Source organism: Streptomyces piniterrae (assembly GCF_005048155.1).
GTDB classification, from domain to species: Bacteria; Actinomycetota; Actinomycetes; order Streptomycetales; family Streptomycetaceae; genus Streptomyces; species Streptomyces piniterrae.
The window spans coordinates 1-56,585 of record NZ_SUMB01000011.1 but is presented as its reverse complement, the minus strand read 5'-3'; the positions used below and the strand labels follow the sequence as shown (position 1 = coordinate 56,585).

50 protein-coding genes are annotated in these 56,585 nt (G+C 72.2%); 24 read left to right on the top strand and 26 right to left on the bottom strand.

The window, feature by feature from the left end; all coding sequences use genetic code 11:
- Nucleotides 1-79: 79 nt before the first annotated feature.
- Nucleotides 80-1,561, top strand: coding sequence for a sensor histidine kinase (locus tag FCH28_RS27885; RefSeq protein ID WP_136743151.1), 1,482 nt, complete (start codon nt 80-82; stop codon nt 1,559-1,561).
- A 234-nt stretch (nt 1,562-1,795) separates the two neighbouring features.
- Here FCH28_RS27885 and FCH28_RS27880 read toward each other — a convergent pair whose 3' ends face one another.
- Both FCH28_RS27880 and FCH28_RS27875 read right to left on the bottom strand, forming a co-directional pair.
- On the bottom strand, nt 1,796-2,053 hold the full coding sequence (locus tag FCH28_RS27880) for a WhiB family transcriptional regulator (RefSeq protein WP_003983230.1): 258 nt from the start codon (nt 2,051-2,053) through the stop codon (nt 1,796-1,798).
- Nucleotides 2,054-2,373: 320 nt separating this feature from the next.
- Nucleotides 2,374-3,357, bottom strand: a complete 984-nt coding sequence (locus tag FCH28_RS27875) for a diacylglycerol/lipid kinase family protein (RefSeq protein WP_136742928.1) — start codon at nt 3,355-3,357, stop codon at nt 2,374-2,376.
- A gap of 94 nt (nt 3,358-3,451) precedes the next feature.
- On the opposite strand from FCH28_RS27875, the gene FCH28_RS27870 reads away from it, so the two are divergent.
- Nucleotides 3,452-3,922: a hypothetical protein gene (locus FCH28_RS27870; protein WP_136742927.1), complete on the top strand. Its 471-nt coding sequence runs from the start codon at nt 3,452-3,454 to the stop codon at nt 3,920-3,922.
- A gap of 85 nt (nt 3,923-4,007) precedes the next feature.
- Here FCH28_RS27870 and FCH28_RS27865 read toward each other — a convergent pair whose 3' ends face one another.
- The 4 genes from FCH28_RS27865 to FCH28_RS27850 form a co-directional block, all read right to left on the bottom strand.
- Complete coding sequence (locus FCH28_RS27865) at nt 4,008-4,967, bottom strand: RNA polymerase sigma factor SigF (protein WP_136743150.1); 960 nt, start codon at nt 4,965-4,967, stop codon at nt 4,008-4,010.
- Nucleotides 4,968-5,010: 43 nt separating this feature from the next.
- Nucleotides 5,011-5,424 (bottom strand): ATP-binding protein, encoded by a 414-nt coding sequence (locus tag FCH28_RS27860; RefSeq protein ID WP_003985353.1) that lies wholly within the window; start codon nt 5,422-5,424, stop codon nt 5,011-5,013.
- 306 nt (nt 5,425-5,730) lie between these two features.
- Complete coding sequence (locus FCH28_RS27855) at nt 5,731-6,243, bottom strand: GNAT family N-acetyltransferase (RefSeq protein ID WP_136742926.1); 513 nt, start codon at nt 6,241-6,243, stop codon at nt 5,731-5,733.
- A gap of 32 nt (nt 6,244-6,275) precedes the next feature.
- Nucleotides 6,276-6,536: a UBP-type zinc finger domain-containing protein gene (locus tag FCH28_RS27850; RefSeq protein ID WP_136742925.1), complete on the bottom strand. Its 261-nt coding sequence runs from the start codon at nt 6,534-6,536 to the stop codon at nt 6,276-6,278.
- A 134-nt stretch (nt 6,537-6,670) separates the two neighbouring features.
- Between FCH28_RS27850 and FCH28_RS27845 the strand changes: the two genes are divergently transcribed.
- Nucleotides 6,671-8,272, top strand: coding sequence for a Na+/H+ antiporter (locus FCH28_RS27845; protein ID WP_136742924.1), 1,602 nt, complete (start codon nt 6,671-6,673; stop codon nt 8,270-8,272).
- Between the two features lie 58 nt (nt 8,273-8,330).
- Here the strand turns inward: FCH28_RS27845 and FCH28_RS27840 are convergent, their stop codons facing one another.
- The 3 genes from FCH28_RS27840 to FCH28_RS27830 form a co-directional block, all read right to left on the bottom strand.
- Complete coding sequence (locus FCH28_RS27840; RefSeq protein WP_136742923.1) at nt 8,331-9,245, bottom strand: 1-aminocyclopropane-1-carboxylate deaminase/D-cysteine desulfhydrase; 915 nt, start codon at nt 9,243-9,245, stop codon at nt 8,331-8,333.
- 137 nt (nt 9,246-9,382) lie between these two features.
- Nucleotides 9,383-9,973, bottom strand: a complete 591-nt coding sequence (locus FCH28_RS27835; protein WP_136742922.1) for an N-acetylmuramoyl-L-alanine amidase — start codon at nt 9,971-9,973, stop codon at nt 9,383-9,385.
- Nucleotides 9,974-10,291: 318 nt separating this feature from the next.
- The gene (locus FCH28_RS27830) at nt 10,292-10,525 is read right to left on the bottom strand and encodes a hypothetical protein (RefSeq protein WP_136742921.1); all 234 of its coding nucleotides are present in this window, start codon (nt 10,523-10,525) and stop codon (nt 10,292-10,294) included.
- Between the two features lie 78 nt (nt 10,526-10,603).
- Here FCH28_RS27830 and FCH28_RS27825 point away from each other — a divergent pair, with 78 nt between their 5' ends.
- The 3 genes from FCH28_RS27825 to FCH28_RS27815 all read left to right on the top strand — a co-directional run bounded on the left by FCH28_RS27825 (nt 10,604) and on the right by FCH28_RS27815 (nt 12,662).
- Nucleotides 10,604-11,377 (top strand): helix-turn-helix transcriptional regulator, encoded by a 774-nt coding sequence (locus FCH28_RS27825; protein WP_246103286.1) that lies wholly within the window; start codon nt 10,604-10,606, stop codon nt 11,375-11,377.
- 10 nt (nt 11,378-11,387) lie between these two features.
- Nucleotides 11,388-12,305 (top strand): glutaminase, encoded by a 918-nt coding sequence (locus FCH28_RS27820; protein WP_136742920.1) that lies wholly within the window; start codon nt 11,388-11,390, stop codon nt 12,303-12,305.
- Nucleotides 12,306-12,428: 123 nt separating this feature from the next.
- Complete coding sequence (locus FCH28_RS27815; RefSeq protein WP_136742919.1) at nt 12,429-12,662, top strand: hypothetical protein; 234 nt, start codon at nt 12,429-12,431, stop codon at nt 12,660-12,662.
- Nucleotides 12,663-12,775: 113 nt separating this feature from the next.
- Here the strand turns inward: FCH28_RS27815 and FCH28_RS27810 are convergent, their stop codons facing one another.
- The 5 genes from FCH28_RS27810 to FCH28_RS27790 all read right to left on the bottom strand — a co-directional run bounded on the left by FCH28_RS27810 (nt 12,776) and on the right by FCH28_RS27790 (nt 18,495).
- The gene (locus tag FCH28_RS27810) at nt 12,776-13,231 is read right to left on the bottom strand and encodes a VOC family protein (RefSeq protein ID WP_136742918.1); all 456 of its coding nucleotides are present in this window, start codon (nt 13,229-13,231) and stop codon (nt 12,776-12,778) included.
- Between the two features lie 192 nt (nt 13,232-13,423).
- Nucleotides 13,424-14,362, bottom strand: a complete 939-nt coding sequence (locus FCH28_RS27805) for a beta-ketoacyl-ACP synthase III (RefSeq protein ID WP_136742917.1) — start codon at nt 14,360-14,362, stop codon at nt 13,424-13,426.
- Between the two features lie 380 nt (nt 14,363-14,742).
- Nucleotides 14,743-17,157, bottom strand: a complete 2,415-nt coding sequence (locus FCH28_RS27800) for a heavy metal translocating P-type ATPase (RefSeq protein WP_136742916.1) — start codon at nt 17,155-17,157, stop codon at nt 14,743-14,745.
- Nucleotides 17,154-17,399: a hypothetical protein gene (locus FCH28_RS27795; RefSeq protein WP_136742915.1), complete on the bottom strand. Its 246-nt coding sequence runs from the start codon at nt 17,397-17,399 to the stop codon at nt 17,154-17,156. Before FCH28_RS27795 ends, FCH28_RS27800 begins: the two co-directional genes overlap by 4 nt.
- 85 nt (nt 17,400-17,484) lie before the next feature.
- Nucleotides 17,485-18,495, bottom strand: a complete 1,011-nt coding sequence (locus tag FCH28_RS27790; protein ID WP_136742914.1) for a helix-turn-helix transcriptional regulator — start codon at nt 18,493-18,495, stop codon at nt 17,485-17,487.
- Between the two features lie 140 nt (nt 18,496-18,635).
- Here FCH28_RS27790 and FCH28_RS27785 point away from each other — a divergent pair, with 140 nt between their 5' ends.
- From FCH28_RS27785 to FCH28_RS27775, 3 genes are all read left to right on the top strand, one after another.
- Nucleotides 18,636-20,183, top strand: a complete 1,548-nt coding sequence (locus tag FCH28_RS27785) for an MFS transporter (protein WP_136742913.1) — start codon at nt 18,636-18,638, stop codon at nt 20,181-20,183.
- A gap of 85 nt (nt 20,184-20,268) precedes the next feature.
- On the top strand, nt 20,269-21,423 hold the full coding sequence (locus tag FCH28_RS27780; RefSeq protein ID WP_136743148.1) for a winged helix DNA-binding domain-containing protein: 1,155 nt from the start codon (nt 20,269-20,271) through the stop codon (nt 21,421-21,423).
- Nucleotides 21,424-21,541: 118 nt separating this feature from the next.
- Nucleotides 21,542-22,627 carry a magnesium and cobalt transport protein CorA gene (locus FCH28_RS27775; protein WP_136743147.1) on the top strand — a complete coding sequence of 362 codons (1,086 nt, stop codon included), beginning with the start codon at nt 21,542-21,544 and terminating at the stop codon, nt 22,625-22,627.
- A gap of 252 nt (nt 22,628-22,879) precedes the next feature.
- On the opposite strand, the gene snpA is transcribed toward FCH28_RS27775, so the two are convergent.
- Nucleotides 22,880-23,548, bottom strand: a complete 669-nt coding sequence (snpA, locus tag FCH28_RS27770) for a snapalysin (RefSeq protein ID WP_136742912.1) — start codon at nt 23,546-23,548, stop codon at nt 22,880-22,882.
- 218 nt (nt 23,549-23,766) lie between these two features.
- Between snpA and FCH28_RS27765 the strand changes: the two genes are divergently transcribed.
- A complete protein-coding gene (locus FCH28_RS27765; protein WP_246103285.1) occupies nt 23,767-24,726 on the top strand; it encodes a LysR family transcriptional regulator in 960 nt (319 codons plus the stop codon).
- A 161-nt stretch (nt 24,727-24,887) separates the two neighbouring features.
- Here FCH28_RS27765 and sodN read toward each other — a convergent pair whose 3' ends face one another.
- Nucleotides 24,888-25,283, bottom strand: a complete 396-nt coding sequence (sodN, locus tag FCH28_RS27760) for a superoxide dismutase, Ni (protein ID WP_136742911.1) — start codon at nt 25,281-25,283, stop codon at nt 24,888-24,890.
- Nucleotides 25,284-25,451: 168 nt separating this feature from the next.
- Here sodN and sodX point away from each other — a divergent pair, with 168 nt between their 5' ends.
- Nucleotides 25,452-25,946, top strand: a complete 495-nt coding sequence (gene sodX / locus FCH28_RS27755) for a nickel-type superoxide dismutase maturation protease (RefSeq protein WP_136743145.1) — start codon at nt 25,452-25,454, stop codon at nt 25,944-25,946.
- Here the strand turns inward: sodX and FCH28_RS27750 are convergent.
- Nucleotides 25,841-26,479, bottom strand: coding sequence for a CGNR zinc finger domain-containing protein (locus FCH28_RS27750; RefSeq protein ID WP_136742910.1), 639 nt, complete (start codon nt 26,477-26,479; stop codon nt 25,841-25,843). The genes sodX and FCH28_RS27750 overlap by 106 nt on opposite strands.
- 102 nt (nt 26,480-26,581) lie before the next feature.
- Between FCH28_RS27750 and FCH28_RS27745 the strand changes: the two genes are divergently transcribed.
- Nucleotides 26,582-27,346, top strand: coding sequence for a class I SAM-dependent methyltransferase (locus FCH28_RS27745; RefSeq protein WP_246103284.1), 765 nt, complete (start codon nt 26,582-26,584; stop codon nt 27,344-27,346).
- A 91-nt stretch (nt 27,347-27,437) separates the two neighbouring features.
- On the opposite strand, the gene FCH28_RS27740 is transcribed toward FCH28_RS27745, so the two are convergent.
- From FCH28_RS27740 to FCH28_RS27730, 3 genes are all read right to left on the bottom strand, one after another.
- Nucleotides 27,438-28,190 (bottom strand): amino acid ABC transporter ATP-binding protein, encoded by a 753-nt coding sequence (locus tag FCH28_RS27740; RefSeq protein ID WP_136743143.1) that lies wholly within the window; start codon nt 28,188-28,190, stop codon nt 27,438-27,440.
- Between the two features lie 47 nt (nt 28,191-28,237).
- Nucleotides 28,238-29,182, bottom strand: coding sequence for an amino acid ABC transporter permease (locus tag FCH28_RS27735; protein ID WP_136742909.1), 945 nt, complete (start codon nt 29,180-29,182; stop codon nt 28,238-28,240).
- 66 nt (nt 29,183-29,248) lie between these two features.
- Nucleotides 29,249-30,220, bottom strand: coding sequence for an ABC transporter substrate-binding protein (locus FCH28_RS27730; RefSeq protein ID WP_136742908.1), 972 nt, complete (start codon nt 30,218-30,220; stop codon nt 29,249-29,251).
- A gap of 553 nt (nt 30,221-30,773) precedes the next feature.
- Between FCH28_RS27730 and FCH28_RS27725 the strand changes: the two genes are divergently transcribed.
- From FCH28_RS27725 to FCH28_RS27715, 3 genes are all read left to right on the top strand, one after another.
- Entirely contained in the window at nt 30,774-32,000 is a 1,227-nt protein-coding gene (locus FCH28_RS27725; protein WP_136742907.1) for an NAD(P)-dependent malic enzyme, read from the top strand.
- Nucleotides 32,001-32,289: 289 nt separating this feature from the next.
- Complete coding sequence (locus FCH28_RS27720) at nt 32,290-33,252, top strand: zinc-binding dehydrogenase (RefSeq protein WP_136742906.1); 963 nt, start codon at nt 32,290-32,292, stop codon at nt 33,250-33,252.
- Nucleotides 33,253-33,320: 68 nt separating this feature from the next.
- Entirely contained in the window at nt 33,321-33,881 is a 561-nt protein-coding gene (locus FCH28_RS27715) for a HutD/Ves family protein (protein ID WP_136743142.1), read from the top strand.
- A gap of 57 nt (nt 33,882-33,938) precedes the next feature.
- Here the strand turns inward: FCH28_RS27715 and FCH28_RS27710 are convergent, their stop codons facing one another.
- Nucleotides 33,939-34,277: a hypothetical protein gene (locus tag FCH28_RS27710; protein WP_136742905.1), complete on the bottom strand. Its 339-nt coding sequence runs from the start codon at nt 34,275-34,277 to the stop codon at nt 33,939-33,941.
- Nucleotides 34,278-34,397: 120 nt separating this feature from the next.
- On the opposite strand from FCH28_RS27710, the gene FCH28_RS27705 reads away from it, so the two are divergent.
- Complete coding sequence (locus FCH28_RS27705; protein ID WP_246103283.1) at nt 34,398-35,174, top strand: TetR/AcrR family transcriptional regulator; 777 nt, start codon at nt 34,398-34,400, stop codon at nt 35,172-35,174.
- 36 nt (nt 35,175-35,210) lie between these two features.
- Here the strand turns inward: FCH28_RS27705 and FCH28_RS27700 are convergent, their stop codons facing one another.
- Nucleotides 35,211-36,146 carry an SCO6745 family protein gene (locus tag FCH28_RS27700; RefSeq protein ID WP_136742904.1) on the bottom strand — a complete coding sequence of 312 codons (936 nt, stop codon included), beginning with the start codon at nt 36,144-36,146 and terminating at the stop codon, nt 35,211-35,213.
- 412 nt (nt 36,147-36,558) lie between these two features.
- On the opposite strand from FCH28_RS27700, the gene FCH28_RS27695 reads away from it, so the two are divergent.
- Entirely contained in the window at nt 36,559-37,707 is a 1,149-nt protein-coding gene (locus FCH28_RS27695) for a serine hydrolase domain-containing protein (RefSeq protein WP_136742903.1), read from the top strand.
- 106 nt (nt 37,708-37,813) lie between these two features.
- On the opposite strand, the gene FCH28_RS27690 is transcribed toward FCH28_RS27695, so the two are convergent.
- The 3 genes from FCH28_RS27690 to FCH28_RS27680 all read right to left on the bottom strand — a co-directional run bounded on the left by FCH28_RS27690 (nt 37,814) and on the right by FCH28_RS27680 (nt 40,365).
- A complete protein-coding gene (locus FCH28_RS27690) occupies nt 37,814-38,992 on the bottom strand; it encodes a PadR family transcriptional regulator (protein WP_136742902.1) in 1,179 nt (392 codons plus the stop codon).
- A 2-nt stretch (nt 38,993-38,994) separates the two neighbouring features.
- Nucleotides 38,995-39,951, bottom strand: a complete 957-nt coding sequence (locus FCH28_RS27685) for a DUF4097 family beta strand repeat-containing protein (protein WP_136742901.1) — start codon at nt 39,949-39,951, stop codon at nt 38,995-38,997.
- 234 nt (nt 39,952-40,185) lie between these two features.
- The gene (locus tag FCH28_RS27680; RefSeq protein WP_136742900.1) at nt 40,186-40,365 is read right to left on the bottom strand and encodes a DUF6104 family protein; all 180 of its coding nucleotides are present in this window, start codon (nt 40,363-40,365) and stop codon (nt 40,186-40,188) included.
- 152 nt (nt 40,366-40,517) lie between these two features.
- Between FCH28_RS27680 and FCH28_RS27675 the strand changes: the two genes are divergently transcribed.
- From FCH28_RS27675 to fxsT, 7 genes are all read left to right on the top strand, one after another.
- Nucleotides 40,518-41,003: a CU044_2847 family protein gene (locus FCH28_RS27675; RefSeq protein WP_246103282.1), complete on the top strand. Its 486-nt coding sequence runs from the start codon at nt 40,518-40,520 to the stop codon at nt 41,001-41,003.
- Entirely contained in the window at nt 41,003-43,159 is a 2,157-nt protein-coding gene (locus FCH28_RS27670) for a VMAP-C domain-containing protein (protein WP_136742899.1), read from the top strand. The genes FCH28_RS27675 and FCH28_RS27670 overlap by 1 nt, the downstream gene beginning before the upstream one ends.
- 355 nt (nt 43,160-43,514) lie before the next feature.
- Nucleotides 43,515-44,594, top strand: a complete 1,080-nt coding sequence (locus tag FCH28_RS27665; RefSeq protein ID WP_136742898.1) for an AAA family ATPase — start codon at nt 43,515-43,517, stop codon at nt 44,592-44,594.
- A gap of 5 nt (nt 44,595-44,599) precedes the next feature.
- On the top strand, nt 44,600-48,043 hold the full coding sequence (locus FCH28_RS27660) for an SAV_2336 N-terminal domain-related protein (RefSeq protein ID WP_169314266.1): 3,444 nt from the start codon (nt 44,600-44,602) through the stop codon (nt 48,041-48,043).
- A gap of 94 nt (nt 48,044-48,137) precedes the next feature.
- Entirely contained in the window at nt 48,138-48,371 is a 234-nt protein-coding gene (locus FCH28_RS27655; protein WP_136742896.1) for a YxD-tail cyclophane-containing RiPP peptide, read from the top strand.
- A gap of 256 nt (nt 48,372-48,627) precedes the next feature.
- The gene (locus FCH28_RS27650) at nt 48,628-49,800 is read left to right on the top strand and encodes an FxsB family cyclophane-forming radical SAM/SPASM peptide maturase (RefSeq protein ID WP_136742895.1); all 1,173 of its coding nucleotides are present in this window, start codon (nt 48,628-48,630) and stop codon (nt 49,798-49,800) included.
- 102 nt (nt 49,801-49,902) lie between these two features.
- The gene (gene fxsT / locus FCH28_RS27645) at nt 49,903-52,923 is read left to right on the top strand and encodes an FxSxx-COOH system tetratricopeptide repeat protein (RefSeq protein ID WP_136742894.1); all 3,021 of its coding nucleotides are present in this window, start codon (nt 49,903-49,905) and stop codon (nt 52,921-52,923) included.
- Between the two features lie 108 nt (nt 52,924-53,031).
- On the opposite strand, the gene FCH28_RS27640 is transcribed toward fxsT, so the two are convergent.
- Nucleotides 53,032-56,585, bottom strand: a 3,554-nt coding sequence (locus FCH28_RS27640; protein WP_136742893.1) for a multifunctional oxoglutarate decarboxylase/oxoglutarate dehydrogenase thiamine pyrophosphate-binding subunit/dihydrolipoyllysine-residue succinyltransferase subunit, incomplete at its 5' end; no start/stop codon positions are given.

Sequence of the window (56,585 nt, the reverse complement as noted above, 5' to 3'; positions counted from 1 at the left end):
TAGACCATTCTGATCTGTCCATGCTCGTGCAGGCACAACAAGTACACCGTACGCCGGTAGGCTCCCATACGTGCCCTCCATGAACGACCTCGTACGCCAGCACACCGCTCTGAGCGACTCCGACCTCGAGTGGCTGCACCTGCTGGTCTCCGAGTGGCAGCTGCTCTCCGATCTGTCCTTCGCCGATCTGGTCCTGTGGGTCCCGACGCTGGACGGCACCCGCTATGTGTCGGTTGCCCAGATGCGTCCCAACACCGGGCCCACCTCGTACCAGGACGACATGGTCGGCCACCTCGTGCCGCGCGGCCGTCGGCCGATGCTGGACTCCGCCCTCGACGAGGGCCGGATCGTCCGCGAGGGCGACCCGGAGTGGCGCGAGGAGGTGCCGGTACGCGTGGAGTCCATCCCGGTCCGCCGCGAGGGCCGGGTGCTCGGTGTGATCGCCCGCAACACCAACCTGCTGACCGTGCGCACCCCCAGCCGGCTGGAGCTCACCTACCTCCAGAGCGCTTCCGACCTTGCGCAGATGATCGCCGCAGGATCGTTTCCCTTCCCCGGCCAGCAGGTCGACATGGACGCCTCGCCGCGCGCCGGCGACGGACTGATCAGGCTCGACGGCGACGGCGTCGTCCAGTACGCCAGCCCCAACGCGCTCTCCGCCTACCACCGGCTCGGCCTCGCCGCCGACCTGGTGGGCCACCATCTCGGCCAGGCCACCGCCGAGCTGGCGCCCGCCCGCGGCCCGGTCGACGAGGCGCTGGTCAAGCTCGCCAGCGGCTGGGCGCCGAGGGAGTTCGAGGTGGAGGGCGACGACGGCGTGATCCAGCTGCGCGCCATCCCCCTCAAGCCCAAGGGGTCGCACATCGGCTCGCTCGTGCTGTTGCGCGATGTGACCGAGCTCCGCCGCCGCGAGCGCGAGCTGATCACCAAGGACGCCACCATCCGGGAGATCCACCACCGGGTGAAGAACAACCTCCAGACCGTCGCCGCGCTGCTGCGCCTCCAGGCCCGCCGGATGGACTCCGAGCAGGGCCGCGAGGCGCTCAACGAGGCGGTACGCCGGGTCGGTTCGATCGCGATCGTGCACGAGACGCTGTCCCAGAACCTCGATGAGCGGGTCGAGTTCGACGAGATCGCCGACCGGGTGCTGGCCATGGTCGCGGAGATCTCTCCCGGCAAGGTGACCACCCGACGCACCGGCCGCTTCGGCATCCTGGACGCCGAGGTCGCCACGCCGCTGTCCATGGTGCTCACCGAAATCCTGCAGAACGCCCTGGAGCACGCCTTCGCCCCGGGGGAGCACGGCACGGTCGAGGTCGGCGCGGTGCGCGGCGGCAGCCGTACGGAACCGCGTCTGCTGGTCACCGTCCAGGACGACGGGCGCGGACTGCCCGAGGACTTCGATCCGCAGCGGGCCGGAAATCTGGGGTTGCAGATCGTACGGACCCTGGTGGAGGGGGAGTTGGGCGGGAAGTTCGACATGGTGCGCGCGCCCGAGCGCGGCACCCAGGTCGTCCTGGATGTCCCCGTCCGGCCGGAGAAGTCGCAGAAACAGCACTGACCAGCGAAGCCGCAGAAACGACACTGACCAGCAGCAGCAGCAGCAACGACGGCGGCCGGTGCCGCGTGCGAGCGGCCGGCCGGTAACCGCCCCCGGACAGCAGCAAGCCCCGGACCCATCCGGTCCGGGGCTCAAAGCTCATATCGCGATGCGGTTACCGTCCAGGCGTTGCCGCTCTGGGGGAGCATCGGGGGGTACTGCGCGCTGCGGCTCGGGGGCCACGGGGCGTCTGGCTCAGGCGCTGGCGTTGCGCGCCCGGTTACGAGCCGCACGGCGCTTCATCGCGCGGCGCTCGTCCTCGCTCAGACCACCCCAGACGCCGGAGTCCTGGCCGGACTCAAGCGCCCACTGCAGGCACTGCTCCATGACGGGGCAGCGGCGGCAGACAGCCTTGGCTTCCTCGATCTGCAGCAGCGCAGGACCGGTGTTGCCGATAGGGAAGAAGAGCTCGGGGTCTTCTTCGCGGCAAACGGCGCGGTGACGCCAGTCCATGGCTGCTCCATCTCCTCGTGTGACGGGATCGTTGCTTGTGAATGTGAACGCTTTCACGAATCCCTCCACAAGGGAAGGCCCGTAACCCAGTTGTGAACTGGGGCGGTCCAGTGGAATGAGGAGGAGGATTCGGGCTCTCAAGGGGGCCGGTGAAGCGGCCGTCCCGATCGCCATGAAGAGACTCGCAAACCTCGGCTGCGGATACAACCCCTTCTGGAAAGTTTTTTTTGATTCCTTGGTGTCGCCTAGCTCACAGCCGTCATTCCAGGGGGTGGAAGTCAGCCTAAACGTTCGAGTGAAAGGACTTTAGGCCCTACTGCTCACACAATCACACGCAGTGCACGGCGAACGCCTGTGAACGTCACACTCGTACGGACCCCCAGGTGGTCACCGTCCATCTGGAAGGGCAGTGGAACCTGCGATTGCAAGGTGAAGTCCGTCAGATCGTGCAGAGACAGCGAATGCCTGCCATGGGGGCCGCGGTCGGGCGTTGACGTCAGCAGCTGGGTCACGTAACGGGCCGCCGCCGGGTACGAGAGCTTGCTCAGTGCGAACAGGTCCAGCGCCGCGTCGAACGACGCCTCCGGGGAGGGGTAGACCGGGCGATTGCCCAGGTAGGTCCAGGGAGAGGTGTTGCAGATTATGGACATCACGAGGCCCTCGACGACCTCCGTGGTGCCGGCGGTGGCGCCCGGCCGTTCGAGCCGGATGGTGCCGTGCCGGCGGTTCGCCTCGCCCATGAACTGCCGTACGACCTGTCGCACGTACAGGGCGTGGGTCGAACGCTTGCCGCGTTCGCGCTGCTGCTCCACCCGGCCGACGACGCCCGCGTCGAAACCGAAGCCCGCGCAGAAAGTGAACCAGCGGCCCGGCACGCCCTCGTCCTCGGTGCCCGGCGTGCCCGAGGCCAGCCCCAGGCCGACGGTGCGCTCGGTGCCGTCGCGCAGCGCGTCCAGAAGGGCACCGGTCGCCTCGACGACGTCATTGGGCAGCCCCAGCGCGCGGGCGAAGACATTGGTGGAGCCGCCGGGGACGACCGCCAGCCGGGGGTGCGAGTCCGGATCGGGGCCGTTCGCCAGCAGGCCGTTGACGACTTCGTTGACCGTGCCGTCACCGCCGAGCGCCACGACCAGCTCGGTCTCGCCGCCCTCGGCCGCCTGCTGGGCCAGGTCGCGGGCGTGCCCGCGGTATCGCGTCTCGGCGACCTCCAGCTTGAGGTCGCTGGCGAGTGCGTGGGTGAGTACGTCGCGGGTGCGGGCACTGGTGGTGGTTGCTGCGGGATTGACCACGAGAAGTGCGCGCATGTGCAGCAGCGTACCCAGCCGCGGGTACCCGCTTCGAAGCCCGGTCCGTCTCCGGGGCGGCGGGGTGCCCCCGGGCCGGCGCTACCCTGCTGGGGTGAGCAGTCAGCAGAAGCAGTCCGCGACCCGAGCCACCGGCACCCCCGCCGCGGCCCCGACCACCGCGCCGGCCGGCCCGCGACCCGCCCGGCTGAGCGCCGCCGCGGCGCTCACCGCCGTCGAGGGGCTCGCGCTCGCCGCGATGGGCGCGTACATGCTGGTCATGGGGCTCGTCGGGGCGCCGGACAGCCCGCGGCAGGCGGAGATGGGCGGGCTGACGATCCTGGCACTGGCGGTGCTGCCGCTGGTCGCCGCGCGCGGACTGTGGCTGCGCCGCCGCTGGAGCCGCGGACCCTCGCTGATCACTCAGATCGTGGCGCTGCCGGTGGCCTGGACGCTCGTCAAGGGCGGTGGCGCGCTGATCGCGGCCGGCGCCGGACTGGCCGTGGCCGCGCTGGTCGTGCTGGTCCTGCTGGTGAACCCGACGGCCACCGAGGCGCTGGGCATCGGGCCCCGGGAAACGGAGTAGGCGGAAGCGCGGCAGGCGGAAACGGAGTGGGCGGGGCCCGTAAGGACCCCGCCCACTTTCACGCCTCGATCGCTCCCCGAGGGGATCACTCCTCGACGAGCAGCTTGTCGCGCAGCTGGGCCAGGGTCCGGGCCAGCAGGCGCGAGACATGCATCTGGGAGATGCCGACCTCCTGGGCGATCTGCGACTGGGTCATATTGCCGAAGAAGCGCAGCAGAAGGATCTTCTTCTCACGCGGCGGCAGATCCTCCAGCAGCGGTTTGAGGGACTCGCGGTACTCCACGCCCTCCAACGCCTCGTCCTCCGCGCCGAGGGTGTCGGCCACGGCCGGCGACTCGTCGTCGGTGTCCGGAACGTCCAGCGAGAGCGTGCTGTACGCGTTGGCGGACTCCAGGCCCTCCAGGACCTCCTCCTCGGAGATCCCGAGGTGCTCGGCCAGCTCATGGACCGTGGGCGCGCGGCCATGCCGCTGGGAGAGCTCGGCGGTCGCGGTGGTCAGCGACAGCCGCAGCTCCTGGAGGCGCCGCGGGACCCGGACCGCCCAGCCCTTGTCGCGGAAGTGCCGCTTGATCTCGCCGACCACGGTCGGGGTGGCGTACGTGGAGAACTCCACCCCGCGGTCCGGGTCGAAACGGTCCACCGACTTGATCAGACCGATGGTCGCGACCTGGGTCAGATCGTCCAGCGGCTCGCCGCGGTTGCGGAACCGCCGCGCCAGATGCTCGACCAGCGGCAGATGCATACGGACGAGGGTGTTGCGCAGTTCCGCGCGCTCCGCGGAGCCCTCGGGAAGCTTGCGCAGCTCGTAGAACATCGCCCGGGCGCCGCTGCGATCATGCGGATCCTGGGAATGCTGCGCGCCCTGGGGCTTCTGGTCGGGGCCCGGCGGATCGTGCTGATGCGCCTGCTGCCCCTGCTGCTCGCTCTGGTCCATGTGGTCCGCCCGCTCTGCCTGCTCCGCCGCGTCCAACCGGCCGCCGAGGTCGTCTGCGCCCACCGGATGCGGCCGGGCCTGCTGGTCGGGGATGGTCACACCGGGCGCCATCCGCGCGCCGCGTTCGAGATCTTTCACGGGGCCCCCTGTTCGGTCATGACGGTCCGGGACCGGCGCCGCGCTCCTTGTACAGGCTGATGGTGACCGTACGGTCCTCGGCGACGGTGGAGTCGACCTTGCCTGCCAGCGCGGAGAGCACCGTCCAGGCGAAGGTGTCGCGCTCGGGGGCGCGGCCGTCGGTCGTCGGCGCCGATACGGTCACCTGCAGTGCGTCGTCGATGAGGCGGAAGACGCAGCTGAGCACACTGCCGGGGACGGCCTGTTGCAGCAGGATCGCGCAGGCTTCGTCGACCGCGATCCGCAGATCCTCGATCTCGTCGAGGGTGAAGTCCAAACGGGCTGCGAGTCCGGCCGTGGCCGTACGCAGCACAGACAGGTAGGCACCCGCAGCGGGCAGCCGGACTTCCACGAAGTCCTGGGTCCCGGGCTCGCCTGCGATCTGGGACACCCTCACCTCCAAGGTGGCACAAGCTGGTTGAGCTGGTATGCATGAACGTTCGAGTGGTGCGCGAAATTCCGCGCCGGTCCTTTTCCTCTCAGGTTCCTCGCGGGACTGAAAGGAGAACGATCCGGCGCAGCTCATGGTTCGGCTGCGACGCTATCGCGATCTGCGGGCCGATGTCGCCCGGAAGGAGCAGGGCTGCCCTCCGGACCACGATCCCGCCCGCGGTGACCGGGCACCGCCGTCGTCACTGATTGTAAAACTACGGGCACACACCGTGGCTAGGGGTGTGCATTACCAAATCCGTGCCGATTACGCTCCGTTGACACGCGCGGAGCCGGCAAGGTTGTGCAGCGCACTTCCAGTGAGCCGGAAGACCGTCCATTCGTCCATGGGCTGCGCGCCGATCGACCGGTAAAAACCGATGGACGGTTCATTCCAGTCCAGGACTGACCACTCGAAACGCTCGTAACCGCGCGTCACGCAGATCTCCGCGAGGGCCGCCAGCAGCGCCTTGCCGTGGCCGCCGCCGCGCGCCTCGGGACGTACGTAGAGATCCTCCAGATAGACACCGTGCGTGCCCGTCCACGTCGAGAAGTTCCGGAACCACAGGGCGAAGCCCACGGGCGCTGCACCCGCCTCTCCGTCCGCCTCTCCGTCCGCCTCCGCAATGAGCGCGAAGGCCGCCGGCTGATCGCCGAAGAGGGCCTCCTTCAGCTGGGGCTCGGTGGCCTGGGCCGCCTCGGGGGCGCGTTCGTAGGCGGCCAGCTCGCCGATCATGGCGAGTATGGCGGGGACATCGGCGGGCGTCGCTTGGCGAATCATGCCGAAAGGCTAAACGGGCGACCTGCGGCGCCTCACACCAGGAGCTCGTCGGTGAAGCACCAGCGCCAGGAGGCGCCCGGCTCGAACGACCGCATCACCGGGTGGCCGGTCTCCTCGTAGTGCTTGGTCGCATGCCGGTACGGCGAGGAGTCGCAGCAGCCGACATGGCCGCAGACCAGGCACAACCGCAGCTGCACGGGATGGCTGCCGGCCGCCAGGCACTCCAGGCAGGTGGCGCTCAGCGCCGCCGGCTCGGCGCGCGGGAGTTCGGGAACATGCGTGCACTCGCTCATGCCGAAGCCTCGCTTCGCTCGGCCTCGCATTCGCGAGGCGCGCACCTTTTTATGATTCGCTCGCTGCACTCGCTCATGATGACCAGGTTAGATCCGGGGACGGACGGCGGAGAACGAGGGAACGGGGCGGGCCGATGGCTGTGATGCCGCTTTTGCTGCTGGTCGCGGGGAGTGCGGCGGTCGCCGGGGCGGCGCGGCGTACGCCCGTCCCGGCGCCCCTGCTGCTGGTCGCCGCCGGACTCGCGGCCTCCGCCATCCCCGGCGTCCCGGACTACACCCTCGATCCGCACATCGTGCTGCCGCTGCTGCTGCCGCCTCTGCTGCACACCGCCGCCCTCGACAGCTCGTATCTGGACCTGCGCGCCAACCTGCGGCCGGTCGCGCTGCTCTCGTTCGGCTACGTCCTCTTCGCGACCCTGGCGGTCGGCTACGTCGCCTACGTGGTCATCCCGGACCTGCCGCTGACCGCGGCACTCGTCCTGGGCGCCGTCATCGCGCCGCCGGACGCCGTCGCCGCCACCGCCATCGCCCGCAAACTGGGGCTGCCGAACCGGATCACGACGATCCTCCAGGGCGAATCGCTGGTCAACGACGCCACCGCGATCACCGCCTACAAGGTCGCGCTGGCCGCCGCCGTCGGCGTCGGCGCCACCTGGAGCAGCGGCCTCCGGGAGTTCGCCATCGCGTCCCTGGGCGGCATCGGGACCGGCGTGGTCCTGATGGTGCCGCTGCACTGGCTGCGCCGCCGGCTGCGGTACTCGGCGCTGCTGGAGAACACCCTGGCGCTGCTCATCCCGTTCGTGGCGTACGCCGTCGCCGAGCAGGTCGGGGCCTCCGGGGTGCTCGCCGTCGTCGTGGTCGGCCTCTACCTCGGCCACCGCAACTGGCAGGTCGACTTCGAGACCCGGCTCCAGGAGGAGGCCGTCTGGAAGATGGTCTCCTTCATCCTGGAATCCGCGGTCTTCGCGCTGATCGGACTGCAACTGCCGGTCGTGCTGCGCGGCCTGGGGGAGTTCAGCACCGCACAGGCGCTCTGGTACGCGGTCGTGGTGTTCGTCGTGGTCGTCGTCGCGCGCTTCGTATGGGTCTTTCCCGCGACCTTCCTGCCGCGCGCCCTCTCCGCCCGGATCCGCACCCGGGAGCCCGGGACGAACTGGACCGCACCGGTCATCGTCGGCTGGGCCGGGATGCGCGGAGTGGTGTCGCTGGCCATCGCCTTCTCCATCCCGGCGACCGTCCACGGGGGCGGCGCCTTCCCGGCCCGCAACCTCGTGCTCTTCCTGACCTTCACGACCGTCATCGGCACCCTCGTCATCCAGGGCCTGACGCTGCCCCCGCTGATCCGCGCCCTGAAACTGCCCGCCCGCGACCTCCAGGCCGAGACGCTCGCCGAGGCGCAGGCGCAGAACGAGGCGTCACGGGCCGCCGAGGCGCGCCTGGACCACCTGCTGGAGGACCGCCGCAACGCCCTGCCGGGGCCCCTCTCCGACCGGCTGCGCACCGTCATGGAGCGGCGCCGCAACGCCGTGTGGGAGCGCCTCGGCGCCGTCAACGAGGAGACCGGGGAGACCGCCGACGAGACCTACCGGCGGCTCGCGCGGGAGATGATCGACGCCGAACGGCAGGTGTTCGTCGAGCTGCGCGACGCCCGGCGGATCGACGACGAGATGCTGCGGACGCTGCTGCGCCGGCTGGACCTGGAGGAGGCGGCCGCCTACCGGGAGGGCGCCACGTAGGCCTGTCCGATGGGGCAGAGTCGCAAGGCCCCCAGTACCGGGGCGGGCCGCCGGCGGCTCAGGGGCCGCCGGTGATCACGGCCGCCACGGTGCTGCCGGCGGCGAACGCGCCCTCCCCGGCCAGCGTCGTCAGCCCGTACAGCAGCTTGGCGACGTAGATCCGCTCCAGCGGCAGGTCGTGCCGGTCCTCGAAGGCGTCCGCGAACGCGTCCAGCTCGGGGCTGCGGCGGGCGTAGCCACCGCAGTGGAAGCGGTCCTCCAGCCGCCAGTAGCCGCGCCGCCCGCCGAACGCCGCGCGCTGGAGCTCCTCGACGGTCCCCTGGAGGAAGTGCGGGCGGCCGCCCTTGAGTACGGCGAAGCCCAGGGCGCGCTGTCCCGGACCGAGCCCGGCGGCGAGCCCGGCCAGCGTGCCGCCCGTGCCGCAGGCCACCGCGACGGTGTCGGCGGCTCCGCGCAGCTCCCGCCCGAGGTTCGAACAGCCTTGTGCGGCAAGGGAGTTGCTGCCCCCCTCCGGTATGACGCGGAAGGCGCCGAAGCGGTCGTGCAGGTCGGCGAGGACATCCGGGTCGGTCTTGCGGCGGTAGGTGCCGCGGTCGGTGAAATGCAGCCGCATACCGTCGGCCGCGCAGCGGGCCAGCGACGGATTGAGCGGTGCGCCGGCCAGCTCGTCGCCGCGGACGACGCCTATGGTGGCGAAGCCGAGGAGCCGGCCGGCCGCGGCGGTGGCGCGCAGATGGTTCGAGTACGCCCCGCCGAAGGTCAGCAGGACCCGTTCGCCGGTCGCCGCGGCGGCCCGCAGATTGGGCGCCAGTTTCCGCCACTTGTTGCCCGGCAGCGCGGGGTGTATCAGGTCGTCCCGCTTGAGCAGCAGCCGTACGCCGCGGCGCGCGAAGGGTTCGTCCTCGATCTCCTGGAGGGGGGACGGCAGACGCGGCCGCAGCGTGCTGGGGTCGGGCGGGGCGGGGCTGGTCACGGGCCTATTGTCGCGCGGGGGCGGTCGGCGGGGCGGCCTGCCCCTGGGGGCGTCCGTCGGCCCCGTGGGTCCGCCCGCCGTGGGCCGACCCGTGGGGGCGCCTGTCCGTGGGCCGACCCGTGGGGCCGCCCGTCCGCTCACTTCAGCCGGGCGGCGATCCGCTCGCGCAGCACGTCCATCGGGAAGCCGCGCGGATCGACCTTGCCCGGCTGCCACTCCAGATGCCCGATCACCGAGCGCTCCGTCCAGCCGTGCACCCGGCACAGCGCCGCCGAGGCCTTCTCCAGCGCTTCGACCTGGGCCGACGGCCACGGATCGGCCCCGTCGCCGAGGTTCTCGCACTCGAAGCCGTAGAAGGCGCGGTTGCCGTCGGCGTCGGACTCGTCGGCGTGCGGCAGCCGCTTCTCGGCGATCACCGCGCGCAACACGTCGCCGTCCCCGAGGCCCGCGTGATTGGCGCGGCCGCAGCCCACCAGATGCACCGTGCCGTCCTTGGTGATGACGGCATGGCACAGCGGCCCCGGAAGGTCCGGGCGCCCGTCGTAGCAGACCCGGACGGTGTCGGCGGACCCGGACGTCGCGGAGTGGTGCACCATCACCCCGTGCACCGGGCCCCACGGCCCCTTGGCGTTGCGGTGGTGCGTCCTCCAGCCGTCGACTTCGACGACCTGTAGCCCCTCGTCGCGCAGCGCGTCGAGGAACCTGGTGGCGGACATCGGTGGGGCCATGGCGACTCCGATCGGTACGCGGCGGCCGCCTGCCGCGTACCGCCTCATGCACCGCTTTTACCGGATTGGTCGGCATGGACGGAGCGGAACGGAGTAAAACGAACTGGTCGGTTGGGGTTGTACGAAGAGAATCGGCCGCTTGGCGGGGGAGAGCCGGTGGGCTGGGAGGGAGAAGGCGGCTGTCCGCGGGCCCTGCTGGTCTTTGTAGTGAGTGGTTCTGGTTGCGGTGGTTGCGGTTGGGGCGGTCGCCCTTGCGTTGCGGTTGTCGTTGCGTTTGCCGTTGCGGTTGTCGTGCCGGATCTGGTGGTTGTCCGGTGCCTACGCGTGCAGGAAACCGTCCCCATGGAGGGCGATGTGCGCCTCCAGGGCGGAGAGTGCCTCCTGGGTCGCCTCCGGTGTGCCGCTGCCACGGTGCTCGGCGTAGTACGCGGCGCCCAGCTTCTTCAGCAGGTCGCTTCCGGCCCGGTGGGCCTGCACCTCGTCGACCTTCTGCTTGCCCTGCGCCAGCCCCTGCTGTGCCTTCTCCTTGGCGCGGTCGAGAAACCCGGTCATAGCTGCCTCCGTGAAGGTCGGTGTCGTAAGGATCAACGGCGCGGACGGCCGTCGGGTTCCCGTGCCAGGCTTGTCCACGTGGGCGAGGAGCGCGACAGGAGTGAGCCGCACGGCGCAGCCGGCACGGCGCGCGCGGGCTATCGCGAGCGGGCGTCCCGGCTGTCCGGGGCGGTGCTGTGGACGAAGACCGCGCTGCCCCCGAGGCGGCCGGTGCTGCCCGACGGCTGCACGGATCTGATCTGGAGCGGGGGCCGGCTGCTGGTCGCGGGGCCGGACACCGGCCCGCACCTCCCCAAGGCCGCCCCGGCCGGCACCGTATATGTCGGCTTGCGCTTCGCACCGGGTCAGGGGCCGTCCTTCTTCGGCGTACCGGCCCATGAACTGCGCGATCTCCGGGTGCCGTTGGAGGACCTCTGGCCCGCCGCCCGGGTGCGGGAGCTGGCCGAGCGGGCCGCGGAGGCGGGGGCGGCGGGCCGGGTGCTGGAGGAGACCGCGGTGGGACGGCTGCGCGAAGCGGCCCGCGGTGCGGACCGGGCCGGGCCGTCCGGCCGCTCCGCCCGGACGGCGCTGATCGCCGCCGAGCTCGCCGGCGGCCGCCCCGTCGCCGAGGTCGCCCGAGCGGTCGGGCTGAGCGAACGCCAGCTGCACCGCCACAGCCTGGACGCGTTCGGCTACGGCCCCAAGACGCTCACCCGGGTGCTCCGGCTCGTCCGCGCGCTCGATCTGGCGCGTACCGGCATGCCGTACGCCGAGGTCGCGGCGCGCGCCGGATACGCGGACCAGGCGCATCTCGCGCGCGAGGTGAAGTCCCTGGCAGGGGCCCCGATGGGGCTCCTGCTGGCGCCGGGTTAACGTTTCCGCCATGGACTACCAGGCCGTTCTCGAGGAGGTAGCGGCCTACGCCAGGCCGTTCGTGGGGCAAGGACAGGTTGCCGACTACATTCCGGCCTTGGAACGGGTGTCCAAGGACCGCTTCGGGATCGCGGTGGCCGACATCAACGGCGCGGTCCACGGGGTCGGCGACTGGGAGGTCCCGTTCTCCGTGCAGTCCATCTCCAAGGCGTTCTCCCTGGCGCTGGTGATGGCGGGCTCGCACGGCGACGACGACATCTGGAAGCGGGTCGGCCGCGAGCCGTCCGGTACGCCGTTCAACTCGCTGGTGCAGCTGGAGTGGGAGAACGGCATCCCGCGCAATCCGTTCATCAACGCGGGCGCACTGGTGGTCACCGACCGGCTGCAGACCCTCACCGGGGACGCCAGCACGACGATGCTGCACTTCCTGCGGGAGGAGAGCGGCAACGAGGACCTGGCCTTCGACCAGGGGGTGGCCGACTCCGAGGCGGAGCACGGCGACCGCAACGCCGCGCTCGCGCATTTCATGGCGTCCTTCGGGAACCTGGAAAACCCGGTGCCCAGCGTCATAGAGCACTACTTCTGGCAGTGCTCGATCGAGATGAGCTGCCGGGATCTGGCCACGGCCGGCGGCTTCCTGGCGCGCCACGGGCTGCGTGCCGACGGCAGCCGGCTGCTGGAGGCGCGCGAGGCGAAGCGGATCAACGCGGTGATGCTGACGTGCGGAACGTATGACGCGGCGGGGGAATTCGCGTACCGGGTGGGGCTGCCCGCCAAGAGCGGCGTCGGCGGCGGCATCGTCGCGGTGGTCCCCGGGCGCTGCACGCTGTGCGTCTGGAGCCCCGGGCTGGACGCCCGCGGCAACTCCGTCGCGGGCGCGGCGGCACTGGACCACTTCACCACGCTGACGGGCTGGTCGGTGTTCTGAGACGCTGACGGGCTGGTCGGTGTGCTGAGCGGGTGCGCCCCGGCGGCCGGGGCGCCCGGGGCGTGTGCTGGCGTTGTGGCCTGTGTTCCGTCGGCGCATCGTTGGCGTAGGAGGTGCACCGCCATGGAGCACGAGATGCGGGCCGAGTACGAGGAAGGCGTGCTGCCCCATGAGGACACGCCGGTGAAGATCTGGCACATGGTCCGGCTGGACGGGACCACCGCGATGTGCGGACGGCCGCTGGCTCCGGCCGCCGCCACCCAGGCGGCCGATGTCTGGGGCACGCCCAAGGCAGAGCCGTTCTGCCACACCTGCGGTGCGATGTATCTGCGCGAGCACCCCCAGGACACGGGCTGAGGCGGGCTGAGGCGGGCTGCCTGAGGGCTTGGCTTTCGCGAGCGGCCCGGGTGGCGGCCGGGCGTGCTCCGGGGGAGGTCGTGGCGGGTCGGCCATGACCCATCGGACAGGCTCTAAGGCGCGTCCTGAGGCAGTGGCGCGAACAGGTCCACGCCATGGCCGTCCGGGTCCCGCACCACGGCGTAACGCTGGCCCCAGAAGGCGTCCCATGGCGGCTTCTCGCCCGTGTAACCGGCGTCGGTGAGTTCTGCGTAGACCTTGTCGACCCCGGCGGGGCCGGCGCACTCGAAGGCCAGGCCGGTCGGGGCGCCGGCCTGCGGAGGCGTCCAGTCCGGATCGACGGCGCGGGCGGTCTCGTAGGTGTCCCACATCAGCCGCAGGCCGCCCGGCAGCGATGCCTCGGCGTGCGGGGCGGTGTCCGCGTCGGCGGGCACGTCCAAACCCAGGCGACGGTAGAAGGCGAGGGAGGCGGCCATATCGGCGACAACCATGCCGATGGCCGCGAAGCGCGGGGTCGACGGCTGTGCGGGGGAACTGGTGGGACCGGCGGGAGTGGTGGGAGTAGTCATGCGGCGAGCGTAGGCAGCGGCGTCCGGCGGGGTCTTGAAGGAATCGGACGCGGCCGGCCAGAGGGATCACCTGAGGGGCGGCGCCCCTAGGGGACGTTCGAACGGATCCCCTAGGGGATGCGAGGACCCCCTGCGGGCCCACAACGCGGAGTGACCCTGCGGTATTCCCACGGGCACGCCACCCGACCGGCCCTACGGGCAGCGGATGACCTGTCCCGCGTACGACAGATTGCCGCCGAAGGCGAACAGCAGGACGGGGGCGCCGGCGGCGATCTCGCGGCGTTCCACCAGCTTGGACAGGGCGAGCGGGACCGACGCGGCGGAGGTGTTGCCGGAGTCGACGACGTCGCGGGCGACCACCGCGTTGACCGCGCCGATGCGCTCGGCGACCGGCTCGATGATGCGCAGATTGGCCTGGTGCAGGACCACGCCCGCGAGGTCCTCGGGGAGGATGCCGGAGCGTTCGCAGACCTGCCGGGCGATGGCCGGCAGCTGCGTCGTCGCCCAGCGGTAGACGGTCTGGCCCTCCTGGGAGAACCGGGCCGGCTCGCCCTCGATGCGCACCGCGCCGCCCATCTGCGGGACCGAGCCCCACAGCACCGGGCCGACCTCCGGTTCCGGGGCGGCGGTGACCACCGCCGCGCCCGCGCCGTCGCCGACCAGGACGCAGGTCGTACGGTCCGTCCAGTCGACCACGTCGGTGAACTTCTCCGCCCCGATGACCAGCGCGTTGGTCGCGGAACCGGCCCGGATGGCGTGGTCGGCGGTGGCCAGCGCGTGGGTGAAGCCGGAGCAGACGACGTTGATGTCCATGGCGGCCGGCGCGTCCAGGCCGAGCCGGGCGGCGACCCGGGCCGCGGTGTTGGGGCTGCGGTCGGTGGCCGTACAGGTCGCGACCAGCACCAGGTCGATGTCGTGCGGGGCGAGGCCGCTCGATGCGAGCGCCTTGGCGGCCGCGGCGGACGCCATGGAGTCCACCGTCTCGTCCTTGGCCGCGACATGGCGGGTGCGAATACCGACCCGGCTTCGGATCCAGGCGTCGTCGGTGTCCACGATCTTCGCGAGATCGTCGTTGGTGAGCACGTCGGAGGGCTGGTAATGGCCGAGAGCCAGGACGCGTGACCCCGTCATGAGTTCCCCTGTGCGTGGGCGGGCGGTACTCGACCAGTCTCACCCTTCGGCGCCGACCGGTGGTTGCGCGATCTACCAATCTTCGGCCGTCAGAACTGGAGACATCCGACGCCACGCCGTGCCTACGGGCGTCCCCCGCCGTGTAAGGGATGTGCACGGCGGGGGTGGTGCGTGCGCTCCCCGGGGTGGGGGCGGGCGGGGGGTGGGCGGGGTCCCCTAGGGGACGTTCGAACAGATCCCCTAGGGGATGCGCGGGCCCCCTGCGGGTCCACAACGCGGGGTTACTGGGAGGTATTCCCTAGCCGGGCCGGCGCTTCCCGCCGCACGCTTCCCGACCGCGTGCCCTCCCGCGTGCCCCCGAGCACCCACCCGCATTCCGCTCACGCCTCCCCCTCACGCCCCCCGGCCTCGCGTGTCAGTGGCTGGAAGCGGCGCAGGCGCAGGCTGTTGCCGACGACGAAGACCGAGGAGAAGGCCATCGCGGCACCCGCGATCATCGGGTTGAGCAGCCCGGCCGCGGCCAGCGGGAGTGCCGCGACGTTGTAGCCGAAGGCCCAGAACAGGTTGGTCCGGATGGTGCCGAGGGTGGCGCGGGCGAGCCGGATGGCGTCCGCCGCGGCGCGCAGATCGCCCCGTACGAGGGTGAGGTCGCCGGCCTCGATGGCGGCGTCGGTGCCGGTGCCCATGGCCAGTCCCAGGTCGGCGGTGGCCAGGGCGGCCGCGTCGTTGACGCCGTCGCCGACCATGGCGACCGAGCGTCCCTCGGACTGGAGGCGGGCGATGACGGCCACCTTGTCCTCGGGCAGGACCTCGGCGATCACCTCGTCGATCCCGACCTCGGCGGCGACCGCCTCCGCGACGGCCTTGTTGTCGCCGGTGAGCAGGACCGGCGTCAGGCCCAGCGCGCGGAGCCTGGCGACCGCCTCGGCGCTGGTCGGCTTCACCGCGTCCGACACGACCAGTACGCCACGTGCCTCGCCGTCCCAGCCGACGGCGACCGCGGTCCGGCCCGCCGCCTCCGCCTCCTCCTTGGCCGTGACGAGTTCCGGCGGGAGCTGCTGGCTCCAGTCGTGGAGCAGCCGCTCGCGGCCGACCAGGACGGCGTGCCCCTCGACGATGCCCTGGACGCCCAGGCCGGGGACGTTGGCGAAGTCCTCGGGAGCGGGCAGCGTCCCGGACGGCTCCGCGGCCTGGGCCGCCTCGGCGATGGCGCGGGCGATCGGGTGCTCCGACGAGTGCTCCAGCGCACCGGCCAGCCGCAGCGCCTGCTGCCGCGGCACGCCGTCCGCGAGGTGGACGGCGGTCAGGGTCATCACGCCCGTGGTGACGGTGCCGGTCTTGTCCAGGACGACGGTGTCGGCCCTACGGGTGGACTCCAGGACCTCGGGCCCCTTGAGGAGGATGCCCAGCTGGGCGCCCCGGCCCGTACCGACCATCAGCGCGGTCGGGGTGGCCAGGCCCAGGGCGCACGGGCAGGCGATGATCAGTACGGCGACGGCCGCGGTGAAGGCGGCCACCGCGCCCTCGCCGGCGCCCAGCCAGTATCCGAGGGTGCCGACGGCGAGCGCGATGACCACCGGGACGAACACCGCGGAGATCCGGTCGGCGAGCCGCTGGGCCGCGGCCTTGCCGTTCTGCGCGTCCTCGACGAGCCGCGCCATCCGGGCGAGCTGGGTGTCGGCGCCGACCCGGGTGGCTTCGACGACCAGCCGGCCGCCCGCGTTGACGGTGGCCCCTGTGACGCCGTCACCGGGGGCGACCTCGACCGGCACGGACTCGCCGGTGAGCATGGAGGCGTCCACGGCCGAGGAGCCCTCGACCACCCGGCCGTCGGTGGCGATCTTCTCCCCCGGGCGTACGACGAAACGGTCCCCGACCTTCAACTCCCCGATGGGGACGCGTACTTCACGCACCTCGCGAACGTCCGTGCCGTTGTCGCCGCCGTCACGGGTGTCGCCGCCGTCACGGACTCCGTGGACTTCGCGCAGTACGGCGACGTCCTTGGCGCCCAGCTCCAGCAGTGCCCGCAGCGCAGCGCCCGCCTTGCGCTTCGAGCGGGCCTCGAAGTAGCGGCCGGCCAGGATGAAGGTGGTGACCCCGGCCGCCGCCTCCAGGTAGATGCTGCCGCTGCCGTCCGTGCGGGCGATGGTCAGCTCGAAGGGGTGCGTCATGCCGGGCATGCCCGCGGTGCCGAAGAAGAGGGCCCAGAGCGACCAGCCGAGCGCGGCGAGGGTGCCCATCGAGATGAGCGTGTCCATCGTGGCGGCGCCGTGCCGCAGATTCGTCCAAGCGGCCTTGTGGAACGGCCATGCTCCGTACGCCACCACCGGGGCGGCCAGCGTCAGCGACAGCCACTGCCAGTTGGTGAACTGGAGCGCCGGCACCATCGCCATCAGGACCACGGGGAGGGAGAGCGCGAGGGACGTGAGCAGGCGCTGGCGGAGGGCGGCGAGGGCGTCGGAGGCCGGGGCGGTGCCATGCGAGTCGTCCGGGCCGGTCGGGCCATCCGTGCCGTCGCTGCTGGCGGTGGCGTGCTCCGAGAGGGGCGGTTCGGGCGCCGGCGGTTGGGGCAGCGCCGCGGTGTAGCCGGTCTTCTCGACGGTGGCGATCAGATCCGCGGCCTGGACCCCGCTGCCCTCGGCCACCGCCACCTTCGCCTTCTCGGTGGCGTAGTTGACGGTGGCGGTGACCCCCTCCATCCGGTTGAGCTTCTTCTCGATGCGGGCGGCGCACGAGGCGCAGGTCATCCCGCCGATCTCCAGCTCGACGCGGGACTCTCCGATCGCGGTGGTCATGACTGCTGCTCCTCGGTGTGCTGGGAGTGCTCCACGGGCTGCGCGGGCTGGACGTGCTGTGCGGGCTGGGCGTGCTGCGAGTGCTGTGCGGGGGCGTGCCGTCCGGGGGAGTGGCGTACGGGACCGTCCCGGCCGGCGGCGCCGTCGCCGAACGCGCGGCCGAGGCCGAAGCCGGCGGCGAGAACGACGAGCAGCGCCAGCGCATAGCCGCCGAGCTTGACCGGGGTGGACAGGGCCGTCATGGCGTACTCCTCATCGCGAGCCGTGGGACAACGGCGGCAACCATCATCCAGTACGCAGAACGATATACCCCCTAGGGGTATTCTGTCACGCCTCCCCTGCGTCGCCCACGCCCTCTCCCGTCCCCGTGCCCGGCCCCGCCGCCCGGGTCACCCGGCCGCCCATCTCCCGCAGGTACGCCGCCAGCTCCGGCGGCTCGTGCACGGTGAACTCGCAGCCCAGCATGGCCAGCCGGAACGCCAGCCAGGCCAGCGAATCGGGCGCGCAGCGCAGCCGGCAGGACGCCTCGTCGAGCGGTTCCACCTCGCCCGCCGACGGGCCGCCCAGCCGGGCGGTCACCTCGGCGGCCGGCGCGTAGACCGTCGCCACCGCCCCGTGCACCGGGGCCGGGCCCATCCCCTGCATCCGCTCCCGGATGTAGGCCGCGGCGTCCGCGGCCGGCAGCTCGCGCGGCGGGGTGCGTACGCCGGTGGGGAACGGCTCGCTCAGCCGGTCCACCCGGAAGATCCGCCAGTCCTCGCGGTCGTTGTCGTACGCCACGAGATACCAGCGGCGCGCGGCCGCGACCAGGCGGTACGGCTCCACCAGGCGCTTGGTGCGGGCCCCGGCACGTGCCTCGTAGCGGAACCGCACCCGCTCGTGGTTGGTGATCGCCGCGGCGAGCACGGACAGATGCTCCGGGTCGACGGTCGGGCCGTCGCCGGCGGGCATCGGGACGGTGGCCGTACCGAGGGTGCCCACCCGCCGCCGCAGCCGGGCCGGCAGCACCTGTTCGAGCTTGGCGAGCGCCCGGACGGACGCCTCCTCGATGCCGTCGATGGTGTGCCCGGCCGTCGACCGCAGCCCCACCGCGATGGCCACCGCCTCCTCGTCGTCCAGCAGCAGCGGCGGCATGGCCGTCCCCGCGGCCAGCCGGTAGCCGCCGTCCGCGCCCATCGTCGCGTGGACCGGGTAGCCCAGATCGCGCAGCCGCTCGATATCGCGGCGGATCGTGCGGGGGGTGACCCCCAGCCGCTCGGCCAGCTCGTTGCCGGGCCATTCGCGGGGGGTCTGCAGCAGGGACAGCAGATTCAACAGGCGTGCCGACGTCTCACTCATGGCACCGATGATGCGCGCATAAGTAGGACGGGAGCTGTCCTATAGGGCTTCTAGTGTCGGAGATGCACGGAGCGGGGCCGTCACCGCTACCGCCCGTTTCGCCCGCAGATCCTTCCTCTTCCCGTTCCCAGGAGAACGCCATGACCACGACCGCCCCCGCAGCCCCCGAGGCGGCCGAAACGGCGGCCCCCGCGGCCGACCGCAGACGCTGGATAGCCCTCGCCGTCGTCCTCACCGCCAGCTTCATGGACCTGGTCGACGCGACCATCGTCAACATCGCCATCCCGAGCATCCGGCAGGACACCGGGGCATCCTTCAGCGCCCTCCAGTGGGTCACCGCGGGCTACGCCCTCGCCTTCGCGCTCGGCCTGATCACCGGCGGCCGGCTGGGCGACATCTACGGCCGCAAGCGGCTGTTCCTGCTGGGCATGGCCGGGTTCACCGTCGCCTCCGCGCTGTGCGGCCTGGCCACGAGCCCCGGCATGCTGGTCGGCGCGCGGGTGCTGCAAGGGGCGATGGCGGCGCTGATGGTGCCGCAGGTGCTGGCGATCATCCACGTCGGCTTTCCGCCGCGGGAGCGCGGCAAGGTCTTCGGGATGTTCGGCGCGGTGATCGGCCTCGGCGCGGTGTGCGGCCCGCTGATCGGCGCGCTGCTCACGGAGGGCGATCTCTTCGGGCTGGCCTGGCGCCCGATCTTCCTGATCAATCTGCCGGTCGGTGTCGCCGGCATCCTGCTCGGCCGCCGTTTCCTCACCGAGTCCAAGGCGCCCAGCGCGCTCCGTCTCGACCTGGTCGGCACGGCGCTGGCCACCGTCGGCCTGCTGATGGTGCTCTACCCGCTGACCCAGGGGCGGGAGTCCGGCTGGCCGGTGTGGGGCTTTGTGTCGATGGCGGCGAGCCCGCTCATGCTCGCGGTGTTCGTCCGCTACGAGCGCGCCAAGGCCCGCAAGGACGGCTCACCGCTCGTCGAACTCTCCCTCTTCAAGGTCAGGACGTTCGCGGCCGGCGTCGGCGTCCAGCTGATCTTCGGCGTCGCCTCTGGCCTGTTCTTCCTGGTCTGGACGCTGCATATGCAGCTGGGGCTGGGCTGGGGCCCGCTGCACGCGGGGCTGACCGGGGTGCCGTTCTCCCTCGCCTGCTCGGCCGCCGCCGGGATGTCCGTCCAGAAGCTGGTACCGCGCTTCGGCCGCAAGGTCATGCAGGCAGGCGCGCTGATCATGCTGTCCGGTGCGCTGCTCTACCTCTGGCAGGCCGGGCACTACGGAACGGCCCTGGACTCCTGGCAGATGGCACCGGCGATGGTCCTGCTGGGCGCCGGCATGGGCCTGATCGTCGCCCCGATCACGGACTCCGTGCTCTCCGAGGTGCCGGCCGAGCACTCCGGATCGGCGTCCGGCATCTTCAACACCACCGGACAGCTGGGCATGGCCCTGGGCCTCGGCCTGTCGTCGGTGGCCTTCTTCGGAGTCGTCGACGGCACCGGGCACGCGGAAGGCGGGGCGCGAGCGGCGGCGGGGGCCTCGTTCATCGACGCCACCGGCCACGCGCTGTGGTGGGTGTCCGGCGGCCTGGTCGTCGTCTTCGGGCTGCTGTTCCTGCTGCCCCGGCGGGTACGGGCGCAGAGCGCGGTGGCGGACGCGGCGGCCGCCGACGAAGCCGGGCGGGAGCAGCCGGTCCTGGTTTCCTGAAGAGGCGGCCGCCCCGCACACACGTCACGCACCAGCCGACCCCGAGGAGCCCCCGACCGTGGCGCGTACGAGCACGACGACGACCATGACCTGGACCGAGGCGAGCGCCCGCCGCCTGGAGCGGGCGGGGCTCGCCGGGGCGCCGGCCGCCGACGACCCCGCCGGGATCGCGGCCGCGATGTGCGGGGCGCACGCCCAGGTACTGTCCGCCGCCGAACTCTCCGTCATGCTGCGCGCCGCGACCGGCGGCCGCACCGCCGTCCGCGAGGCCCTGTGGACCGACCGCACCCTGGTCAGGACACATGGCCCGCGCGGCACCGTGCATCTGCTGCCCACCGCAGACCTGCCGATGTGGACCGGTGCGCTGTCGGCCGTGCCCTCCGCGGCCAGCCCCCTCCCCCCGGAGGCCCGGCTGACACCCGACCAGACCGAGCGGATCCTCGCCGCGATCACCGACGCGCTGGCGGAAGCCGAGCTGACCACCGACGAGCTGGGCGAGGCGGTGGTCGCCGCCACCGGGCCCTGGGCCGCCGACCCCGTGATGCCCGCCTTCCAGGGGATGTGGCCGCGCTGGCGGCAGGTCATGCACCGGGCCGGGCAGAGCGGCGCCCTGTGCTTCGCGCCCAACCGGGGCCGCAAGGTCGCCTACACCAGCCCCCGCCGTGCCCTGCCCGGCTTCCGCCCGATGGCGGGACCCGCCGCCCTCGCCGCGCTCGTACAGCGCTATCTGTACGCATACGGTCCGGCCACCCCGCAGGACTTCGCGACCTGGATCGGCGCCCCGGCAGGCTGGGCGGGCGAACTCTTCGCCACCCTGGCCCACGAGCGGCCGCGCCGCCTCCAGCAGGTCGACTTCGAGGGCACGCCCGCCTGGATCGTGGCCGGCGACACCGAAGGGCCCGCCACCGACCCCGCCGGTGTCCGCCTGCTCCCCTACTTCGACGCCTACGGCATCGCCTGCCGGCCCCGTGACCTGCTCTTTCCCGGCCGGGCCGGAGAGCGCGCGCTGGCCGGGCGGCAGGCCGGAAACTACCCGCTGCTGCTCATCGACGGCACCGTCGCCGGCGTATGGCACCAGCGCCGCTCCGGCCGCCGGATCCGGCTCACCGTCGAGCCGCTGACGCCGCTGACCACCGGGCAGCGCCGCGCCCTGGACGCCCAGGCCCGCCGGGTCGGCGAAATCCTGGAAGGGACGGCCGAATTGACCCTCGGCACGGTGACCGTGGGGCCGCACGCGTAGCGCACAGGGCACAAACCGGGCGTGTCACCGACCGTGCCCGCATCCTGACCCCGGGGTGAAAAGCGGGGCCGGGCCGTACCGCCGGCCCGCCCCCGGTTGCCATACTGGCCCCGTGTCAGTGATCAGCAACCTCCGCAAAGCCGTCCGGCTGCCACAGCCGCGCAGTCACGGGGTCGACCTCAGCCACCCCGCGCGCTCGCCGCTCGGCACCGCCGTCGTGAACTGCGCGGTGTACGTCGACGGCGTGCGGCAGCAGGGCAACCACCCGGCCGACGTGGCGATACGCCAGGTCCGCCGGTCCGGCAGCGGTTTTGTCTGGATCGGGCTGCACGAGCCCTCCGAGAAGGAGTTCGCCGGCATCGTCGAGCTCTTCGGGCTGCACCCGCTCGCCGTCGAGGACGCGGTCTACGCTCATCAGCGGCCCAAGCTGGAGCGCTACGACGACTCCCTGTTCACCGTGTTCAAGACGGTCCGCTATGTGGAGCACGACCGGCTCACCGACACCAGCGAGGTGGTGGAGACCGGCGAGATCATGGTCTTCACCGGCGCCGACTTCGTGATCACCGTGCGGCACGGCGGACATGGGTCGCTCGGCCCGCTCCGCGAGCAGCTGGAGTCCGTCCCGGAGCAGCTGGCGCTCGGCCCGTCGGCCGTCCTGCACGCCATCGCCGACCTCGTCGTGGACGACTATCTGGAGGTCACGGCCGCCGTCCAGGACGACATCGACGATGTCGAGAGCGAGGTCTTCTCCGTCCGGGGCGGCGGCGGGGCCGGCCGGATCTACCAGCTCAAGCGCGAACTCCTGGAACTCAAGCGCGCGGTGGCCCCGCTGGACCGGCCGCTGCAGTCGCTGGCCACCCAGCCGATCGCCTACGTCGACCCGCGGATCAAGACGTACTTCCGGGACGTATCGGACCACCTCGACCGGGTCACCGAGCAGATCACCGCCTTCGACGAACTGCTCAACTCCATACTTCAGGCGCATCTGGCCCAGGTCACCGTGGCCCAGAACGAGGACATGCGCCGGATCAGTGCCTGGGTCGCGATCCTCGCCGTACCGACCATGGTCTGCGGCGTTTACGGCATGAACTTCGAATATATGCCGGAAAAGCACTGGACGTTCGGGTATCCGCTGGTCATGGGCGTCATCCTGGCGATCTGCTGGGTGATCCACCGCGGGTTCAAGCGGAACGGGTGGTTGTAGGACCTGAGGTGAGGGGGAGTTCGACCGGGGCCCAACGGGAAGCGTGGAGCCGGTCGTTGCGGTAGGGGGCCGCCCCCTGTACGGCCCCCGTCCACACACAAGCGGTGGGGCTCCGAAGAGCCCCACCGCGTGAGCGAAGGCCAGGAGTGCGGGCTGGTGGGGATACGAGGGCCGGCCGCCAGGTACCGGTCCCCGTCAGCCGAACCCTGTCAGCAAGCCTGGTCAGGGCGCGCCGCGGGCCTTCGCCGTATCTCAGGCGGCCTTGCCGAAGCGAAGGCCCGCCAGACCGTTTGCCCAGAGCTGGTCAACCTGGGCGCGCTCGTTGTCGTCCGGCTGTGCGTTCTGGCACGACGGGCCGGGGCCGCCACCGGACATCAGCTCGCTGCACGGACCCTCGTAGTGGTCCGGCAGACCCAGCACATGGCCGGTCTCGTGCGCGGTCACTCGGGTGGAGTTGTATTCCTGGTTCTGCTTGTAGTCCAGGAAGACAAAGCCCTTGCCGTGGCCGTCGGTGCTCGCGTACGAACCGCGCGGGTCGTCGCCCTCGCGGTACTGGAAGTCGCCGCCGCTGCCTTCCTGCAGCTTGACGTTCTGCACGGCGCCGTTCCATATCGACGCGCTCTCGGCTATCTGGTTCGCGAACGTCGGCGCCGCACTGGCGTCGTAGGTCACGGTGACCGAGGCGGCGTGCGGGTGCGCCTTCATCTTCGCCTTGGCCGACTTCATGACGGCCTCGAAGAACGCCTTCGTGTCGGCCTTGTCGGCCGCCGAACCCTGGTAGGCCGCGATGGAGGCGCGGGTGCTCTGGGAGGAGTTGTGGTGTGATGAGGGGGAAGCTGCCGAAACCGGTGCCGCAGCAGCGAGCGCGGCAGCGAGGCCCAGTCCGAGCGCCGCCGACAGCGCCTTCTTGGGAGAACTCATGTGGGGGCTCCTTAATTTCCGAGGGCCGTACGGTCGCCGTGTGGGGCGGCGACCGGGGCCCTGCGGATTTCTTGGTGCCGTTGAGTCTGGACGGAGTTCACCCGTGAGGCGGAGATGCCAGGTGGCGATAGCGCGAGGCAATACCCCGGAAAAAAGAGAGCGTTCGCATAGGTTTGAGAGTCTGGTGTGACGTATGCCTACGTCGTTATGCTCCCGTCGTGGAGCTCGAGGTAAGGCATCTTCGCGCATTGTGCGCCATCGCCGACTCCGGCAGCGTACGAAAAGCCGCCCGGCAGTTGGGGATGACGCAGCCTTCCTTGACGACTCAGCTGCGCCGCATCGAGAAAGCCCTGGGCGGACAGCTCTTCTTCCGTGAACCGACCGGCAGCCGGCCGACCGCCCTGGGTCATTCGGTGCTCTGCCGCGCCCGCCCCATAGTGGCCGAAATGCGCGCGCTGGTCGAGGAGATAGCCTCCGCGTCCGTACGCGAGCAAGGGGCCCGGCTCCGCATCGGCAGCACCAGCAGCCGCGCCGTCGCCGGCTGGCTGCGCCGGCTACGGGTGCGTCTGCCCGAAACGGACACCACGATAAGGATCGATGTGTCCGCCAATGCGCTGCTTCAGATGGTCGCGTCCGGACAGCTCGACGTCGCCTTCGTGCACGAGGTCGAGGGCGCCCCGCTACGGGTCCCCGAGGGACTGGCCGAGCATGAACTCATCGCCAGGGAACCCCAGTTCATCGCCCTCGCGGACAGTCATCCGGCGGCCGCGCAGTCGATCGTCAGGGTGCAGGACCTCGCCGACGACCAGTGGATGGTCGACCCGACCGTGGACGGCGAATGGGCCGGGCTGCGCCGTATCTGGGCCGCGGCCGGTATCAACCCCCGGGTGGTGCACGGCGACTACCTCACCGCCGTCGATCTCGTCACCGCCGGCGAGGTCGTCACCCCCTGCCAGCCGACCGCCCGCCTGCGGCCCGGTATGGCCGTCCGCCCTCTGCACGGCGACCCGCTCGCCGTCCGCCTCTTCATGGCCTGCCGGCACGACGGCACCCCGGCCGCCCCCGTCGACGCCCTCCTCGCCGACCTGACCTCGGCGTACATGGAGATCGCCTGGGCGAGCGTGGCGTATCGGGAGTGGCTGGTGAGGCACGACGGGCCGCTGCCGGTGGGGACGTAACGCGGGCACCGCCGCCTCGCGGCCAGGCAAAAAGAAGACCGCAAAAGAAGACCGCACCCGTCCGCCACCTCCGCCGCATACGGGCGGCAGGTGGTCGGACCGGTGCGGGCAGGTGGGCGCGATGACCCGCGGGGTGGGCGGGCCGGGCGCCCGGGCCCGGGTCAGGCCTGCTTGGTCTCCCAGAAGATCTTGTCGATCTGGGCGATGTAGTCGAGGGCCTTCTGGCCGGTGGCCGGGTCGTTGGAACCCTTGGCGGCGCTGAGGGCCTTGAGGGTGTCGTTGACCAGCTGGTGCAGCTCCGGGTACTTCTCGAAGTGCGGCGGCTTGAAGTAGTCGCTCCACAGCACCGACACATGGTGCTTGGCCAGCTCGGCGCGCTGCTCCTTGATCAGGATGGCGCGGGCGCGGAAGTCCGCGTCCTCGTTGGCCTGGTACTTCTCCTGGACGGCCTTGACCGACTCGGCCTCGATGCGGGCCTGGGCCGGGTCGTAGACGCCGCAGGGCAGGTCGCAGTGGGCGCTGACCTTGACCTTGGGGGCGAACAGGCGGGAAAGCATGTTCAATCCTTCCTCGTGATCGTCTTCTCAGGTGCGAGATTACTCGGTACGGGAAGGCTTTTCTCGGGTGCCCCGGGGGTCTTAGGGCAAAAGTCCAGTGTCAGGCTGGGGCTGATGGAGGATGGACCGGTGAGCGCGTCGGACCGGGGCAAGGCCGGGAGGTACGGGATGCCGGAGCGGGTGCACGAACGCGGCCCTGAGGACGGGCGGGACCCCTTGGGGGGCGCTCGGGAACCGGGGCGCGGGAGTGGCGGGTTGCTGCGCGCGTTCGGTCTCGCCGAGGTCTACAACCCGTCGATGGTGCCCACCCTCCAGCCGGGTGACCAGCTGGTGGTGCGGTACGGCGCGGTGGTGCGGCCCGGAGACGTGGTGGTGCTGCGGCATCCGTTCCGCCAGGACCTGCTGATCGTGAAGCGGGCCGTGGAGCGGCGGGACGGCGGCTGGTGGGTGCGGGGCGACAATCCGTACGTGGAGAACGACAGCCGGGAATTCGGGACAGTGCCGGATGAACTGGTCATCGCCCGTGCCTGGTTGCGGCTGCGGCCGCCGCGCGGGCTTCAGCGGTCGCCGCGTGCGCTGCTCTCCTGGGCGGTCTCGGCGGTCTCGGCGGTGCGGTCGGTGCGGTTGGACCGTTCGCTCTCCAGGCGTTTGCGGGCGCGGTAGGCGGCGACGTTGGCGCGCGTGGCGCATCTGTCGGAGCAGTAGCGCCGGGAGCGGTTGGTCGAGGTGTCGAGGTAGGCGTTGCGGCAGGGGCGCGCCTCGCAGATGCCGAGCCGGTCGACGCCGAGTTCGGTGAGGTGGAAGGCGAGGCCCATGCAGGCGGTCGCGGTGAAGCCGGCGGTGGCGTTGGCGGCGTGGTCGGCGATGTGCAGATGCCATTTGGGGCGGCCGTTGTCGTCCCGGAACTCATGGCCGGAGATCTGCGGGCTGACCGGGAACTCCATCATCAGGGCGTTGAGGAGGTCCACGGCGAGCACCTCGTCGCCGGCGTCCGCGGCTTCGAAGACGGCGCGCAGCCGGGAGCGGACCGTGCGCAGCCGGGTCACATCGCTGTCGGTGGCGCGCCGGGCGGCCTGCTGGGCGACGCCGAAGAGTTCGCGTACGGCCTCGACCGAGGTGAGGGTGTCGCCACCGCGTTCGGGCTGCTCGGTGTTGACGAGCCGCACGGCATAGTCCGAGTAATAGGCCAGTTCCACTTGTAGTCCTTACCGGGGCGGTCTAAGGTGCGGAGTGCGTGCTGCTTGTAATGGGCATTTTCGGTATGTGGGTATTACCAGGGTAGTACGGCTGGAGGGCTTGTGACGACCGAGGCCATCGACGCCGCCGATTGGCAGGCGTGGCAGAACAGTTGGGACCGGCAGCAGGAGTGGTACCTCCCCGACCGCGAGGAGCGGTTCCGGGTGATGCTCGACATGGTCGAGGCACTGGTGGGCCCCGAGCCCCGGGTCCTGGATCTTGCGTGCGGTACCGGCAGTATCTCCGACCGGCTGCTGAAACGGTTCCCGAGGGCCCGAAGTGTGGGGGTGGACCTCGATCCCGCGCTGCTGGCCATCGCGGAAGGGTACTTCGCGGGCGAGCCCCGGGTCCGCTTCGTACGGGCGGATCTGAAGGACCCGCGGTGGACGGCGAAGCTGCCGCACACCTCGTACGACGCGGTGCTCACCGCCACCGCGCTGCACTGGCTGCACACCGAGGACCTGCGCGGGCTGTACGGACAGCTCGGCGGGCTGGTGCGGGACGGCGGGGTCTTCCTGAACGCCGACCACATGCCCGAGGAGTCCACACCGCGGATCAACGCGGCGGAGCGGGCGTTCCGGCATGCGCGGATGGACCGGGCCAAGGAGGCCGGCGCGGTCGACTGGGCCGAGTGGTGGCAGCTGGCCGCCGAGGACCCGCGGCTGGCCGGCCCCACCGCCGAGCGCTTCGAGATCTACGGCGAGCACGCGGACGGCGACACGCCGTCGGCGGCGTGGCACACACAGGTGCTGCGCGAATCGGGCTTCGCGGAGGCACGGGCGGTGTGGGCCTCGCCCACGGACGCGCTGGTGCTGGCCCTCAAGTAGGGCCGGCGCCGAACGGGAAACACGCGGCGGGGCTCCCTCCCCCCGGGAGAGAGCCCCGCCGCGCGAGACGACCGCCGCGAACCCCGGTCGGCTACAGCACCTTCGACAGGAACGACTTGGTGCGCTCGTGCTGCGGGTTGCCGAGCACCTCGCGCGGGTGGCCGGACTCCACGACCACACCGTCGTCCATGAAGACCAGCGAGTCACCGACCTCGCGGGCGAAGCCCATCTCATGGGTGACGACGATCATCGTCATACCGTCCGCCGCCAGGTCCTTCATGACGTCCAGGACGTCGCCGACCAGCTCCGGGTCGAGGGCCGAGGTCGGCTCGTCGAAGAGCATCAGCTTCGGTTCCATCGCCAGCGCGCGGGCGATGGCGACCCGCTGCTGCTGCCCGCCGGAGAGCTGCGAGGGGTAGTTGCCGGCCTTGTCGGCCAGGCCGACGCGGTCCAGGAGCTTGGTCGCACGCTCCCGGGCGGCTGCCTTGGACTCGCCCTTGACCTGGATCGGCGCCTCCATGATGTTCTCCACCGCGGTCATGTGCGGGAAGAGGTTGAAGCGCTGGAAGACCATGCCGATGTCACGGCGGCGGGCTGCCACTTCTCTGTCGCGCAGCTCGTAGAGCTTGCCGTTGTGCTCGCGGTAGCCGACCAGTTCGCCGTCGACCGACAGCCGGCCGGCGTTGATCTTCTCCAGGTGGTTGATGCAGCGCAGGAACGTCGACTTGCCGGAGCCGGACGGGCCGATCAGGCAGAAGACCTCCTTGGGCGCCACTTCGAGGTCGATGCCCTTGAGGATGTGGGCCGAGCCGAAGGACTTGTGGACGTTCTCGGCCTTGACCATCGGGCCGCCGCTGGTGCCGGCGGTCTCACTCGTGACGATCTTGCTGGTCATCCGGCACCTCCGGCGGAGCGGTTGAAGCCGCCGGCCAGCCGCGCCTTGGCGCGCTGCAGCGGAGTGAGCGGGAGCTGTCGGCTGGAGCCCCGGGCGTAGTAGCGCTCCAGGTAGTACTGGCCGATGCTCAGGACGGTGGTGGCGATCAGGTACCAGACGGCGGCGAGGATCAGCATCTCGACGACGACGCCCGAGTCGCGGCCGACGTTCTGGGCCGCCTGCAGCAAATCGTAGTACTGCACGGCGATGACCAGCGATGAGGTCTTGAGCATGTTGATGACCTCGTTGCCGGTCGGCGGCACGATCACCCGCATCGCCTGCGGCACGACGATCCGGCGCAGCGTCTTGCCGTGGCTCATGCCCAGCGCGTGCGCCGCCTCGGTCTGGCCCTCGTCGACGGCATTCAGACCGGCCCGGCAGATCTCCGCCATGTACGCCGCCTCGTTCAGGCCGAGGCCCAGCAGCGCGCACAGGAACGGGGTCATGAAGTCCGACCACTCGTCCTTGTAGATCGGCATGATGTCGATGTACTGGAAGACCAGGCCGAGGTTGAACCACAGGAACAGCTGGACGTAGACCGGCGTCCCGCGGAAGAACCAGACGTAGAACCAGGCGACGGACGAGGTCACCGGGTTCTTGGACTGGCGCATCACGGCCAGGATCACACCGCCCACGACGCCGATGACCATCGACAGCACGGTGATCAGCAGGGTGTTGCGCAGACCCTTGAGGATGTCCGTGTTGAACAGGTACTGCGGGATGGCGTCCCAGTTCACGTTCCCGCTGGCGAAGGCCCGGACGAGCAGCGCGAGGAGCGCGAGCACGACGACCGCCGCGACCCAGCGCCCGTAATGGCGGACGGGGATGGCCTTGATGGGCTCGGGGTGGGGCGGCGGGGCGTCCGCCGGTGGCTGTGCCGACTTGTCGACGTCAACTGACACGGATGTTGCCTTTCAGCGTTCGGACGGGAGGTGCGCGGAGGGGCAGGGGAAGGGGCTTGCGGCGGATCAGCCGCCGTTGATCTTCACTTCCTCGACCGCGGCGTCCTTGACGTCCCACTTCTTGAGGACCTTGGCGTACGAGCCGTTCTTGATCGTGTTCTCCAGGGCGGCCTGCAGCGCGTCGCGCAGCTGCTTCTGGCTCTTGGGGACCGCGATGCCGTACGGCGCCGCCTTGAGCGGTGCGCCGCCGACCATCTGGAAGTCCTTGCCGCCGCCGGAGACCTTCACCGCGTACGCCGCGACCGGGTAGTCGCTGGAGACGGCGTCCACACCGCCGGTACGCAGCCGGGTCTGGGCCTCGGAGTCGTTGTCGAAGGCCTCGATCGCGATGGCCTCCGCATCGTTCGACTCGCACTTCTTCGACTTGTCCTTGGCCAGGTCGTGCGAGACGGTGCCGCGCTGCACGGCGATCGTCTTGCCGCACAGCGTCTCCCAGCCGTCGATGCCCTGGGTCTTGCCCTTCTGGGTGTAGAGCGAGACACCGACATTGAGGTAGTCGACGAAGTCGACGCCCTCGCCGATCTTCTTTCCGGTGCTGCTGTCGATGCCCTGCTGGCGTTCCTTGGTGTCCGTCATCGCCGACATCGAAATGTCATAGCGCTTGGACTTCAGACCACCCATGAGGGTGTCGAAGGTGGCGTTGTTGAAGTTGAGCTTGATGCCCAGCTCCTTCTCCATCGCCGCCGCCAGATCCGGGTCGATGCCCACGACCTTGCCGTTCGTACGGAACTCCACCGGCTTGTACGTGATGTCCGAGCCGACCTGGAGGAAGCCCTTGTCCTGAACGGCCTTGGGGAGCTTCTTGAACAGCGGGGCGTTGACGTTGCGGTTCTTCTGAGCCTCCCGCTTGGCGATGGCCGCGTCCGTCTGGTCGCCACACGCGCTCAGCAGCAGCAGCGAGGCGGCGGCCGCGGCCGTGGCGGCCAGGGCCGTGTGACGCCTGCCGGCGGCCGAGCGACGGGTGGTGCTTGCGGTCATGCTGATCCTCCTGCGGATGGAGAAGCCGACGCGTCCGTGAGAGACCCGCCGATGAGCAATGAGAAGGGTCGGGCACACACCTTCGAGCGTCGCGACCTCGGTTGGTTACGGAATCCTGCCATCCGGACTCCGTTATTCGGACTGGTGCGCAGGTCAAAATCGGATAACGGACGGCCGGGGCGGGGGTATGGCCCGTGTTGCCCCGGGGAGACCCGGCTCCGGCGTTTTGCGAGCGGACTCCGGCAGACTTCGAGTGTCTCGGAATTCGGACAACCGTGCGCGACTCTTCGGCGTTTCTGGGCGTTTCGGGGGTATTGCCGGAATCTCGAACCCGAGAGTAATCAATCTGACTCGTCGAGGCGCTCGCCCGTCGGGTAGAAAGGTGCGTTACACCCCTCATCCGGGGCTCAGGGCGCGTGTGCGGCGCGCCCGGCGTCCGTACCTCCCCCCGCGCGGCGGCCATCCGCCTCGCAGGGACCGGACGCGGTGCCCGCCCACCCCTCAACCAGGGAGTGGTCACCCTCAACTATTTCGAATTAAAGGGGTTGGACAAGTGGCAGCGGAGATCGTCAATCCTCGCAGCGACAGCAAGACGGACGCGGAGTCGGACGCGGGCTCGGATGAAGCCTTCTTCGATCCGGCTTTCGCGTTGCATCGCGGCGGCAAAATGGCCATCCAGGCGACCGTCCCGGTCCGCGACAAGGACGACCTGTCCCTCGCGTACACGCCGGGCGTCGCCAAGGTGTGCAGCGCCATCGCCGAGAAGCCCGAGCTGGTCCACGACTACACCTGGAAGTCCCAGGTCGTCGCCGTGGTCACGGACGGCACCGCGGTGCTGGGCCTGGGCGACATCGGCCCGGAGGCCTCCCTTCCGGTGATGGAGGGCAAGGCCATCCTCTTCAAGCAGTTCGGCGGTGTGGACGCGGTGCCGATCGCGCTCGGCACCACCGACGCGGACGAGATCGTGGAGACCGTCGTCCGGATGGCGCCGTCCTTCGGCGGCGTCAACCTGGAGGACATCTCGGCCCCCCGGTGCTTCGAGATCGAGCGCAAGCTCCAGGAGCGGCTGGACATCCCGGTCTTCCACGACGACCAGCACGGCACGGCCGTCGTCACCCTGGCGGCGCTGCGCAACGCGGCCAAGCTCACCAACCGGTCGCTCGGCCAGCTGCGTGCGGTCATCTCGGGCGCCGGTGCGGCGGGCGTCGCCATCGCCAAGATCCTCATCGAGGCCGGCATCGGCGATGTCGCGGTCTGCGACCGCAAGGGCGTCGTCTCGACCGACCGCGGCGACCTCACGGACGTCAAGCGCGAGGTGGCCGGCTTCAGCAACAAGGCGGGTCTGTCCGGTTCGCTGGAGGACGCGCTGGCCGGCGCCGATGTGTTCATCGGGGTCTCCGGCGGCACGGTGCCGGAGGAGGCGGTGGCGAAGATGGCGAAGGACTCGCTGATCTTCGCGATGGCCAACCCGAACCCGGAGATCCACCCGGACGTCGCCCACAAGTACGCGGCCGTCGTCGCCACCGGGCGCAGCGACTACCCGAACCAGATCAACAACGTGCTGGCCTTCCCCGGCATCTTCGCCGGCGCGCTCCAGGTGCGGGCCTCGCGGATCTCGGAGGGCATGAAGCTCGCCGCGGCCGAGGCGCTGGCCGCCGTCGTCGCCGACGAGCTCAGCGCCGACTGCGTCATCCCCTCGCCGTTCGACGAGCGCGTCGCACCGGCGGTCACCGCCGCGGTCGCGGCCGCCGCCCGCGCCGAGGGCGTCGCCCGCCGGTAACCGGGACATACGGCGCCAGGCGGCCGGCTTACGGGCCCGGAGCACGGCGCGTACGTCACCGGGCAGGAGAACAGCGTCAACGGGCCGGGCCCGCACCAGTGATGGGGTGCGGGCCCGGTGTCGTAGGGCCTGCCCTTGGGGGCGTGGCCGGGCACGGCGGTGGGTCGGAGCCCTCGCCGAGGCACAGCGGTCGGTCGGAGCACGGCCGGTCCGCATTCCGGTGCGCGCGCGGCGCGTGTCACACCCGTGCCCGGTACCGCGACGGGCACCCGCGGCCTACTTTGGGATCATGTTTGCTGCCTACGCCGCCCGCATCGACCGTGACCAGCCGCTGAGCGGCCTCGAACTGGGGGACCGTCCGGCCCCCGAGGCACGCCCCGGCTGGACGACCGTCAACGTCAAGGCCGCCTCCCTCAACCACCACGACCTGTGGACGCTGCGCGGGGTCGGCATCACCGAGGAATCTCTGCCGATGATTCTCGGCTGCGACGCGGCGGGCGTCGACGAGGACGGCAACGAGGTCGTCCTGCACTCCGTCATCGGCCAGACCGGCCACGGCGTCGGCCCCGGCGAGCCGCGCTCCATCCTCACCGAGCGCTATCAGGGCACCTTCGCCGAGCAGGTCTCCGTGCCCACCTGGAACGTGCTGCCCAAGCCGAAGGAGCTGTCCTTCGAGGAGGCCGCCTGCCTGCCCACCGCCTGGCTGACCGCCTACCGGATGCTGTTCACCAACGCCGGCGTACGGCCCGGGGACAGCGTCCTGGTGCAGGGCGCGGGCGGCGGCGTCGCGACCGCCGCGATCGTGCTGGGCGCCGCCGCCGGCCTGCGGGTCTTCGCCACCAGCCGGGACGAGACCAAGCGCAAGCGCGCCGAAGAGCTGGGCGCGGAGGCGGCGTTCGCCAGCGGCGAGCGGCTGCCGCATCGGGTGGACGCGGTGATCGAGACGGTCGGCGCCGCCACCTGGTCGCACTCCGTCAAGTCGCTCAAGCCCGGTGGCTCGCTGGTGATCTCGGGCGCCACCAGCGGCTACACCCCCAAGAACGGCGAGCTCAACCGGATCTTCTTCCTGGAGCTCAAGGTCGTCGGCTCCACGATGGGCAGCAAGGAGGAGCTGGCCTCGCTGCTGAGCTTCTGCGCGGCCAAGGGCGTCCGGCCGGTCATCGACTCGCTGCTGCCCCTGGACCAGGCGCGCGAGGGCTTCGCGAAGATGGCGCAGGGCGATCTGTTCGGCAAGGTCGTCCTGACGGTCTGAGGCGGCAGGCGATGCCGGACGGCGGCGGAACGGGTGGCGGCGAGTCGGACGGAGCCGGGACGGGCGGGATGCGGATCCTGAGGGCGGCCGGTCGCGTCGCCTCGCCCTGGAGCAACGGCGGCGGGGTGACCCGCGAGGTCGCCGTCCACCCGCCCGGCGCCGGCTGGGACACCTTCGACTGGCGGGTGAGCCTCGCCGACGTGACCCGCGACGGTCCGTACTCCCCGCTGCCCGGCGTACGGCGGATCCTCACGGTCGTCGACGGCGCCGGCATCGAGCTGACGGTGGACGGCAGCCCGCGGCCGCTCCCCGGCCGCCACCACCCGTTCGCCTTCCCCGGCGGTGCGGCCACCGAGGGCCGGCTGCTGGACGGGCCGGTCGTCAACCTCAATGTGATGCTCCGTGAGGGGCGCGCGGGGGCGACGGTGGAGATGGTGCGGGGGAGCGGGGTGGTGCCGGCCGGCGGGCCCGTCGTCGTGGTCGCCGTGGAGGGACATACGGAACTGGGTGAGCCGGCCGTGCGGCTGGAGCGGTTCGACGCGGCGCTGCTGACGGCGGCGGGGGCGGGGACGGTTCTTCGTACCGACGGGGTCGCCGCGGTGATCGCGTTGACGGTGCGGCACGGCTGAGCGGGCCGCTCGGCGCGGCCGTGTGCGCAACGCACGGGCGGCCGCGCGGGCTGCGCCTCAGCGGGCGTCGGCGGTGGTCTCCGCCTGGCGGGCCAGCGCCTTCTTGCGGCCGTTGTCGAGGACCGCCAGCACGGCGAAGGCCACCAGCGCGGCGGCCACCGCGACGAGGTAACACCACGGTCCTGGAAGGTAGTTGGCGGCCCGCAGCGGGGTGCCGTCGTCGCCCGAGACCAGTCGGTAGGTGATCGCCAGCGGTCCCTCCCAGATGCCCGCGAAGGCCGTCAGAACACTCAGCAGCCGGTACCAGCCCTCGTCCACGATGCATTCCTCCCGTAGGTGTGCCGGACGCCGGGCGACGCCCGTGCCGCCGCCGTCGCGGCCGTGGATACGGCGCATGCGGCGGATGCGATGGATACGACTGTATCAATGAAGCCGTGCTGAATCGATGTTTTTCCTTGACTGGCTTGTGAATCTCTGATATTCGTCACGATCTTTCGGGTGCGATAGGCTGGCCTGGTGCGTGACGAAAAGGGTGTGGGCGGGTGCCGGGTGTGTGGGGCGCGGCTGCCCGCGGCGGAGCGGGGGCGGCCGCCGGCCTACTGCTCGCGGAGCTGTCAGGCGAAGGCGTACCGCCGCCGGAAGAAGGAGCGCGCGGCACCGGCCGTGGTGCCGAAGGGTGCCGCGGCGCCGGCCACCGTCACCCCCGCCGCGGCCGGGCGGCGGCGGGAGATCGCCGAGGCGGTCTGGCGGATCGCGGCCGGGCGCGGGCTGGAATCGGCGAGCATGCGCGAGATCGCAGCCGAGGCCGGCGTGTCGCTGCGGGTGGTGCAGTACGCCTTCGGCAGCAAACACCGGCTGCTGGTCGAGGCGCTGCGGCTGCTGCACGAGGAGAACGAGGCGCGGGCGCGCGCCCGGGTGGCGCGGCTGCCGGACCCCACGGACCCCCGCGCGATGCTGAGGACCGTATTGGGGGAGTTTCTGCCCCTGGACGCCCAACGGCGAATGGCCCTACGGGTCTTCGTCGCGTACTACGTCCGCAGCCTGACCGATCCCGCGCTGGCCGAGGTGTTTCTGCACAGCGAGCAGCCGCTGGAGGAACTGGTCGCCGCCCTGATCCGGCAGGCGGGTCCGGACGGCGGGCTGGAGAGCGGGCTCGACCCCTGGCGCGAGGCGGATCTGCTGGTGTCGGGCGTCACGGGGCTCGGCCTGGACGTGCTGCACGGCCGCCGCACGATGGCCGAGGTGTGGCGCACGGTCGACTACCACCTCGACCGGATCCTGGGGCCGGCGTAGGGGTGTTGCCCCGTGGGCGGCGCCGCCGCGCCGCTACTACCGCCCCGCCGTCCCGCAGGTGTCCGGCCGCTCCGTGAACAGCTGGGCCCGGTACGGGTATCCGACCTTGACCGTGTCGATCCCCAGGGTGCTGCGCCGTGGCAGATAGCCCGCCTCGAAGACCGCGGCGAGCAGCGGGCTGAGCAGGTGGGCGAGGCGCTCGGCGCGGGCCCGGCCCAGCGCCCGCCAGGGGCCGGCGGCCAGCCGGTCCGTCATCCGCTCGATCGCGTCGCGCTCCTTGCGGGCGCGCGTGGTGGCGCTGCCGTCCGGGGCGATCCAGCCGCGGGCGGCCAGCCGGTGCCGGGCGTCGCTCCACTCCTGCGCGCTCCAGCCGCGCCCCCTGAAGTCGTCGGCCGGCGCGGCGCCGATCGCGGCGAACGACACCAGGGCCTCGCAGGGATCGAGCCCGTAGGTCAGCAGCGCCGCCAGATGGCCGTCCCCGCGGTGTTCGCGCAGCACCGTCGCGGCCTGCCAGAGCACCAGATGCGGGGCGTCCGGCCAGGGCAGGTCCCGGTTGGCGGCGGCCAGCGGACGGGCCGCGGGGCCGGCGTTCTCGGCGGCCTGGCGCGCCAGCCGGGCCGCTTCGGCGAGCTGCGCGCCGCTCAGCCGGTCGCCGATGAGGGCGGTCAGCACGCGGTCCATGGCGAGCAGCCTGGCGTCCAGCACCTTGGCCGGGTCGGCGGTGGTCCAGATCTGCGGTACGTACCGGGCGACCAGCCGCGGGCTGAAGCTGTAGTACGTGGCGGCCACCAGCTCGGGTCCGGCGGCGCCCAATGGGGCCGTCCGCCAGGCGAAGTAGCCCGGCCATCGGGACGTGACGTCATAGCCGAGATCCGAGACGACCTGACGGGCCTCGGGAGCGAAGTAGAGCGTGGCGTGCAGCGGTTCGAGCTGGCGCCACATCCGGCGGGCGACCGCGAGGTATTCCGACATCGCTTCACCTATGGCCTTCACGATGCGTGCAGACAGGATGAGTTGGCGGTGACCGTAGTCCTGTGGACGGCCGTGGGTCCGCGGAATCGGCGGCTGGGGCACCCCCGGGCCCGGGGCCGGACGAAAGACCGTACGACAGTCGAGTTCCCCGATTACGGGCGGTGAATCCAGCCCGCCAGGGGGCAACTCTCCGTAATGGCATGGTGGTTGGGTCCGGAGGCGGGCGCGGGTTCCGGCCACCCGGAAAATCGCTCGAACCGGTGCGGTCACCCTGCGTATCGTGACCCGGCCAACGGCTGCCGGCGTACCGCCGCCGGCCTGCGGTCAAGAGCGATGAGCCGACGGTTGACGGTCGGCGGGCCATGCGGACCGCGTGGGACCCGCCGCCGAGGTGAGGAAGAGAGCGCGCACGGTGAGGACCAACGGAGAGGCCGACGAAGGATTCGGGCCCGTCGCGGACGAGTTCGCCCGGAACTTCACCGAGCGGGGCGAACTCGGCGCGGCCGTCGCCGTGTTCGTGGACGGCCGGAAGGTCGTGGACCTGTGGGGCGGCACCGCCGACGACCGCACCGGGCGGCCGTGGGAGGCGGACACGCCGGTTCCGGTCATGTCCAGCGGCAAGGGCATCGTGAGCATCTCGGCCCTGGTGCTCGCACAGGAGGGGCGCCTGGATCTGGACGCCCCGATGGCCGCGTACTGGCCCGAGTTCGCGCGGCACGGCAAGGAGCGGATCACCACCCGGATGGTGCTGGCGAACACCGCCGGCATCCCCCTCGTCGAGCGGAAGCTGACCTTCCAGGAGCTGACCGCCTGGGAACCGGTGATCCGCGCCCTGGAGGAGCAGCCGCCGCTGTACGAACCGGGCACCGCGTACGAGTACCACGCGCATGTCTTCGGCTTCGCGGTCGGTGAGGTGATCCGGCGCATCACGGGCCTCACCCCGGGTGCGTACTTCCGCACGACCATCGGCGACGCGCTGGGCCTGGGCACCTGGATCGGCGTCCCGCAGGAGGAAGTCCCGCGGCTGGCCCGGCTCGTCGAGGGCGAGGGACGCGGGCCCCTGCCGGACGCCGACCTGCTGCCCATCCGGGCGGTGACCATGAACGGCGCGCTCGTCTTCCCCGGCGTCGACGATCCGCATGGCTGGAACTCGCCCGCGCTGCTGACCGCGGAGTTCCCCGGCGCCGGCGCGGTCTCCACGGCGCGCGGCCTGGCGACCCTGTACGCGGCGGCCGCCACCGGGGTCGACGGCGCGCCGCGGCTGCTCGCCGCGGACACCGTCACCGACGCCGTCACGGAACGGTCCGGCGGCGCGTCCTGGTCGGGCTTCCCCGACCTGGGCGCGCGCTGGGGCACCGGCTTCCTCGTCGACTGCCCGTTCCGCCGCACGCTCGGCCCGCGCAGCTTCGGCAACGACGGCGCAGGCGGCGCCCAGTTCGCGTTCGGCGACGACGAGTTCGGCGTCGGTTTCGCCTACACCGCCAACCGGATGGGCGCCCGCGGCGACGAGCGCACCGAGCGGCTGGTCGCGGCGGTACGGGGGTGTGTGGGGGCCGGCTGACGGGGGCGGCGGGAGGGCGCCGGCGGTAGGGCCGGCGCCGGGTACCGCCGCGGCCGGCGACGCCGGTTGCGGATCCCCGCTCTGCTCGTCGTTTCCGCCCGTCGCTCTACTCGTCCGGATCCGCCAGGGAGGAGTAGCGCTTCGGGTCGCGGAGCAGGGCGCCGATGTGGGCGGCGGCCGTCGACAGGCGGCGGCGGGATTCCCTCAGCTGTTCCGCGGTGACGCCGTGGTCGCGGGCCGCGTCCCGGAGGTCGTCGCGGAAACGGTCCAGCAGACGGTCGAAGTCGCGGGCCGGGTCGCCGCTGCCCGGCTCGCCCGCCCAGGCGGGGGCCGGCGGCGCCTCGGCCGCGTGGCCCTCGGCCGCCCCGGCCTCCGCCGCGCCGGCGGCGCGCTCGGCCTCCTCGCCGTCCTTCAGCAGGTCGACGCGTTCGGCCGTCTCCCGGGGCGCGCCCTCGGCGCCGCCCCGCCCGGCGCCGGACTCGCCGCCCGTGAAGCGGCCGAACTCGCGGGACACCTCGGACAGCGCCTCGCGCACCACGCCCGACCAGTCGCCGGTGCGTACGTGGTCCTGGGTCTGCTCCTGGACGCGCTTGATGACCCGCTGGACCTCCTCGCGCGCGAACGCCTGCGCGTCCCGCGCCTGCTTGCGGGCCCGCTGGGCGTCCTGCTTGGCTCGGCGGCTCTCCTCCTTGGCGCGGCGGGCCTGTTCCTTCCACTCCTCCTTGGCGCGGCGGAACTCCTCCTTCGCCTGCCGCCAGGCCTCCTTGTCGCCGTACGCCCCGTCGCCGAAGTAGTCCGAGTACTCCGGGTAGGGGCCGAGGGTGCCGTCGTCCCCGGCGCCCTTCGTCCCGGTCCGCCCGGCCTTCCGGGATCCCGCCGCGCCCGCGCCGGAGCCGCCGCGGGCCTGCTGTGCCGCCTCCCGGATCTCGCGGCGCAGATCCCGCGCCGAACCGCTCACGTCCGCGCGGATGTCGGAGGCCAGCGCCGCGACCGACTCACGGATCTCCATCTCCAGGTCGGCCAACTCGCCGCCGCGGTCGGCGAGTTCGGACCGCCCGGCGTCGGTGATCGAATAGACCTTGCGGCCGCCCTCGGTGGCGTGTGTGACCAGGCCCTCGGCCTCCAGCTTCGCCAGCCTCGGGTAGACCGTGCCGGCGGAGGGGGCGTAGAGGCCCTGGAAGCGCTCCTCCAGGAGGCGGATGATCTCGTAGCCGTGCCGGGGGGCCTCGTCGAGCAGCTTGAGCAGGTAGAGACGGAGGCGGCCGTGGGCGAAGACGGGGGGCATGCTCAGAGCACCTTCTTCTCTGCATCTGCGGGTGGGGCGGTGGGATCGGCGGGGGCGGCGGGTTCGGTGGCGCCGTGCGGGCCGTCACCTGGATCATTGTCCCGGTCGGTCTCCTGCGGCTCCTCGAAGGCGGGGCGGCGGAGCAGGGCCAGTCCGCCGGAGACCGTGGTGGCCTTGAGCGTGCCGGTGCCCGCGCCGAGTGCGCCGGTGATCCGCTTGGCGCCCCACTGGCCGCTGACCCGCAGATCGTCGAAGGCGTTGGAGACCGTGCCGCTGGCCGTGTTGGCCTCCACCCTGGCGTCCGCCGGGTCGGGCAGCCGGATGGCGATCTCTCCGGAGACCGTCGTCAGGTTGAGGTCCGTGCCCTTGGCCGTGCGATCCAGATCGAGCACCATGTCGCCGCTGACGGTCTCCGCGCGCACCGAGCCGCCCCCGCCGTCGATGACCGTCAGTTCCCCGGAGACGGAGTGGAACCCCAGATCGCCGGTGACGGCCTGCGCCTCGATGTTGCCCGTCACGGTGTCGGCCCGCACCGGTCCGGTCAGTCCGACGAGCGTGCTGTCCCCGGACACCCCGCGCAGGTCCGTAGGCCCGGAGATGCCGGAGATCACCGCACCGGCGCCGACCGTGCCGACCTCGACGCGGGTGGCGGCCGGGACGGTCACCGAGACCACCGCGCCGCGGTTCCAGCCCTTGCGGTCGAGGAACTTGAGGAAGCCCCGCCAGGGCAGGTCCTCGTACGCGATGGTCAGGGTGCCCTTCCGGTACGAGACGGTGAGCGGGGGGCCGTGCAGCTCGCTGATCTCCAGGCGGGCGGGACTGCCCTCCGAGGTGCCGACGACGTTGACGGTGCCGCCGACCAGGCGCACCTGCAGGGCGCTGACGGGCTCTTCGATCTCCAGCGTCCGTGGCTCCGCCACCTGGATCGGACGCTCTGACCACTCGGTCCGGGCTGACATCCCTGGCCTCCCCTGAGCTAGCGATGCGACGGCGTCGGCACGCACCGGGCAGGCATGCAACGCAACATATCGCGTCTTCGTTAGACACGATATATCGCGGCTTGCGGAAGTCAAGCGGCCCGGACCCTGAGTCGACCCCTGTCCGACCCCTAGGGGTTGGTGGCCTTCGGCCGGCCCCAGACCGTCGAGCAGGCCCTGGTCCCCCTAGGCGCCCCTAGGCACCCCTAGTCCCCCTCAGTCCTCGTCCTCGTCGTCGAGCCGGGCCAGCCAGGTGGCCAGCCGCTCCACCGGCACCTCGAAGTCCGGGTTCAGGTCGACGAACGTACGCAGCTGCTCGGCCAGCCAGCCGAGGCTGACCTCCTCCTCGCCGCGCCGGTTCTCCAGCTCCTCGATGCCACGGTCAGTGAAATACACGCGCTCTCCACCAGGGGTCATGGGACATTCCGCGCCAGGATAGGCAGGCTCACGGACCTCTCGCGCCACAGGTACCCGGGGGCTAACCTGATCCTCTGTCAACGGTCCTGCGGTAATGGGGAATTGCCGCCTAGGGGGAGCAGGAGGCCGTGATGCAAGATCGTGCTCAGCAGATCACGCTGCCCGACGGTACGGAGGTCTGGGCCCGCGTCTCCAGGCTGGACGCCCCCGGGCTCGACGGGGGAACGGCCGGCGGGGACGGCGGAGACGGGGAATTCGAGGACGTCGGCGCCTGGGACGCGCTCGGTGCCCGGGTCGAGGGGCTGCGCGAGGTGATCGGCGGGGTCGCCGCCAGCGTCCGCCAGGCCGCCGCTGGGGTGGCGCCGCACGAGACCAGCGTGACCTTCGGGGTGGAGCTGTCCGCCAAGCCGGGCAAGGCGGTCGCCCTGCTCGCGGACGGCGAGGCGAAGGCGAACCTCTCGGTGACGCTCACCTGGCGGCGCGAGGACCGCGCGCCCGCTCCGGGGGAGCCCGCCCCGGCGGAACCCGCCCCGGGGGAGCCCGCCCCCGCGGCGACCGCGCCGGACGAACGCCGGCCGGCCGCCGGTCCCCGGGAGCCGGATGATTCGGGCCGCTGATGGCGCCCCCCGAGAACCCGGCCGCCGGACACGGCGGCCCGGCGGCATACGCCCGCAACGCCCGGGGCACCCGGCACGCCCAGCTCCTCGATCACGCCGGGCGGACCACCGTCGGCCTCCGCGCCGCGCCGGACGCGGCGGACACCCGGCTGTGGGGGAGCGGTGTGCTGATCGCCCCCGGATGGGTGCTGACCTGCGCGCATGTGCTCGCCGCCAGCGACGGGCGACGGCGTGAGACAGGCCCCGGCGGGGTCTTCGGGGTCACGTTCGGCGGGCGGGTGCGCGCCGCCCGCCTGGCGTACGACCTGAGCCGGCCCGACCCCGGCGCCCGGCCCGCCGCCCGCACCGATCTCGCGCTCGTCCAGCTGCTCGACGCGGATACCGAGCACCCCTGCGCCTGGCTCAGCGACCAGCCGACGACGCTCCTGGAGGACGCGTACATCTTCCGCGGGCATGATCAGCCGGGGGGTGGGGCGGGAGCGGCCGGTGCGCGGGAACACGTAGTACGTGACTCCGGGGGCGTGCGGGACGCGCCGCACGACGCCTTCCTCGCGGTCCGGTTCGGCGCCCGGGACGCCCGGGGGCTCCAGTTCGGCAGCGATGTCCGGGTCATGCCGGGCGCGTCCGGGGGTCCGCTGCTCGAATGCGACCGCGGCGAGGTGGTCGGCATCGTCAAGGGCCGCCACCAGCAGGACCACGTAGGGCTCGCGGTGCCGGTCACGGCGCTGCGCGGGCTGGGCCCCGAACACCTCGTGGCGGGCGTCGAGGGGCTCGGCCCCGACCCGTACCACGCGCTGATGAGCCGGCACGACCGCTGGCACTGGGCCGGGCAGGAACTCGGCAGGACCGGCGGGCCCACCTGGTTCGACGCCCAGCACGCGATCATGGCGGGCCGGGGGCGGCTCTGGGGCGTACAGGAGCGGCTCCAGGCGCTCGATCTGCTGGCCCGGCTGCCCGCGCCGCGTGACCCGCTGGCCGTCGAGCGGGCGGTCGGCGAGGCGCTGGGACGCGGCGACGGGCCCGCGGCCTGGCCGCTGCGCACCTGGCGGGACGGCCACGGCGAGCTCTACCAGGGCAGCGACCCGTACACGGAGCTCTGCTCCTTCGTGCACTATCTGCGGATCGTGGCGCAGCTGACCTCCGACGAGGCGCGCGACGTACCGGGCGAGGCGGCCGCCGAGGCGCGCGAGGAGGCGGCACGCCTGGCCGAGTTCGTGCAGGCCAAGGCGGTGGTGCTACAGCCGCAGGACCGCCGCCGGATCGGGCCGGTGCGCCGCCGGCCCCGGTCCGTGCTCGTCGAGTTCGAGCCGCTCTTCTACGACGAGGGCGGGCAGGAGCTGTTCAACTGGTCGGTCAGCGAGGGCTACGGCCGCGGGCAGTGGCTGCGCGTGGACGTCCAGGAGGCGGCCGGCGGGGTGCCGTTCGCGCAGGCGCGGGCGGAGGTACTGCGACGGCTCGGGGCGCGGCTGCTGCGCGCCGACCAGGACGCGGGCCCCGATGCCCGGGTGCGCCTGGAGGTCGCCGTCCCCGAAGGCCACTGGCAGACGCCGGCCGCCCGATGGGAGGTCGCGGCCTCGACCCGGCGCACCGCCCGGGTGCGCCCTGTGGGCCCGGGGCGCGCGGTGATCCTGCGCGACCAGGGGCGGCGCGAGGAGCTCGACCCGGCCTGGCTGCGCCGCTGGCAGGGCCTCACCGCCGCCCCCGAACTGCATGCGCTGCGCCTGCCGCCGCTGCCCGAAGCGTGCCCCGGCGCACACCGGCGCACCGCCTCCGCCGAGGCCGTCTGGCGGCTGCTGGAGTCGGCGGACGGGGGCGCGCTGCCCGCGCTGTGCCATACGGTCGCCGACGGGCTCGGGCGGGACGCGGTCGGCGCCGCCCTGGACACCGGGTTCCCGGCCGGACTGTGGCCGGCGAACGGCCACGGCGAGCGGGACTGCGACGCCTCGTGCGAGGAATTCCACCGCGGGGTGCGGGAGTTGCTCCGCGGCGCGGGGGCGGTCTCCCGGCTTCCCGAGCTGGTCAGGGAGTTGCGGGCGAAGGCCGCCGAGGCGGCGGAGGACGGCGTGCACTGGGCCCGCGACCTGGTGCTCCTCTATGACGACCCGGAGGACCCGATACCCCAACTCTTCGCGGGCCGGCCGCAGATGTCGCCATGACCGCCCGCGTACGCCCCGAGCGCCGCGGCACGCGCCCGGCGGCCACCCTCGTGCGCCACGCCCCGGATGTGCCAAGTCGCGCCGCGTACGGGGCACTTGGCGCCCCACCTGGCAACCGGGCGGAGACCGGAAACCGCCCCGCGCGCTTCCGTACGGATCGGTACTGTCATAGCGTCGTGGGAGAGTGGTCCGTGACTGTGTTCGGTCTGTCTGTTCGATGGTTCTGTTCCGTGATTGTCCATGGCGGGCATGGGGGATGTGGCGGAGGGACGAGGGCGGATGCCGACGTCTCCGCGACGGCCCGCCATGACCTTCGCTCCTGCCCGATGCCCGGCCGGCGACGAGGAGTTCCGACGTGAGCGACTGGCTCATCTACCGTGGCGCGGGAGCACCGCACGACGGCATCGAGCACCTTCCGCCGCCGCCACCCTGGCGCGATTTCGACGGCGGGCCCCTCGTGGCGCCGCCCGCCGCCCTGGACCCCGCCTCCGAGCGCCGGCTCGGCGTACAGCGCCGGGAGGCCAGCCACCACCGGCCCGGCGAGACCGAGCGCGAGCTGGTCAACGCCGCGCTCTATCTGCGCCGGCCGCTGCTGGTGACCGGCGCTCCGGGCAGCGGCAAGAGCACCCTGGCGCACTCCGTCGCGTATGAGCTCGGCCTCGGCAGGGTGCTCGGCTGGCCCGTCGTCAGCCGCAGCACGCTCCGCGACGGCCTGTACGCGTATGACGCGATCGGCCGCCTCCAGGACCTCCAGATCGCCCGCGCCACACCACCACGGGCGGCAGCCGACAGCGATGCCTCCGCTCCCGGCGGCGACACCGAGGACAGCGACCCCGCCGACGAGCCGGGCGGCGGCATCGGCCGCTATATCCGCCTCGGCCCGCTCGGCACCGCGCTGCTGCCCGCCGCCCGGCCCCGGGTGCTGCTCGTCGACGAGCTGGACAAGAGCGACATCGACCTCCCCAACGACCTCCTGAACGTCCTGGAAGAAGGGGAGTTCAGGATTCCGGAGCTGGAGCGGCTGGCCGGATCCGCCCCCGAGGTGCGGGTGCTCAGCGACGACGGCGGCCGTGTGACGGTCCGCGACGGCCGGGTGCGCTGCCGGGCCTTCCCGTTCATCGTCCTCACCAGCAACGGCGAGCGGGACTTCCCCGCGCCCCTGCTGCGCCGCTGCATCCACCTGCACATCCCCGTACCGGACAAGGAGCGGCTCGCCGCCATGGTGCGCGCCCACTTCGGCGACGGCGCGGCCGAGCGCTACGAAGCGGTGATCGACCGCTTCCTGGACCGCGAGCCCGGCGAAGTGCGCGCCGTCGACCAGCTGTTCAACGCCATCCACCTCACCCAGAAGGCCGGCTGGACGGACGAGGACGAGGAGGAGACCCGACGACGCCTGACGGCCGAGCTCATGCGGCCTCTCGATCGGACGAGGTGAGCGCGGTGCCGCTCGGGGAGTCCGGTCCAGGCCCCCTCGACGAGCTCGTCGCACGGCTGACCGCGGCGGGGGTACCCGCCGATGCCCGAGGGATGGCGGACGCCCTCTGGCTGGCGCAGTGGATCACGCAGGACGAGACACGGACGGCGGACCCGTCCGAAGCCGACACCTCCGGACCCGCCGGCGCGGACCGCAGCGATCCGGCCAGTTTCACGGTGGGACCCGGGGAACCCACCGGAGCGGCGGATCTCCCGGCCGACGACCGTCAGCCGTCCCAGGGCGGCGGGCGCCGCGAGGCGGAGCTGCTGCCCGCCCCGGCGACCGGCGCGCCCGCACCGCCAGGACAGTGGGGGAGCGTCCCCGACCCGGACCGCCTGCGCCTCGGCGAGGTCGCCGTCCCGATCGCCTCCGCGTTCCCCGGACTGCTGCCGCTGCAACGCGCCCTGCGGCCCGTCCAGCGCTACCACCCGCCGGTCGCGCCGGTCCGCCGGGAGCTGGACGAGGCCGCCACCGCCGAGCTCTCCGCGCACGCCGAAATGGTCATCCCGGTGCTGCGCGGGGTGCACCGCCGCGAGGCCGCCCTGCGGCTCCTGATGGACGGCTCGTCCTCGATGGCCGTCTGGGAGCAGATGCTGCACGATCTGCGGCAGGTCTGCGAGCGGGTGGGCGCCTTCCGCGATGTGACGGTGCACTACCTCCACCCGCACGGCCGGGACGTCGGCGTCGCCGCGGCCCCGGGCCCCGGCCGGCCGCTGCGCCCCGCCGACCAGCTGCACGACCCCACAGGCCACCACCTCACCCTCGTCATCAGCGACTGCGCGGGCCCCCTCTGGCAGGACGGCCGGATGCAGCGGCTGCTCTACCGCTGGGTGGCCGACGCTCCGCTGGCCGTCGTCCAGCCGCTGCCGCAGCGGATGTGGGCGCGCACCCTGCTGCCCGCCGTCGCCGGCACACTGGTCCGCCGCCAGGGGCCGTACCAGGCCCTCGACTTCCGGCCCACCAAGCGACGCCGCCGGGGTGCCGCGCCGCCCGGCCCAGGTCCCGGCACGGCCAGGGAACGCGCCGTACCGGTCCTCTCCGCGACCCCCTCCGCGCTCGGCTCCTGGGCGCGGCTGGCCGCCGCCGACGCCGGCCTCTCGCTGCGCGGCGCGGCCTCCGTCGTGCGCGCCGACCACGGCGCCGAGCCCGCCGCAGGCCCCCCTCCGGAGCCCGAGCGCACCGAACCGGCCCGGATGGTGCGCGAGTTCGCCCGGCTCGCCTCGCCCGCCGCCCGGCTGCTCGCCGTCCATCTCTCCGCCGTCCCGCTGGCACTGCCCGTCATCCAGCTGGTGCAGCGCGCGATGCTGCCGCACACCGGCCCGGCGGAGCTGGCGGAGGTGCTGCTCAGCGGCCTGGTCAGACAACTCCCGCCGGACGAGCTGCCGGCCGACCAGCTTCCCCCTGACCCCCTCCGCGCCGATCAGCGCCCGCCGGGTCCCGAGACCGGTGCCGGCGGCCCGTGGTACGACTTCGTCCCCGGCGTACGCGACGAGCTGCTCGGCCGGCTGAGCGCGGGCGAGGCCGCACTGGTCCTCAAACACTGCTCGCTCTACATCGAGCGCACCTTCGGCCGCAGCGCCCGCAACTTCCCGGCGGTCGCCGTCGCCATGCTCTCCGGCAGCGGCCGCGAGCCGGAGTCGGGCCAGCGGGCCGTTCCCGAACCGTTCGCCCGGGTCTCCGAGCGGGTCCTGCGCCGCTTCGAACCGGCGCTGCGGCCGCCGGCCGAGCGGCCGTATGTGTCGGACGGCCCGGCCGCCGAGGGCGCCGCCCTCCTGGAGCGCTACGAACAGGACCGCGCGGTACGCGACCTCATCGAGTCGGTACGGCTGCTGCGCGCGGCGTTCCGGCGGTTACCCCAGGCGGGCACCGACCTCGCCCGCGGACTGCTGCACGCCTGGGCGAAGTGGCGCCAGCCCGACGCCCTGGAGGAGGCCGAACGGGCGGTGCGGGCCGCAGTGGAGCGGGCGACGGTGCCGGACGACGAGGACGGTGAGCGGGCCGCCGGCCTGGAAGCCGAACGCACTCGCGCGCTGATCGTCCTCGGCCGGGTCCGGCACGCCCGCGCCCAGGAGCGCCGCGCCGCCGGCGCACCGGACGAGGAACGCGCCGCGCTGGAGGACGCCGCCCGCCAACTGCACGACGCCTGCGGGCTGATGAGCCTGCTCGACCCCCGCGTCCTGGAGAGCATGGTGCTCCGCACCGAGGCACTGCGCAGACTGGCCGCCCTCCCGGTGGCGGGCTCCATCGCAGCCGACGCCGCACCCGGATCCTCCCCACCGGACCCCCTCGCCGAGGCGGAACGCTCCCTCACCACCCTCCTCGACCAGTGGCCCAGCGGCGAGCAGGTCCCCGGCGAGGTCTACGCCGCGCGCGGCGGCGTCCTGCTGGACCAGGCCAGGCGGGCCGCCCGCGACCTCCCGGCGGGGCCGCTCGCAGGGGGGCCCGCCGGGGCGGTCACCGGCGCGCCCGTCGAGGCGCTCGCGGTCCGTGCCGCCGACGACCTCGACACCGCCACCCTCCTGCTGCGCCGCCGCGGCAGCGCCGCCGACCGGCTGGTCTGCGAGACGCTGCTCGACCTGGCGGCCGCCCGCTCGCTGACCGGCGGCGCCGGACTGCTGTCCGTCCTGCCCACCCTCGAACGCGCCCGCGCGATGGCCCACGCCCTCGAAGAACCGGCCCTGGAGGCCGACAGCCTGCGCCGGATCGCGGCGGCGCAGCGCGCCGTGCACACCCGTACCGGCGCCGTCAGCGCCCTCGACGACGCCATCGCCTCGCTCGCCGCGGCGCTCCGGCTGACCACCCCCGACTCCCCCGAGCACAGCTCGCTGCTGGCCGAGCGCGGCGCCGCGCTGCTGCTCAGGGCCCGCCTGGAGCAGTCCGCCGAGCCGGGCAGGCGGCTGGCCAACGAGGCGGTGCACGTGCTGCGCGAGGCGCTGGCCCGGGTCGCGCCGCAGGATCCCGATCTCGGCGGACACCGGCTGCTGTTCGGACGCGCCCTGCGGCTGCGCCATGAACGCCAGCCCTCGCTCGCCGATCTGCACGAGGCGGACTGGATCCTGGAGCTGGCCGCACGCGGCACGGAGGTGCCGGCCGTGGCGGCCGAGGCATGGCTCGAAGTGGGCGATGTCCAGCTGCTGTTGGACCGCCGCTTCGGCTCCAGGGAGCGGCACGACCGGGCCGCGGCCTGCTACCGCCGCGCCGCCGGCGAAGCCCGCCGGGCCGGCAGCGCGCTGCTGGCCGCCCGCGCCCACCACCGCCGCGGCGAGGTCCTGGAGGTCACCGCGGGCCCCCAGTCCGCGCTGCACGCCTACCGGGAGAGCTGGGAGCAGTGGCAGCGCGCGGCCGAGGACACCGGCCCCGAGGCCCAGCGCACGCGCGCCCGTATGCGCGCCCTCGATGCCACCGCCTGACCGCCCCCGGCCGTCCGGCCGGGCGTCGTGGGAGGTGTTTCTGCGGACGGGAGTTCGGGAACACCACCGTCCAGCCGGCCCAGAGGAGAGCAGCGTGGCGAGGATCCCCCGCACCGAACGGCCCGCGGGTGCCGCCGGCCCCACCGGGCCCTTCGGCCCGTCCGCCGAGCCGCTCCCGGACTTCGCGGGCGTCGACGTGGGCGTACTGGCGGCGCGGACGGACCACGCCGTGCTGGGTGAGGTGGCGGCGCTGCTGCTGCGCAACTGGCCTTCGGACGAGGACGCGGTGGCCTACTACGAGGACGGCCCGGGAAAGCTCCTGAACTGACCGCCGACGGCCGCGCGCCGTGGAGGCGTGCGGAGGTGGTTTTTGGGCAATCGCGCGACGGAATCGGCCAGTTATCCGCAGGATTCGAATTCCCGATCGAGCGCGGAGCCAAATACCTGAGAGCGGGATCGTGGACGGGGAGCCGACGGCCCGGCGGGAGCCGATGACCGGGGCGGGAGCCGACGACCCGGGCGGGAGTCGGTGATCCGGGCGGGAGTCGACGATCCGGACGTCTACTGAGGCAGGGGGCGGCGCCGTGGTGGACGCACAGACCGGCCGGACCCCCGCGGTGCCCTTCCGGCAGTTCGTCCTCAAGATCCACAGCCGCTGCAACCTCGCCTGCACCTACTGCTACCTCTACACCGGTCCCGACCACAGCTGGCGCGACCGCCCCCGGCTCGTCCCGGCCGCCACCGTCCGCCAGACCGCGCTGCGCATCGCGGAGCACGTCCGCACCCACCGCCTCCGCGAGATCCGCGTCGATCTGCACGGCGGCGAACCCCTGCTCACCGGCCCAGGACCGCTCCTCGAACAGGCCGCCGCCATCCGGGCGGCACTGCCCGCGGGATGCACCGCCGCATTCGGCCTGCAGACCAACGGCACACTGCTCACCCCGGACACCCTCGACGCCCTCGCCGCCGCCGGATTCCGGCTCGGCCTCAGCCTCGACGGCGGCACCCCCGGCCTCAACCGCCGCCGCCTCGACCACGCGGGCCGCCCCTCCTGGCCCGCGGTCGCCCGCGCCGTCCGTCTGCTCTCCGGCCGTCCCGACGTGTTCGCCGGCATCCTCTGCACCATCGACATCACCGCCGACCCGGCCGAGGTCTACCGCTCCCTGCGCGCGCTCGACCCCCCGATGCTCGACTTCCTCCTCCCGCACGCCAACTGGTCCAGCCCGCCCCCGGCCGCCGCGCGCCGCACCCCGTACGGCGACTGGCTGTGCACCGTCTTCGACCTCTGGTGGGACGGCGGCCCCGGCCCCCGGGTGCGGGTGTTCACCGAGATCCTCGGCCTGCTCCTGGGCCGCCCCAGCTCCAGCGAAGCGGTCGGCCTCTCACCGGTCGTCGCCCTCGTCGTCGACACCGACGGCGCCATCGAACAGGTCGACTCGCTCAAGTCCGCCTACGACGGCGCCGCCGCCACCGGCCTCGACGTCTTCCGCCACACCTTCGACGAGGCCCTCGCGCACCCCGGCCTGGCCGCCCGGCAGCGCGGCCGCGACGGGCTCGGCGAGCAGTGCCGGCGCTGCGCCCTGATGGAGGTGTGCGGCGGCGGCAACTACGCCCACCGCTACCGCGCGGGCGCCACCGGATTCGCCAATCCGTCGGTCTACTGCGCCGACCTGGAGCGCCTGATCCGGCACATCGCCGCCCGTCTGGCCGCCGCGGTCGGCCCCGCCCTTCCGCCAACTGGCCCCCCACCAACATGACCTGACGCTCTGTCGTCATATGGGGGGACACTTGGGCTATCGTGCAAAACAGCCCCCACAGCCTCCGCACGCGCGCCCCACGCATCTCAGGGAGACGGTCGCATGGTCGATCAGTCCGCTTCTGCCGGCCCGTCCGGTCCCAGCCGCTCCAGGGAACACATCACGATCAGCTATGCGGGATTCAACCGGCCCTGGGCGGCCTGGATCTCCCACCAGCTGGAGCAACTGGGCCACGGCACGACCATGCTGCGCTGGGACCCCGCCGCCGACACCCCGCTCGCCGACGAGCTGGCCGGGCTGCTGGCCGCCGAGGGCCGGCTGCTGATGGTGCTGGACGACTGGTACTTCCGGCTGGGGCCCAAGAGCCACGACGAGTGGACCGCCGCGCTCCAGGAAGTCCTGCCGCCGCACGCCGAACGGTTCGCCGCGGTGAGCGTCGCCAGCCAGAAGCTGCCCGCCACCGCCGCCATCCTGCGCCCCGCCGACCTGCGCGACCTGGACGCCGTCGAGGCCAACCGCCGGCTGCTGCACCGCCTCGGCGTGACCGCCGCCCGGCGCCCCCGCGGCGAACCGTCCGCCGACGCCCCGCGCTTCCCCAACGACCCGCCCGAGGTCTGGAACATCCCGCGCCGCAACAACCGCTTCACCGGCCGCGACCACGTCCTGGAGGAGCTGCACACCAAGCTCGCCGGCGGCGGCCCCGGCGCCGGCCCGCCGCTGGAGACCCGGATCGCGCTGTACGGCATCTCCGGCGTCGGCAAGAGCCAGATCGCCGCCGAATACGCGCACCGCTTCGGCAACGACTACGACGTGGTGTGGTGGATCAGCGCCACCAACCGCGGCGCCGCCCGCGAACAGCTCGCCGAACTCGCCACCCGCCTCGGCCTGCCCGTCGGCCAGGAGCTGGGCGACCGCATCCGCGCCGTCCACGAAGCGCTGCGCATCGGCCGCCCTTACCGCCGCTGGCTGCTGATCTTCGACAGCGCCGACGACATGGAGCAGATCGAGGACCTGGTCCCGGACGGCCGCGGCCATGTCCTGATCACCACGCTCACCCGCGACTGGTCGGGATCCGGCAGCGCCCAGGAGATCGAGGTCCTGCCCTTCACCCGTGTCGAGAGCGTCGCCTACGCCCGCCGCCGCGCGCCACGGCTGACGCCCATGGAAGCCGACCTGCTCGCCGACGCCGTGCAGGACCTGCCGCTGCTGCTCGCCCAGACCGCCGCCTGGCTCGACGCCAACCCGATGTCCCCCAAGGAGTACATCGAGCTGATCCGCCGCGGCGAGCCCAGCCTGGTCGGCATCCGGATCTCCTCCGACTACCCGATGGCCTTCCAGACCAGTTGGGCCATAACCCTCAACACGCTGCGCGAACGCAGCCCCGCCGCGGTCGAACTCCTCAAGCTGTTCGCGTTCTTCGCCCCCGACGCCATCCCCGTCCCGATGCTCGCCAGGGCCCGCCGCGGCGACCTCCCCGAACACCTCGCGGACCTCGCCGCCGAGCCGATCAGCTGGAACACCGCGCTCCGCCGGCTGACCGAGTCCACCGCCGTACGCCTCGACTACCAGGTCTCCCAGGACTCCGACCCGGCCGTCGAGACCGCGCAGATGCACCGGCTCTACCACCGCTTCCTGCGCAGCGACATGACCGAGGACGAGCGCGACCACATGTCCGCGACGGCCTGCCGGGTGCTGGTCACCGCCGACCCGCAGAACCCCTCCGACACCCGCTGCTGGGAGCTCTACGCCGAGCTCATCCCGCATCTGGAGGCGGCCGGCGTCCTCGACAGCCCCGAACCGGCGGTCCAGGAACTGCTCCTCAACTGCATCGAATACCTCCGGGTCCGCGGCGAGTACCGGATGGGTCTGCGGCTGTGCGAGCAGTTCATCTCCCGCTGGCGGACCCGCCTCGAACCGACCCAGCGCACCCTGCTCGTGCTCACCCACCAGCACGCCAACATGCTGCGCAGGCTGGGCCGTTACCGCGAGGCCGAGGCGGTCGGCAGCGCCATCGTCGACCAGCTCGCCGCGGAGCGCGACCCGGCCGACGCCGACCTGCTGCGGGCGCAGGACGGCCTGGCCGGCACTCTGATGGCGCTCGGCTCGTACGAGGAGGCGTACCGGCTCTTCGACGCGGTCTGGCGCGCCTACGCCGAGCTGCTCGGCCCGGAGGCCCCGCGCACCCTCTCGTCACGGCACAACCTGGGCTCGGCGCAGGCGCTGCTCGGGCGGTACGAAGAAGCGCTGGTCACGCATCGCGAGGTGCTGGCTTTCCGGAAGCGGGAGCTGCGCGATCGGCACCACCTCACGCTCAACGCGGGAAACGCCCATGCCCGGCTGCTCCGGCTGCTCGGCCGCTACCGGGACGCCACCTCCAGCCAGGAGCTCAACGCCCGGCTGCATCTGCAGGTGATGGGCCGGCACACCCCGCAGACCCTGCGCGCCGAGCACGATCTCGCGCTGTGCCTGCGCCGGACCGGCGAGGTGGCCAGGGCCGGCACACTGCTGGCCGACCTCGTCGAGCGCTCCCGCCGGGTGCTGGGGCCCCGGCACCCGGAGACGCTGACGGTGCTCGCCGACCACGCGACCTTCCTGCGCGAGCACGGCGACCTCGGGCAGGCCCGTGACCTGGGCGAGGAGGTCGCCGAGCGCTACCGCGCACTGACCGGCGAGAGCCACCCGTACACCATCGGCACGCTGGGCAACAACGGCCTGGTCCGTGCGGAGTTCGGCGAGACGGCCGAGGCGCTGGAGATCGCGGAGCGGGCGCTGGCCGCGATGACGCAGGCGCTGGGCGCCGACCATCCGTGGACGCTGGGCTGCGCGCTGAACGCCGGCGCCGCCCGCAACCGTGTCGACGACGAGCAGGGCGCGCTGGAACTGGGCCGCGACACCCTGGAGCGGGCCAAGGAGACGCTCGGCGACACCCACCCGATGACCCTCTCCGCCAAGACGGCGCTCGCCGAGGACCTGCGCCAGCTGCGCCGCGGCCAGGAGGCGGCCAAGCTGGAGCAGGAAGCCGTCCAGCAGCTCACCGACACGCTGGGCGCCGAGCACCCGCACACCCTTTCCGCCCGCCGCCGCCGGCGCCCGTACTGGGACTTCGAACCGCAGCCGGTGTAGGCGCCCGTCGCCGACCGCAGCCGCGCACCCCGCGCACGCCGAAGGGCCCGCCCCCGCAGTAGCGAGGACGGGCCCTTCGGTGCTTCCGGTGCTCCGGATGTCCGACGACTAGGCGTCGAACACCTCCGCCACCAGCTGCGCCTGCTCCGCCTGGTGCCGCTTCGCGGAGCCGACCGCCGGGGACGAGCCGTGCGGCCGCGAGATGCGGCGCAGGCGCTCACCGTGCGGGACGTCGGCGCCGACGGCCAGGTCCAGGTGGTCGATCAGGTTGAGGCCGAGGAACGGCCAGGCACCCTGGTTCGCCGGCTCCTCCTGGGCCCACAGGTACTTCTCGGCGTTCGGGAACTTGGCGATCTCCGCCTGGAGCTCCTTGCCGGGCAGCGGGTAGAGCCGCTCGATACGCACGATCGCCGTGTCGTTCGCGCCGCGCTTCTCCCGCTCCGCCTCCAGGTCGTAGTAGACCTTGCCGGAGCAGAAGACGACCTTGCGGACGGCCTGGGCGTCCACCGTGCTGTCGCCGATGACGGGGCGGAAGCCGCCCGTCGTGAACTCCTCCGTCTTCGACGCCGCCGCCTTCAGACGCAGCATCGACTTCGGGGTGAAGACGACCAGCGGCTTGTGGTGCGGGTTGTGGACCTGCCAGCGCAGCAGGTGGAAGTAGTTCGACGGCAGCGTCGGCATGGCGACCGTCATGTTGTTCTGGGCGCACAGCTGGAGGAAGCGCTCGATACGGGCCGAGGAGTGGTCCGGGCCCTGGCCCTCGTAGCCGTGCGGCAGCAGCAGGGTGACGCCGGACGTCTGGCCCCACTTCTGCTCCGCCGAGGAGATGAACTCGTCGACGATCGTCTGGGCGCCGTTGACGAAGTCACCGAACTGCGCCTCCCACATGACCAGCGACTCCGGGCGGGCCAGCGAGTAGCCGTACTCGAAGCCCATCGCCGCGTACTCGCTCAGCAGCGAGTCGTAGACGTTGAAGCGCGCCTGGTCCTCGGAGAGGTAGAGCAGCGGGGTGTAGTCGTCGCCGGTCTGCCGGTCGATGAGCACCGCGTGGCGCTGGCCGAACGTGCCGCGGCGGGAGTCCTGGCCGGCGAGCCGGACCGGGGTGCCCTCCATCAGCAGCGAGCCGATGGCCAGGGTCTCGCCCATGCCCCAGTCGATCGCGTCGTCCTCCACCTGGGCCGCGCGGCGCTGCAGCTGCGGCAGCAGACGCGGGTGGACGGTGACCCGGTCGGGGATGTTGACCTGGGACTCGGCGATCCGCTTGACGACCTCCTGGGAGACCGCGGTGTCGACGTGGACCGGGAACTCGGCCTGCGGCTGCGGCACCTCGGGCACGGCCGGGGTGGTCGTGGCGTCGCGGACCTCGGTGAAGACCTTCTCCAGCTGGCCCTGGAAGTCCTGGAGCGCCTGCTCCGCCTCTTCGAGGGTGATGTCGCCGCGGCCGATCAGCGACTCGGTGTAGAGCTTGCGCACCGAGCGCTTCTTGTCGATCAGGTCGTACATCAGCGGCTGGGTGAAGGCCGGGTTGTCCGACTCGTTGTGGCCGCGACGGCGGTAGCAGATCAGGTCGATGACGACGTCCTTGTTGAACGCCTGGCGGAACTCGAAGGCCAGACGGGCAACGCGGACGACGGCCTCGGGGTCGTCGCCGTTCACGTGGAAGATCGGTGCCTCGATCATGCGGGCCACGTCGGTGGCGTACATGGAGGAGCGGGACGCCTCCGGGGCGGCGGTGAAGCCGACCTGGTTGTTGATGACCACGTGGACCGTGCCACCGGTGCGGTAGCCGCGCAGCTGGGACATGTTCAGCGTCTCCGCCACCACGCCCTGGCCGGCGAACGCCGCGTCACCGTGCAGCTGGATCGGCAGGACGGTGAAGTCCGTGCCGCCCTTGTTGATGATGTCCTGCTTGGCGCGCGCGACACCCTCGACGACCGGGTCCACGGCCTCCAGGTGGGAGGGGTTGGCGGTGAGCGAGACGGTGATCTGCTCGCCGTCCAGACCGGTGAAGGTGCCCTCGGCGCCCAGGTGGTACTTCACGTCGCCGGAGCCGTGCATCGACTTCGGGTCGAGGTTGCCCTCGAACTCCCGGAAGATCTGCGCGTACGACTTGCCGACGATGTTCGCCAGGACGTTGAGCCGGCCGCGGTGGGCCATACCGATGACGACCTCGTCGAGGCGCGACTCGGCCGCGGAGTCGATGACCGCGTCCAGCAGCGGGATGACGGACTCGCCGCCCTCCAGGGAGAAGCGCTTCTGACCGACGTACTTCGTCTGCAGGAACGTCTCGAACGCCTCGGCCGAGTTCAGCCGGCGCAGGATGCGCAGCTGCTCGTCGCGCTCGGGCGACTTGTGCGGACGCTCGACCCGGTCCTGGATCCACTTGCGCTGCTTGGGGTCCTGGATGTGCATGAACTCGATGCCGGTGGTGCGGCAGTACGAGTCGCGCAGCACGCCCAGGATGTCGCGCAGCTTCATCATGGACTTGCCGGAGAAGCCGCCGACCGCGAACTCGCGCTCCAGGTCCCACAGGGTGAGGCCGTGCTCGGTGATGTCGAGGTCGGGGTGCTTGCGCTGGTGGTACTCCAGCGGGTCGGTGTCGGCCATGACGTGGCCGCGGACCCGGTAGGAGTGGATCAGCTCGAAGACCCGGGCGGCCTTGGTGACGTCGTCGTCGTGCGAGGCGTCGATGTCGCGCAGCCAGCGGACCGGCTCGTAGGGGATCCGCAGCGACTTGAAGATGTCGTCGAAGAAGTCGTTCTCGCCGAGCAGCAGCTGGTTCATGACGCGCAGGAACTCGCCGGACGCGGCACCCTGGATGACCCGGTGGTCATAGGTGCTGGTCAGCGTCATGACCTTGGAGACACCCATCTTGTTCAGGGCGTCCTGGGAGGTGCCCTGGAACTCCGCGGGGTAGTCCATCGCGCCGACGCCCATGATCATGGACTGGCCGGGCATCAGACGGGGCACGGAGTGGACGGTGCCGATGCCGCCCGGGTTCGTCAGCGACGCGGTGACTCCGGTGAAGTCGTCCATCGTCAGCTTGTTGTCACGGGCCCGGCGGACGATGTCCTCGTAGGCCTGCCAGAACTCGAAGAAGGAGAGCGTCTCCGCCTTCTTGATGGCGGCGACGACGAGCTGGCGCTCCCCGCTGGGCTTCACCAGGTCGATGGCCAGACCGAGGTTGACGTGCTCGGGCTTGACCAGCGTCGGCTTCCCGTCCTTCTGCGCGAAGGAGTAGTTCATCGACGGCATGGCCTTGAGGGCCTGCACCATCGCGTACCCGATGAGGTGGGTGAAGGAGACCTTCCCGCCACGGGCGCGCTTGAGGTGGTTGTTGATGACGATGCGGTTGTCGAACAGCAGCTTCACCGGGACGGCGCGGACGGACGTGGCCGTCGGCAGCTCCAGCGAGGCGTTCATGTTCTTCGCGACGGCGGCCGAGGGGCCGCGCAGGGTGACGAACTCGGGGCCCGCGGGGGCCTCGGTCGTCTCGTCGGCCTTGGCCCTCTTCACGATGGGCTTCGGCGCGACGGCCTTGGCCGGGGCGGGCGCCGCGGGGGCCGGGGCGCTCGCGGCGGGCTTCGCCGGAGCCGGGGCCGGGGCGGCCGCCGGAGCCGGAGCCGGGGCCGGCGCCTGGGCGGCGGGCTTGGGCTCGGCCG

Excerpts from the sequence above, each read along its gene's own strand:
- FCH28_RS27885 (WP_136743151.1), top strand. The coding sequence starts at position 80 with ATGAACGACCTCGTACGCCAGCACACCGCTCTGAGCGACTCCGACCTC.
- FCH28_RS27880 (WP_003983230.1), bottom strand. The coding sequence starts at position 2,053 with ATGGACTGGCGTCACCGCGCCGTTTGCCGCGAAGAAGACCCCGAGCTC.
- FCH28_RS27875 (WP_136742928.1), bottom strand. The coding sequence starts at position 3,357 with ATGCGCGCACTTCTCGTGGTCAATCCCGCAGCAACCACCACCAGTGCC.
- FCH28_RS27865 (WP_136743150.1), bottom strand. The coding sequence starts at position 4,967 with ATGGCGCCCGGTGTGACCATCCCCGACCAGCAGGCCCGGCCGCATCCG.
- FCH28_RS27855 (WP_136742926.1), bottom strand. The coding sequence starts at position 6,243 with ATGATTCGCCAAGCGACGCCCGCCGATGTCCCCGCCATACTCGCCATG.
- FCH28_RS27850 (WP_136742925.1), bottom strand. The coding sequence starts at position 6,536 with ATGAGCGAGTGCACGCATGTTCCCGAACTCCCGCGCGCCGAGCCGGCG.
- FCH28_RS27845 (WP_136742924.1), top strand. The coding sequence starts at position 6,671 with ATGGCTGTGATGCCGCTTTTGCTGCTGGTCGCGGGGAGTGCGGCGGTC.
- FCH28_RS27835 (WP_136742922.1), bottom strand. The coding sequence starts at position 9,973 with ATGGCCCCACCGATGTCCGCCACCAGGTTCCTCGACGCGCTGCGCGAC.
- FCH28_RS27830 (WP_136742921.1), bottom strand. The coding sequence starts at position 10,525 with ATGACCGGGTTTCTCGACCGCGCCAAGGAGAAGGCACAGCAGGGGCTG.
- FCH28_RS27820 (WP_136742920.1), top strand. The coding sequence starts at position 11,388 with ATGGACTACCAGGCCGTTCTCGAGGAGGTAGCGGCCTACGCCAGGCCG.
- FCH28_RS27815 (WP_136742919.1), top strand. The coding sequence starts at position 12,429 with ATGGAGCACGAGATGCGGGCCGAGTACGAGGAAGGCGTGCTGCCCCAT.
- FCH28_RS27810 (WP_136742918.1), bottom strand. The coding sequence starts at position 13,231 with ATGACTACTCCCACCACTCCCGCCGGTCCCACCAGTTCCCCCGCACAG.
- FCH28_RS27805 (WP_136742917.1), bottom strand. The coding sequence starts at position 14,362 with ATGACGGGGTCACGCGTCCTGGCTCTCGGCCATTACCAGCCCTCCGAC.
- FCH28_RS27800 (WP_136742916.1), bottom strand. The coding sequence starts at position 17,157 with ATGACCACCGCGATCGGAGAGTCCCGCGTCGAGCTGGAGATCGGCGGG.
- FCH28_RS27795 (WP_136742915.1), bottom strand. The coding sequence starts at position 17,399 with ATGACGGCCCTGTCCACCCCGGTCAAGCTCGGCGGCTATGCGCTGGCG.
- FCH28_RS27790 (WP_136742914.1), bottom strand. The coding sequence starts at position 18,495 with ATGAGTGAGACGTCGGCACGCCTGTTGAATCTGCTGTCCCTGCTGCAG.
- FCH28_RS27785 (WP_136742913.1), top strand. The coding sequence starts at position 18,636 with ATGACCACGACCGCCCCCGCAGCCCCCGAGGCGGCCGAAACGGCGGCC.
- FCH28_RS27780 (WP_136743148.1), top strand. The coding sequence starts at position 20,269 with ATGACCTGGACCGAGGCGAGCGCCCGCCGCCTGGAGCGGGCGGGGCTC.
- snpA (WP_136742912.1), bottom strand. The coding sequence starts at position 23,548 with ATGAGTTCTCCCAAGAAGGCGCTGTCGGCGGCGCTCGGACTGGGCCTC.
- sodN (WP_136742911.1), bottom strand. The coding sequence starts at position 25,283 with ATGCTTTCCCGCCTGTTCGCCCCCAAGGTCAAGGTCAGCGCCCACTGC.
- sodX (WP_136743145.1), top strand. The coding sequence starts at position 25,452 with ATGCCGGAGCGGGTGCACGAACGCGGCCCTGAGGACGGGCGGGACCCC.
- FCH28_RS27740 (WP_136743143.1), bottom strand. The coding sequence starts at position 28,190 with ATGGTCAAGGCCGAGAACGTCCACAAGTCCTTCGGCTCGGCCCACATC.
- FCH28_RS27730 (WP_136742908.1), bottom strand. The coding sequence starts at position 30,220 with ATGACCGCAAGCACCACCCGTCGCTCGGCCGCCGGCAGGCGTCACACG.
- FCH28_RS27720 (WP_136742906.1), top strand. The coding sequence starts at position 32,290 with ATGTTTGCTGCCTACGCCGCCCGCATCGACCGTGACCAGCCGCTGAGC.
- FCH28_RS27715 (WP_136743142.1), top strand. The coding sequence starts at position 33,321 with ATGCGGATCCTGAGGGCGGCCGGTCGCGTCGCCTCGCCCTGGAGCAAC.
- FCH28_RS27710 (WP_136742905.1), bottom strand. The coding sequence starts at position 34,277 with ATGCGCCGTATCCACGGCCGCGACGGCGGCGGCACGGGCGTCGCCCGG.
- FCH28_RS27700 (WP_136742904.1), bottom strand. The coding sequence starts at position 36,146 with ATGTCGGAATACCTCGCGGTCGCCCGCCGGATGTGGCGCCAGCTCGAA.
- FCH28_RS27690 (WP_136742902.1), bottom strand. The coding sequence starts at position 38,992 with ATGCCCCCCGTCTTCGCCCACGGCCGCCTCCGTCTCTACCTGCTCAAG.
- FCH28_RS27685 (WP_136742901.1), bottom strand. The coding sequence starts at position 39,951 with ATGTCAGCCCGGACCGAGTGGTCAGAGCGTCCGATCCAGGTGGCGGAG.
- FCH28_RS27675 (WP_246103282.1), top strand. The coding sequence starts at position 40,518 with ATGCAAGATCGTGCTCAGCAGATCACGCTGCCCGACGGTACGGAGGTC.
- FCH28_RS27670 (WP_136742899.1), top strand. The coding sequence starts at position 41,003 with ATGGCGCCCCCCGAGAACCCGGCCGCCGGACACGGCGGCCCGGCGGCA.
- fxsT (WP_136742894.1), top strand. The coding sequence starts at position 49,903 with ATGGTCGATCAGTCCGCTTCTGCCGGCCCGTCCGGTCCCAGCCGCTCC.